Origin of the sequence: Fibrella aestuarina BUZ 2 (assembly GCF_000331105.1) — a bacterium.
GTDB classification, from domain to species: Bacteria; Bacteroidota; Bacteroidia; order Cytophagales; family Spirosomataceae; genus Fibrella; species Fibrella aestuarina.
In genome coordinates, this window is sequence record NC_020054.1 from 898,084 (window position 1) to 955,754 (window position 57,671).

The 57,671-nt window shown below is 55.0% G+C and carries 49 protein-coding genes, 1 tRNA gene and 1 pseudogene (1 of these 51 running past the window's edge); 27 read left to right on the forward strand and 24 right to left on the reverse strand.

The window, feature by feature from the left end:
• Positions 1-86 carry the 3' end of an acyltransferase gene (locus tag FAES_RS03530; protein ID WP_015329822.1) on the forward strand. The gene continues 589 nt to the left of window position 1, outside the view, so only the last 86 of its 675 coding nucleotides appear in the window; the start codon falls outside the window, past its left edge; it ends in the stop codon at positions 84-86.
• On the opposite strand, the gene FAES_RS03535 is transcribed toward FAES_RS03530, so the two are convergent.
• From FAES_RS03535 to FAES_RS03560, 6 genes are all read right to left on the reverse strand, one after another.
• Positions 76-1,269 (reverse strand): glycosyltransferase, encoded by a 1,194-nt coding sequence (locus FAES_RS03535; RefSeq protein WP_015329823.1) that lies wholly within the window; start codon positions 1,267-1,269, stop codon positions 76-78. The genes FAES_RS03530 and FAES_RS03535 overlap by 11 nt on opposite strands.
• Before the next feature lie 117 nt (positions 1,270-1,386).
• Positions 1,387-2,835: an O-antigen ligase family protein gene (locus FAES_RS03540; protein ID WP_015329824.1), complete on the reverse strand. Its 1,449-nt coding sequence runs from the start codon at positions 2,833-2,835 to the stop codon at positions 1,387-1,389.
• An 87-nt stretch (positions 2,836-2,922) separates the two neighbouring features.
• Positions 2,923-3,819, reverse strand: a complete 897-nt coding sequence (locus FAES_RS03545; protein ID WP_015329825.1) for a glycosyltransferase family 2 protein — start codon at positions 3,817-3,819, stop codon at positions 2,923-2,925.
• 136 nt (positions 3,820-3,955) lie between these two features.
• The gene (locus tag FAES_RS03550; RefSeq protein WP_015329826.1) at positions 3,956-5,152 is read right to left on the reverse strand and encodes a glycosyltransferase family 2 protein; all 1,197 of its coding nucleotides are present in this window, start codon (positions 5,150-5,152) and stop codon (positions 3,956-3,958) included.
• Positions 5,153-5,221: 69 nt separating this feature from the next.
• The gene (locus FAES_RS03555) at positions 5,222-5,770 is read right to left on the reverse strand and encodes a YdeI/OmpD-associated family protein (RefSeq protein ID WP_015329827.1); all 549 of its coding nucleotides are present in this window, start codon (positions 5,768-5,770) and stop codon (positions 5,222-5,224) included.
• Positions 5,763-6,806, reverse strand: a complete 1,044-nt coding sequence (locus FAES_RS03560; protein ID WP_015329828.1) for a helix-turn-helix transcriptional regulator — start codon at positions 6,804-6,806, stop codon at positions 5,763-5,765. Before FAES_RS03560 ends, FAES_RS03555 begins: the two co-directional genes overlap by 8 nt.
• A gap of 244 nt (positions 6,807-7,050) precedes the next feature.
• Between FAES_RS03560 and FAES_RS03565 the strand changes: the two genes are divergently transcribed.
• The 4 genes from FAES_RS03565 (at position 7,051) to FAES_RS03580 (ending at position 9,891) form a co-directional block, all read left to right on the forward strand.
• Positions 7,051-7,452, forward strand: coding sequence for a pPIWI_RE_Z domain-containing protein (locus FAES_RS03565; protein WP_051054017.1), 402 nt, complete (start codon positions 7,051-7,053; stop codon positions 7,450-7,452).
• Between the two features lie 39 nt (positions 7,453-7,491).
• Positions 7,492-8,037, forward strand: a complete 546-nt coding sequence (locus FAES_RS03570; RefSeq protein ID WP_015329830.1) for a pPIWI_RE_Z domain-containing protein — start codon at positions 7,492-7,494, stop codon at positions 8,035-8,037.
• Between the two features lie 81 nt (positions 8,038-8,118).
• Positions 8,119-9,486, forward strand: coding sequence for an ADP-ribose polymerase (locus tag FAES_RS03575; RefSeq protein WP_041257497.1), 1,368 nt, complete (start codon positions 8,119-8,121; stop codon positions 9,484-9,486).
• A gap of 123 nt (positions 9,487-9,609) precedes the next feature.
• Positions 9,610-9,891, forward strand: coding sequence for a hypothetical protein (locus FAES_RS03580; RefSeq protein ID WP_015329832.1), 282 nt, complete (start codon positions 9,610-9,612; stop codon positions 9,889-9,891).
• A 131-nt stretch (positions 9,892-10,022) separates the two neighbouring features.
• On the opposite strand, the gene FAES_RS03585 is transcribed toward FAES_RS03580, so the two are convergent.
• Positions 10,023-11,615: a S41 family peptidase gene (locus tag FAES_RS03585; protein ID WP_148289282.1), complete on the reverse strand. Its 1,593-nt coding sequence runs from the start codon at positions 11,613-11,615 to the stop codon at positions 10,023-10,025.
• A 94-nt stretch (positions 11,616-11,709) separates the two neighbouring features.
• Here FAES_RS03585 and FAES_RS03590 point away from each other — a divergent pair, with 94 nt between their 5' ends.
• Entirely contained in the window at positions 11,710-12,189 is a 480-nt protein-coding gene (locus FAES_RS03590) for a hypothetical protein (protein WP_015329834.1), read from the forward strand.
• Between the two features lie 129 nt (positions 12,190-12,318).
• Here the strand turns inward: FAES_RS03590 and FAES_RS03595 are convergent, their stop codons facing one another.
• From FAES_RS03595 to FAES_RS03605, 3 genes are all read right to left on the reverse strand, one after another.
• A complete protein-coding gene (locus FAES_RS03595; protein ID WP_015329835.1) occupies positions 12,319-13,539 on the reverse strand; it encodes a pyridoxal phosphate-dependent aminotransferase in 1,221 nt (406 codons plus the stop codon).
• Between the two features lie 233 nt (positions 13,540-13,772).
• The gene (gene folK, locus FAES_RS03600) at positions 13,773-14,288 is read right to left on the reverse strand and encodes a 2-amino-4-hydroxy-6-hydroxymethyldihydropteridine diphosphokinase (RefSeq protein WP_015329836.1); all 516 of its coding nucleotides are present in this window, start codon (positions 14,286-14,288) and stop codon (positions 13,773-13,775) included.
• A gap of 10 nt (positions 14,289-14,298) precedes the next feature.
• Positions 14,299-15,813 carry a capsule assembly Wzi family protein gene (locus FAES_RS03605; protein WP_015329837.1) on the reverse strand — a complete coding sequence of 505 codons (1,515 nt, stop codon included), beginning with the start codon at positions 15,811-15,813 and terminating at the stop codon, positions 14,299-14,301.
• A gap of 225 nt (positions 15,814-16,038) precedes the next feature.
• Here FAES_RS03605 and FAES_RS03610 point away from each other — a divergent pair, with 225 nt between their 5' ends.
• Positions 16,039-17,022, forward strand: a complete 984-nt coding sequence (locus FAES_RS03610) for an aldo/keto reductase (RefSeq protein WP_310589904.1) — start codon at positions 16,039-16,041, stop codon at positions 17,020-17,022.
• Positions 17,023-17,119: 97 nt separating this feature from the next.
• Here the strand turns inward: FAES_RS03610 and FAES_RS03615 are convergent, their stop codons facing one another.
• The 3 genes from FAES_RS03615 to FAES_RS03625 all read right to left on the reverse strand — a co-directional run bounded on the left by FAES_RS03615 (position 17,120) and on the right by FAES_RS03625 (position 21,329).
• Entirely contained in the window at positions 17,120-17,908 is a 789-nt protein-coding gene (locus FAES_RS03615) for a TspO/MBR family protein (RefSeq protein WP_015329839.1), read from the reverse strand.
• 105 nt (positions 17,909-18,013) lie between these two features.
• Complete coding sequence (locus FAES_RS03620) at positions 18,014-19,129, reverse strand: carboxypeptidase-like regulatory domain-containing protein (RefSeq protein ID WP_015329840.1); 1,116 nt, start codon at positions 19,127-19,129, stop codon at positions 18,014-18,016.
• 151 nt (positions 19,130-19,280) lie between these two features.
• Positions 19,281-21,329 (reverse strand): CHU_0125 family OmpA-like outer membrane integrity protein, encoded by a 2,049-nt coding sequence (locus FAES_RS03625; RefSeq protein WP_015329841.1) that lies wholly within the window; start codon positions 21,327-21,329, stop codon positions 19,281-19,283.
• Between the two features lie 302 nt (positions 21,330-21,631).
• Here FAES_RS03625 and FAES_RS03630 point away from each other — a divergent pair, with 302 nt between their 5' ends.
• The 3 genes from FAES_RS03630 to FAES_RS03640 all read left to right on the forward strand — a co-directional run bounded on the left by FAES_RS03630 (position 21,632) and on the right by FAES_RS03640 (position 23,594).
• Positions 21,632-22,447, forward strand: a complete 816-nt coding sequence (locus FAES_RS03630; protein WP_015329842.1) for a DUF6597 domain-containing transcriptional factor — start codon at positions 21,632-21,634, stop codon at positions 22,445-22,447.
• A 70-nt stretch (positions 22,448-22,517) separates the two neighbouring features.
• Positions 22,518-23,141 (forward strand): DinB family protein, encoded by a 624-nt coding sequence (locus FAES_RS03635; RefSeq protein WP_015329843.1) that lies wholly within the window; start codon positions 22,518-22,520, stop codon positions 23,139-23,141.
• Between the two features lie 12 nt (positions 23,142-23,153).
• Positions 23,154-23,594: an ester cyclase gene (locus FAES_RS03640; protein ID WP_015329844.1), complete on the forward strand. Its 441-nt coding sequence runs from the start codon at positions 23,154-23,156 to the stop codon at positions 23,592-23,594.
• Between the two features lie 65 nt (positions 23,595-23,659).
• Here the strand turns inward: FAES_RS03640 and FAES_RS03645 are convergent, their stop codons facing one another.
• On the reverse strand, positions 23,660-24,841 hold the full coding sequence (locus FAES_RS03645) for an NRAMP family divalent metal transporter (protein ID WP_229364415.1): 1,182 nt from the start codon (positions 24,839-24,841) through the stop codon (positions 23,660-23,662).
• Positions 24,842-25,050: 209 nt separating this feature from the next.
• Here FAES_RS03645 and FAES_RS03650 point away from each other — a divergent pair, with 209 nt between their 5' ends.
• The gene (locus FAES_RS03650) at positions 25,051-29,886 is read left to right on the forward strand and encodes a hypothetical protein (protein WP_015329846.1); all 4,836 of its coding nucleotides are present in this window, start codon (positions 25,051-25,053) and stop codon (positions 29,884-29,886) included.
• A gap of 28 nt (positions 29,887-29,914) precedes the next feature.
• On the opposite strand, the gene FAES_RS03655 is transcribed toward FAES_RS03650, so the two are convergent.
• The gene (locus tag FAES_RS03655) at positions 29,915-30,811 is read right to left on the reverse strand and encodes a 3-keto-disaccharide hydrolase (RefSeq protein WP_015329847.1); all 897 of its coding nucleotides are present in this window, start codon (positions 30,809-30,811) and stop codon (positions 29,915-29,917) included.
• Positions 30,812-31,188: 377 nt separating this feature from the next.
• Between FAES_RS03655 and FAES_RS03660 the strand changes: the two genes are divergently transcribed.
• From FAES_RS03660 to FAES_RS03715, 11 genes are all read left to right on the forward strand, one after another.
• Positions 31,189-32,946, forward strand: coding sequence for a M3 family oligoendopeptidase (locus FAES_RS03660; protein WP_015329848.1), 1,758 nt, complete (start codon positions 31,189-31,191; stop codon positions 32,944-32,946).
• Between the two features lie 225 nt (positions 32,947-33,171).
• Positions 33,172-34,629 carry a hypothetical protein gene (locus tag FAES_RS03665; RefSeq protein ID WP_015329849.1) on the forward strand — a complete coding sequence of 486 codons (1,458 nt, stop codon included), beginning with the start codon at positions 33,172-33,174 and terminating at the stop codon, positions 34,627-34,629.
• A gap of 64 nt (positions 34,630-34,693) precedes the next feature.
• Positions 34,694-35,218: a hypothetical protein gene (locus tag FAES_RS03670; RefSeq protein WP_148289283.1), complete on the forward strand. Its 525-nt coding sequence runs from the start codon at positions 34,694-34,696 to the stop codon at positions 35,216-35,218.
• Between the two features lie 193 nt (positions 35,219-35,411).
• Entirely contained in the window at positions 35,412-36,068 is a 657-nt protein-coding gene (locus FAES_RS03675) for a hypothetical protein (RefSeq protein WP_015329850.1), read from the forward strand.
• A gap of 387 nt (positions 36,069-36,455) precedes the next feature.
• Positions 36,456-38,210, forward strand: a complete 1,755-nt coding sequence (locus FAES_RS03685) for a hypothetical protein (protein WP_015329851.1) — start codon at positions 36,456-36,458, stop codon at positions 38,208-38,210.
• A gap of 17 nt (positions 38,211-38,227) precedes the next feature.
• The gene (locus tag FAES_RS03690; protein ID WP_015329852.1) at positions 38,228-38,506 is read left to right on the forward strand and encodes a hypothetical protein; all 279 of its coding nucleotides are present in this window, start codon (positions 38,228-38,230) and stop codon (positions 38,504-38,506) included.
• A gap of 129 nt (positions 38,507-38,635) precedes the next feature.
• Positions 38,636-39,250: a hypothetical protein gene (locus FAES_RS03695; protein WP_015329853.1), complete on the forward strand. Its 615-nt coding sequence runs from the start codon at positions 38,636-38,638 to the stop codon at positions 39,248-39,250.
• 138 nt (positions 39,251-39,388) lie between these two features.
• Positions 39,389-40,462, forward strand: a complete 1,074-nt coding sequence (locus FAES_RS03700; RefSeq protein ID WP_015329854.1) for an NAD-dependent epimerase/dehydratase family protein — start codon at positions 39,389-39,391, stop codon at positions 40,460-40,462.
• Positions 40,463-40,566: 104 nt separating this feature from the next.
• A complete protein-coding gene (locus tag FAES_RS03705; protein ID WP_015329855.1) occupies positions 40,567-41,532 on the forward strand; it encodes a glycoside hydrolase family protein in 966 nt (321 codons plus the stop codon).
• A 139-nt stretch (positions 41,533-41,671) separates the two neighbouring features.
• Positions 41,672-42,496 carry a phytanoyl-CoA dioxygenase family protein gene (locus FAES_RS03710; RefSeq protein ID WP_015329857.1) on the forward strand — a complete coding sequence of 275 codons (825 nt, stop codon included), beginning with the start codon at positions 41,672-41,674 and terminating at the stop codon, positions 42,494-42,496.
• A 114-nt stretch (positions 42,497-42,610) separates the two neighbouring features.
• Positions 42,611-43,576: a glycosyltransferase family 2 protein gene (locus FAES_RS03715; protein ID WP_015329858.1), complete on the forward strand. Its 966-nt coding sequence runs from the start codon at positions 42,611-42,613 to the stop codon at positions 43,574-43,576.
• 87 nt (positions 43,577-43,663) lie between these two features.
• Here the strand turns inward: FAES_RS03715 and FAES_RS03720 are convergent, their stop codons facing one another.
• Positions 43,664-44,545: an OmpA/MotB family protein gene (locus FAES_RS03720; RefSeq protein ID WP_041257510.1), complete on the reverse strand. Its 882-nt coding sequence runs from the start codon at positions 44,543-44,545 to the stop codon at positions 43,664-43,666.
• A 343-nt stretch (positions 44,546-44,888) separates the two neighbouring features.
• Between FAES_RS03720 and FAES_RS03725 the strand changes: the two genes are divergently transcribed.
• A complete protein-coding gene (locus tag FAES_RS03725; RefSeq protein WP_041257512.1) occupies positions 44,889-45,794 on the forward strand; it encodes a DUF1444 domain-containing protein in 906 nt (301 codons plus the stop codon).
• A 67-nt stretch (positions 45,795-45,861) separates the two neighbouring features.
• Here the strand turns inward: FAES_RS03725 and FAES_RS03730 are convergent, their stop codons facing one another.
• Both FAES_RS03730 and FAES_RS03735 read right to left on the reverse strand, forming a co-directional pair.
• Positions 45,862-46,563: a 3-keto-disaccharide hydrolase gene (locus tag FAES_RS03730; RefSeq protein ID WP_015329861.1), complete on the reverse strand. Its 702-nt coding sequence runs from the start codon at positions 46,561-46,563 to the stop codon at positions 45,862-45,864.
• Between the two features lie 90 nt (positions 46,564-46,653).
• Entirely contained in the window at positions 46,654-47,727 is a 1,074-nt protein-coding gene (locus tag FAES_RS03735; protein WP_015329862.1) for a hypothetical protein, read from the reverse strand.
• Between the two features lie 188 nt (positions 47,728-47,915).
• Here FAES_RS03735 and FAES_RS03740 point away from each other — a divergent pair, with 188 nt between their 5' ends.
• Positions 47,916-48,599 carry a TVP38/TMEM64 family protein gene (locus FAES_RS03740; RefSeq protein ID WP_015329863.1) on the forward strand — a complete coding sequence of 228 codons (684 nt, stop codon included), beginning with the start codon at positions 47,916-47,918 and terminating at the stop codon, positions 48,597-48,599.
• Positions 48,600-48,619: 20 nt separating this feature from the next.
• Here FAES_RS03740 and FAES_RS03745 read toward each other — a convergent pair whose 3' ends face one another.
• Positions 48,620-49,555 carry a metallophosphoesterase family protein gene (locus FAES_RS03745; RefSeq protein ID WP_015329864.1) on the reverse strand — a complete coding sequence of 312 codons (936 nt, stop codon included), beginning with the start codon at positions 49,553-49,555 and terminating at the stop codon, positions 48,620-48,622.
• A gap of 140 nt (positions 49,556-49,695) precedes the next feature.
• Here FAES_RS03745 and FAES_RS03750 point away from each other — a divergent pair, with 140 nt between their 5' ends.
• Positions 49,696-50,376 carry an alpha/beta fold hydrolase gene (locus tag FAES_RS03750; protein ID WP_015329865.1) on the forward strand — a complete coding sequence of 227 codons (681 nt, stop codon included), beginning with the start codon at positions 49,696-49,698 and terminating at the stop codon, positions 50,374-50,376.
• A 108-nt stretch (positions 50,377-50,484) separates the two neighbouring features.
• Positions 50,485-50,556, forward strand: a tRNA-Arg gene (locus FAES_RS03755).
• A gap of 146 nt (positions 50,557-50,702) precedes the next feature.
• Here FAES_RS03755 and FAES_RS03760 read toward each other — a convergent pair.
• The 4 genes and pseudogenes from FAES_RS03760 to FAES_RS29490 all read right to left on the reverse strand — a co-directional run.
• A pseudogene (locus FAES_RS03760) lies at positions 50,703-51,047 on the reverse strand (Y-family DNA polymerase); the annotation flags it as partial.
• Positions 51,048-51,130: 83 nt separating this feature from the next.
• On the reverse strand, positions 51,131-52,864 hold the full coding sequence (ltrA, locus tag FAES_RS03765; RefSeq protein ID WP_148289284.1) for a group II intron reverse transcriptase/maturase: 1,734 nt from the start codon (positions 52,862-52,864) through the stop codon (positions 51,131-51,133).
• 718 nt (positions 52,865-53,582) lie between these two features.
• Entirely contained in the window at positions 53,583-53,945 is a 363-nt protein-coding gene (locus tag FAES_RS03770) for a S24 family peptidase (RefSeq protein WP_051054018.1), read from the reverse strand.
• 172 nt (positions 53,946-54,117) lie between these two features.
• Positions 54,118-55,332, reverse strand: coding sequence for a T9SS type A sorting domain-containing protein (locus FAES_RS29490; RefSeq protein WP_015329869.1), 1,215 nt, complete (start codon positions 55,330-55,332; stop codon positions 54,118-54,120).
• Between the two features lie 431 nt (positions 55,333-55,763).
• On the opposite strand from FAES_RS29490, the gene FAES_RS03775 reads away from it, so the two are divergent.
• Entirely contained in the window at positions 55,764-56,870 is a 1,107-nt protein-coding gene (locus tag FAES_RS03775) for an RHS repeat domain-containing protein (protein ID WP_015329870.1), read from the forward strand.
• A gap of 320 nt (positions 56,871-57,190) precedes the next feature.
• Here the strand turns inward: FAES_RS03775 and FAES_RS29950 are convergent, their stop codons facing one another.
• Positions 57,191-57,352 (reverse strand): lmo0937 family membrane protein, encoded by a 162-nt coding sequence (locus tag FAES_RS29950; RefSeq protein WP_148289285.1) that lies wholly within the window; start codon positions 57,350-57,352, stop codon positions 57,191-57,193.
• Positions 57,353-57,671 lie beyond the last annotated feature (319 nt).

Genomic DNA, 57,671 nt, shown 5'->3' on the forward strand with positions numbered 1-57,671 from the left:
CGTTGGGCCGTTGGGTCTCGACAAAAGGAAGGAGTGACGTGAACGCAGCGGGTAGCGTAACGACCCACTCACAAGCTAGTTCATAATCAACTTACCCGATAATACCTGCTCAAAGACAGCTTCAAATTCTTTGGCTCGGTGCGCCCATGAGTTGGCGCGGGCCATATCGATACGCGCCTGAATGCGTTCCGGCGATTGGTCGGTCAGCGCGTGGCGAAGGGCGTTGGCGAACGCTTCGGGCGTTTCAGCCATACTGACGATTCCGGTAAAATCGTCGAGAATGGAAAAGGGCGTTGATACAACGGGCAGGCCGCCCGCCAGGTATTCATTAATTTTCAGGGGGTAGATGGTGTACGTGTGGGGATTACACACGAACGGAATCATGGTGGCCGACCACCCCGCCAGGAGCGTGGGTAATTGTTCGGGCTTGTGTGGCGGCGTGAAGGTTACGTTCGGATACGTACCCAGCCGGCTTGTGATCGTCGGCTCTCTGACCTCGCCAACAAACTGAAACGTCACGTCGGGCATGGTTTTGACGCAGTGCTCTACCAGATCGATGTCCACGCGGCTGTCGGCGGAACCCAGGTAACCCACTACGGGGCGGGTGGGCGGATGTTGGTCGATCAGCGCACGTACCTGATGAAACAGCTCAAAATTGACCCCATTTTTCACGCAAAACGCATTGGCCTGTAGCTCCGATTTTTTCTGAAGCAGCGCTTCTGACGTAGTCACAACCGCATCGACGCGGCGGAGAAATTCGCGTTCATAACGCAGGCCATGCTGCCGCATCCAGGGGGCCGCTGCCATTTCGTCAAAGCAGTAGTAGATGGTGGCCGCTTCGTTCAACTGACCCAGCATCGGTACGCCCAAAACCGGATGAAAACCATTAATGACAATCGGGTTCCGGAAGCCCAACTGATTCATGACGCCCCGCATACCTGCCAGCAACCGCGTCATGTTTAGCGAGTGCAGCCGGTCGTGGGCGGCGGTAGGTAAGGCGTTGATTGGCAACATCATAGGCGGTTGCCACACGTGCACGGTGCTGCCCTGCTCGCCGGGTTTGGTCGTTAGTGGGCTTTCCAGCCGGGCAATTTTCCGCACAGGTACGTCTTTCTGGCGGCCCAGCGCGCCCATCAACCAGTCTTTGGCGGTATGCTGGTAATCAACATACAGAACGCGGTGCCGAACGGCCAACTCGCAGCACAACTGCACAATGGCTTTCTGATAATCGCCTTCCCAAGTGGTCTGACCTACGCAAATAATATCCATAGTGTGTTTCAATGCACGACGTACAATGACTAAGCGCTAAACCGCAGGCATTAGTGTTAAACGTATGTTATTAGGCCGCTGCCTACTCATTGCCCATCGTACACTAACCATTGTACATTAGCCTTTATCCCATCGGTTGGCTGAGGCGAAGAGCATAGTATTAATATAAAGCATGGTGCTCGTCGGGAACTGCCCCAAAATGGGATTGGAATAACTCACGACGCATATACCGATGAATTCGCATAGCAGGACGAGCATCAGGGTGATCGTATTCGGGTCTTTAAGGTGCCAGAGTCGCCAGATGCCCGTCAGGATAATGCCCGCCAGCATGAACAGATACACCCCTAACCCAACAACGCCCGTTTCGATCCAAAGCTGTACGTACCAGCTGTCGGGCGGAATTTGGGCGGCCCAGTGCCAGGGCGAGAAACGTACCCCGGCCCCCGACGAACTACCGATACCCGTTCCGAAGGGTAGATCGGCCAGATAATGCTTGAGCCGTTCCTGGTTTTCGAGCCGCACCAAAAACGATTCATCCTGGGTGGGCCGCAACGCCGTCCGGATACGGTAAATCTGATACACGCTGTCGCCGATATGCGTGTAGAGCAAAATGGCCAGAATGGGTATGCCCACCATGGCACTGTATAGGATGGGCGCGAGCTTGCGCTGTAGGACCAGAAACGCACCAAAGCCACCCAGCAAGACAAATAACGCCGAGCGCGTACCCGATACGGCATAGCCCCAGAAGATAAACAAAGCCAGTGCCAGGTACACGAGTCGGTAGAACCACCGCTTTTCAGCCATGAACAGGATGATGCAGACAAGGCTAACGCCCGCCATTTCGGAGCCAAACTGGCCGGCGTCGGAATAGAACGAGAAACTCCGAAGCTGCCCCCAAAGGATGTGCGTCCGGGCGGCCCCCGCCATTAGCCAGTTCATCTCTGACTGCTCCAGGTCGCGCAGGCCGATAACGTGGCCGTACTGCTGTTTAAAGCCCCAGAAAGCGGCCAGAACCGACCAGCCAATCCAGGTCTTCACCAGTAGCCAGACATCGTCGCGGGTGATAGGGTTGACCAGCACGATGAACGACAGAAACACCCAACTGAGCGAAAACGACCGGGCGTGGTAGAACCAGGCGGGTGGGTAAGGCGAGTTGGGGTTGAAATACTCCAGAATCGTATAGAACAGCCAGATCAATACGCAGAAAAAGGCGGGGTTCTTCAGCCGGTGCCAGGCCATGCGCCGTGCGTTGAGCAACGTACCCACGAAGGTGAGCATGAGCAGCCCATCGAGTCCTAACCCAACCTGAACGTCGGTATCCAGAAACCGGACGGCGCCAATCAGAAAGCTAAGGTTGGCATACAGATAAACGCCGATCTTAGGCTCCAGCAGTACGGCCAGCAGTACGGCTATGCCAATAGGTATGGCAATAACCGCCAGCCCACCCATAATACCCATCTTGGCGATGAGCACCCCCGCCAAAAAAGCCATACCAATGCCCATCCCCCCATAGACCCAGGGATTGTAGCGCCAGCGGCTCAGGAAAAGGGAGATGGATTCGGGCATACAATGAGCTTTTGCGTTTTCAGTTTTGAGCGTTCAGATGGCGTGCTTGCCGATAAACTGACGACTCGAAACCTAAAACTACGAAACTTAAACCGGTGAAGCCGTTCCGTTCCAGACGTTCCAGACGGTGGCATCGACGAAAGCTTTGGCGTGTTTCCACTGACCTTTCAGCAAATACGAGGCCATGTGCTTGGGTAGTACGGCGGTAGCAAAAAAACCGTAAAAAATAAGCCGTTGCGCCAGCGAACCGTGCCGTCGGATAAACAGAATGCGGTTGCGGGTGAGGTAGTAGGTCCGTAGCGTGCTCTCGCGCCCCACCGACGCCGACTCTTTGTGCCAGATGGTCGCCGTGGGCTGGTACTGAATCAGGAAACCGGCGTCGCGGATGCGCTGCGACCAGTCGAGCTCTTCGTAATACAGGAAAAACCGATCGGCAAACCGACCGACCCGTTCCACGACCGCCCGGCTGACGAGCATGGCGCAGCCGTGGGCGAAGGGTGTATTGGCGGGAGCGTCGAACTGCGGGCCATCGGGCTGGTTGAACCCCACCAGATGCGCCGTACCCGTGTACATGTTCATGGGTCCGTATCCGGCGAACTGCACCAGATTGGGCGCGTCGAAGAAGCGAATTTTAGGGCAAACCACCCCGACCTGCGGATTGTGCATAAACGGCTTCAGCAGTTCGTCGAGCAGGTTGGGTTCCAGCTCGGTATCGTTGTTGACGATGAAGAAATAATCGCCCTTTGCCGCCTCGATGCCGAGGTTATTGCCCCCGGTAAAGCCCAGGTTTTTCTCGCTCCGCACTAGCCGCACGAACGGGTACGTACCTAGATCGACCTGCGTACTCAGCGCGGGTGATGACGCGTTGTCGACCACAATCACCTCGACGTTTGGGTACGTTAGGTGGCGAACCGAGTCGAGAAACAACCGCGTCATCTCGGCCTGATTGTAGTTGATCGTAATGAGCGAAATAAGTGGAAGCATGAAAAAAGAGAATGGAACGCGGATGGAGTGGATTATTGAGATTTGCGCGGATGTACATGCATGGGTTGGCGTAGTCTCTGGATTACCAAAGAATCCGTGTAAATCTTGATAGTCCGTTCATCCGTGTTCCATTCATTTATGCGTTATGTGGCGTGTGCATGAACGATTTGAACGCCTTGCGCATGTTGAGCAGCGCCTTGCCAAAGCTGAGCATGAGCGTGAAAACGACACCCAGATCGCGGAACGACAGCCGTTGCCAGAGATAGGCCGGAATCGACAGCGCCATGCTCGCCATCAGGGTCAGCAGCAAAAGGGCTGATAGCAACAGCGTAGGTACGTGCCCGGCGATGGCGCAAATGAGCGTCGTCAGCAGCAGAATCCCCAGCAGCAACACCTTGGGCAATGCCATTTCCTGCACAAGCTTGATGCCACTCAGCCAGTTGCCCGACAGCAGGTTTTCCATACCCGGCCTGAAATAGTCGACCACAAACTGATACTGCGCCGCAATCCAGCGGGTACGTTGGTTTTCAAAAACAGCCCGTTTCGCTACTTTTTCATCATACACAAACGCCTTTTCGAGGTAACCAATGCGATGCCCATCAACGGCGAGTTTCATGGCGAGTTCCTTGTCGAAACCGCCAATGGTAGTCAGCCCGCTCATGGCGGCTTTCATCAGGCCGGTTTCGATCGCCATGCCCGAGCCGATGATCGTCGCCGATAGCCCCGCCACGCGGTAACCCCGGCGGGTAATGTGGTTATTGATCTCTTCGCTGACGGCGTCGAGCACGGCCACGCGTGAGGTCTCGTAGGCCGCGGTGCTCTTGGCGACCCGGTGCCCCTGAATGGCCCGCCAGCCCGCCGCAAAGGCCGCGTTGACCCGACTCAGGAAATCCGTTGCCAGGTGATTGTCGGCGTCGGAAACCATCACGATGTCAAACTCATCGGGCGAGATGGTGGCGAGGGCGGCGTTGATGGCCTTCGTTACGGTCGAGACCTCAAACGAGACGGGCAGCACCGTTACGGGCGCCGCGGCAGCCATTTGCGCCAGCGCGTCGAGAGTATGTTGTTGAAATGAATCGGCAATGACAATGAGGCGGAAGCGATCGGCCGGGTAGTCTTGTTGCAGGTTAGCCCGCACCGAATCCAGGATGACCGCATCTTCTTTGTAGGCCGGCACCAGCACCGCAATACGCCGCTTCGGCATGTCGGGCGTGGGCGTCACGTCGTCGGCACTACCCGCCCGCCCGATGGCCGCGTAGAAGAAGTAGTGAAGCGTGTTGAGGGTCAACCCAACGAAGAAGAGGCTAACCAGGAGCCAGAAAAGCGTCTGCATACGGTTTTTTAGACGCTACTTATTCTATTTGGTAACAGGGGAGAATGATGATACCATCATAAAAACAAATCAGCCTTTTCGGCTCTTAAAATACCGGATCATCTCCGGGTAGCCCAGGCCCATGGTGAAGCCCTGCACGGCCTGAGCGATGCGTTTGGTTTTGGTCTCGATGGTTTTGGCGTCGTCGATCCAGCGGCTGTAGTAGCGCTGATGCCCCGGCGTAAGCGACTCGAAGAAGGCCAGTGCGGTGGGGTCGTCGGCCAGGCAGGTCATCAGGTCACCGGAGTTGACCAGCGGTGAATCGTCGACAGCCAGGCTGACCGTAAGGGTTGCACCGGCCTCTTTGCCGATCGCTTTCCGCATACCGGCGTTGATCGCCATGATAAAGGCTCCATTCCAGTTCTCGTCAGGATCGTCCTGCTGCCCCATCGGAATGAGCGCCACCTGACTGATCGGGTGCGCATCGAGTAATCCCTTCACCCGAAACGATGTTTTCCGGCCCGGTTTCAACGCTTCGGTTACGGCCAGTGGCAGCACGATGTATGTCCAGCCCGTTTTTTCGCCTTTTTCGGCAAAGCGCAACAGAGGTGCCGTGAAGGTGTACAGTGCATCAGGCATGGTAGGCGGCCAGTGTTTTCTCCAGGGATGTTTTGATTTCCTGCACCAGGCTGTCGGGTTTCAGCACGCACAGGTGTTCGCCATACGAGCGCAGGTGCATCAGCAGATCGCGGTTGGGGGCCAGGCGCAGGCGCACCACGCAGGCCGAATCGGTGTCGCTGATGATTTCCTGCGTTTGGTGGATGGGTTTGGCTTTGATGTAGCGGCCGAATAGCGGGCTGAATTTCAACACGATTTCCTCGACGGGGCCGCTGCTGTCGGTGATGCCGTAGATATGCTCGAATAGCTCACTTACGTTGTCGATCACGGCTTGCGGCACGGCGCAGGGCTCATCGGTGATGCTCAGGTCGCTCATCCGGTCGAGGGCGAAGGTGCGTTCGCCGCCCGTTTTTTCGTCGTAACCGATCACATACCAACTGTCCCACACCTCGCGCAGCAGAATGGGGTGAAGCGTGCGCAAGGGTGGGGGCGGGGCCGTGCGCCGGGTCAGCTTGCCAGGTACGTCCTCGTGCTTCTGGTACCGAAATTCGATCTGTCGGTTCTGGTTCACAGCCCGGATCAGTACCGGTACGTAGTGGCGGTTACCGCCCAGAATCTTTTCCTCGACATACACCACCCGCCGCCCGGCCCCGTCGGGGTGGTCGCCGGGTTTGACTTCCCGGATGATGTCGAGGCTTTGCCGCACTTTCTGCAAGGCGCTCGTGAGTTCATCGGCGACCGAGGCACCCTGCGTAGCGGCCAGCACTTCGCGGGCGTAGTCGAGCGCTTCCATGTCGTCGGGCGTAAGCATCAGCTTCAGGAGCCTGAACTGCGGGTTGGTGTAGTAGTAACCGTTGGCCCGCTTGTCGTAGGCGATGGGGGCGTCGTGGTCTTCGCGCAGGCGCTGAATGTCTTTTTCGAGCGACGACACCGACCGGATGCCGCAGGTTTCCTGACACAGCTCGAAGAGCCGTTGCTTGGAATACTGGCGTGGGTAGCGGCTAATCACCTCATCGATCAGGCGATAGCGTTGAAAAGCAGAGCGGGTTATCGGCATAGGAGTATGAATGGAACGCGAAGGCACGAAGGGCTCGCAAAGGGCACGGCGACGTTTCGTTTTACGACAAAACGCTGGGCGCTTCGTGAACCCTTCGCGCCTTTGCGTTCACTTATTTCCCCTGAAAAATAAGTGAAAAAAAATAGCACAACGGAAAAAGATTACGTTCTGGGGGGTAAATCTTTGTACAGGACATTACAGAACGAACATCATGAACCTTAGACAGCGTCCGCAAACAAACCCAATGCTAACAGCCCTGCCGGTCACCCCGGCGTCGCGCGCGCCCCGGCTGAGCCAACTCTCGGCCCGCCAATTGTTCGACGTTGAACTTGGCCTGTGCCTCCTGGCCGCCATCAGCCCCTCGGCCTCGCCTGCCACACTGCCCGATCTGCTGATCGACGGCACGGCCCAGACCGCCAAGCAACGCCGCAGCCTCGACAAAGCCCGGCTGATGCTGGCGCAACTGACGCAGCCATCCCGCCCTGGCGGGACACGCTCCCTTTGGGCCGACCTGCTCGATCGATACGCCCGGCTCCCGCACGATACGCAAGCCTTCGACATCAGCTGCGATGGCGAGCGATTCAGCCCCAAATCGGTGGGCTTCTTTCGCAACCGCGTCCGCACCCTGACACACCTGCTGGCGTGACCCTGCTCGAACAGTACCAAACAACAACGACAACAACTAATGAAAACGATAACATCTGCAACCCGCCCTTCAGCGAACCTGGCGCCAACCCGCTTTGCAGCGTCGACGGCCAGCTTCGCCGATACGCTGCCGTCATTACCCCTGCCGACATACAGCGGCAGCGGGCGTTTCGGCTGGCAGGAGCCACTGGCCACGCGCATCAAGCACCAGTATGAGCTGCACGGGCAAACGGCCAACCGGCTGCTGAATATCGAGCTGGGCCTGTTTCTGCTAACCGAACTCCTGCCCGATGCACCCCCCGAAGCGCTGCCCGATCTGCTGATGGGCAACGGCATGGTGCATCTGCGTCGGCCCGTCTGGACGCCCAAGCAACACCGGCTGCTGAGCCGCGGTCGCACGCTGCTGGCTCCTTACCAGAACCGGGCGGTGTGGTTTCAGGCCCTGGTGAAATACGCGACGTTGCCCGCGGCCGCCCGCATCTACAGCCTGAGCCAGTATGGCAGCATCACGCAGGCCCCAGCGGCTGATTCGGGCAGCTACGTTCAGCGCGAACGCCTCACGCTGTTCTGGCGGGCCATGTTGTAAATGATTGTTAGACCCCACAGAGGCACGCAGCGACGGGTTTTCGGCTCGCGCTCGCTGCCTCTGTGGCAACGCCTTTTTCCTATGCTTTCTCAGTTGATCCAACATATCATGGGCACGGCCGACCCGGCCGACGCGCTCAAAGCCGTTACCCCGACCACCAGTGCCCCGCCCACGCTGACGACCACGGCCACTCCCGCGCCCGCCCCAATGAGGGCGCAGGACTCCACGGCCCTTCGTACCGTGAAGCTGATCATGGTCTCGGCGCAGAACAACAATAAGTATTACGAAATGCGTGAAACGGCCAACGGCACGTTCAAGGTCGACTATGGCCGGGTGGGCAGTACCAAAAGCACGGCAACGTACCCAATCACGCTCTGGGACAGCAAAATTCGGGAGAAGCTGGCCAAAGGGTACGTCGATCAGACGCACCTATATGCCGATGCGCCCGAATCGACGGGGACCGAAACCATCGCCGACGCCACCGTGCGGTCGTTGGTGGATAAACTGATCGGATACGCCCGGCAGTCGATCTTCCGCAATTACGTCGTGACGGCGCAACAGGTAACGCGCCAACAGGTCGACAGAGCCCAGCAGTTGCTCGATCAACTGGCCGGCCTGCTGAGTCTGCACGTCGATCCTGCCGTTTACAACGATACCCTCCTGACGCTGTTTCAGACCATTCCCCGAAAGATGGGCCGGGTGAATCAGCACCTGGTGACTCAGGCTCCGCAAACCGACGCCGACCTACAGGCTCTGCGCGACCGGCTGGCCGTTGAGCAGGAAACGCTCGACGTGATGCGGAGTCAGGTGGAGTTGAACGCCGTGCCAACTGACTCTCCCGAAGACACACCGACCCCGTTGCTCGATACGCTTGGCCTCAGCATCGAACCCGTTACCGACGATCGGATACTGACGTTCATCAAACGCATGATGGGCTCCGACGCCGACAAGTTTGATGCGGCCTTCAGCGTGAGTCAGGCCCGGACCGAGGTAGCCTTTGCACTGCACATGGCCGAAGCGCGCCACCCCAAAACGCAATTGCTCTGGCACGGTAGCCGCAGCGAAAACTGGCTGTCGATCCTGAAAAGTGGCCTTGTGTTGCGCCCAACCAACGCCGTCATCACCGGCAAAATGTTTGGTTACGGCGTCTATTTCGCCGATCAGTTCAGCAAGTCGCTCAACTACACCTCGCTCAGCGGTTCGACCTGGGCCGCTGGCCGGGAAAAAGAAGCCTATCTGGCGATTTACGAGGTGCACGTGGGCAAGCAACTGGTTGTCGATCAGCACGAACTGTGGTGCTACGACCTCGACGCCGACAAGCTGAAGCAGCGGGGCAAACACTACGATTCAGTGTATGCCCAACGAGGCAAAAGCCTATTGAAAAACGAATTCATCGTCTATAATCAGGATCAAAGCACCATCCGGTATCTGGTTCGTGTGAAAAGCTAAAGAGGTCATTTGCCTTCGGCGTCATTTGTTGTCATTGATAGTCATTCGTAGTAAAAAATAATGAATGACAACGAATGACCATTAATGACGCCGAAGGCAAATGACCAGAAATGACTACTCTCTATGAAACTCAAAGCATTGAATCGTCAGGCGGTGCGCATGGCTGCTACCATGCTGATGCTGGCCGAGGGCAGCACCACCACGTTGAACGTAAAACTATATCTGCGCGATCAGGGCTACCGGGCCGGGCAGTCGGAAGTGTCGAGTTGGCTGTTTCGGATTGCCCAGCGCGAACGGTGGGTCATCAACGACAACGGCCTGTTTAGGGTGTATTACTTCCCCAATTTTATGAGCAAGCTGCTGATGCCCGCCTCAGCCCCAACGCAATCGCCCAGCATTAATTAATTCACTCGTAGGTAGTGTCGATAAGCCCTCCGGACGCCTGTCTGAGGGCTTATTTGTTGGTGAGTTGGGGGCGTGGGGCTGGGGGCGTAGAGCGAAGCGGTATTTTCCCCACGCCCCCAGCCCCACGCCCATCACCGCAGCAACTCGTACACTTTTTCGATGTCCAGATCTTGGCCGGATAAGATGGCGGGTACGGTATAGGCCACCGGTACGTCGGGCAGGACGCCGTGGCCCTGATCCTGACCGGGAATCGCCAGCACAATTTTGTAGAGCGGAAGTCGCAATTGCACGCCCGTTTGCGGCAGCGTCAGGTAAGGCGAAGTAAAGGCGTTGCAGCCATAGGCACCGCCACCCGTTTCGCGCCCGACAACCGTGACCCGGTCGGCGCTGTTGTGTTTTACCAGCGAGGCAAAAATGGAGGCCGCCGAGAACGTACCCCCGTTGATGAGCAGAAAAACACGGCCCCGAAAACCACCATGTCGGATGGGTTTTATGGGGCTAGTGGTGCCGGTGCGGCGATAGGTACCCTCGGGCGTGCGGCGCGTGAAGAAATTGCGCAGCCAGAACCGCCAGAATTTCCAACCCAGGTAGCGATTGAATGACACGTTCCGCACGGGCGCATCCACCTGCGTGTAAGCCTGAAACGGTTTGTCGATCAGGTATGATGCCAGTCGCAGACTCGTGCCAGAGTTACCGCCCAGATTGCCCCGCAGGTCGATTATAAGGGTTTTGATGGCCTTGTTGGCGGCAATGGCCTCGAAGCTCTGCCGAAAAAACAGCCGCTGCCCAAAGCCGGAGAATGACGACACTTTCATGACCGCTACCGACGAATCGCGCTCAGAGAGCCAAAACTGCCGTTGCTCGTCGGGGGCTTTGTCGGGTTTGGGTTTCTTGCGGGGGCTCGACGCCGGTACGTTTCGTTTATCGAGCGAGTCGAGTCGGGGAGGGAGTTTGTCGGGGCGCGTGCGGAACGTTAGTGTTCGAATCGTGCCGGTAGTGTCGCGGAAGGTGAGGCGGCGGGCCGCCGAGTCGATGCCGCAGACAAGCGCGTAATACGACCCGAAACTGCCCGTGTTCAGCACGTAGGATTTGAACGTCTGGTTGTAGCCGTCCGACGAGATGTAGCGGTAAAACTGGTTGAGCAGCGGCTGGGCCGGGTGCCCATCAATCGCCAGAATTTCGCTGCCACGTTGAATGGTGGAATCGGTGCTGCGGTTTTCCCGCACGTACAACCGATCGTTCAGCACGGCCACATCGACCGGAAAGGGGCGCAGCGGGTGTTTTTTTCGATAAGCCGTAAAAGATTTAGACGCGTAAAGGTCGGTATGGCCGCAACCGATGCGGTCGACTACCGGCTCGATGACCCGCCGAAACTGAAGCTCGGTCATGGGCTTGGTAAGCTGGGCGTAGGCCGCATCGAACCACTGCGACACGCTGTCGCGTGGATGGTAGCGGTACAAGCCGGGATGCGCTTCTTCGAGGGCACGGCGCATCAGCCGGAAGTCGGTCTGTAGCTGAGCGACTGAATAAGTCTGTGTGACTGGCGTAAACGGAAAAACCGGCTGAGGACGGCTGTTGAAGCAGCTAGCCAATAGGCCAACAAGGCCCACAAACAAACCGGTCCGAAGCAATGAAGCAATCACGGTGAGGAGGTAGAATAGGGTGCCAAAGGTAATGCCCGTCTGTTTAGCCGCAAGCCGATTTGGGATGAACAATCTGCGCAAACAAGGCGTTGACGAAACGGTAGATAGTTCGTAGTTTGCTGATCGTATGTGAGTGAAAACCAGCAAACACCAAACGTCAAACGTAAACTTCAAAATGGCACGTCCCAATCCGGAACTGATCGACGCTTTACGCCGCACGGCCCGCAAATTGGCCGAAGGAGCTCCCTACCAGTGGGGGCACATGGGTGGCTGTAACTGTGGTAACCTTGCCCAGGAATTAACAAAAATGACGCGTGACCAAATTCACCAGTATGCCATGCAACGCTATGGCGACTGGAACGAACAGGTGGCTGATTACTGCGACACGAGCCAATTACCCTTCGATGTCATCATTAACCAGATGCTCGGCGCGGGTCTGGCGTTGGAAGACCTGAAACATTTAGAGAAGCTCGACGACCGCGAGGTACTGGTGCGGTTGCCGCTCGAACGGCGCTTTCTGAAACACAACCGCCGCGACGACGTGGTAACGTACCTGAACGAGTGGGCCAATCTGCTTGAAGAGAAGCTGTTGGCAAAGATCACCCTCCCCGCCGACCTGATGCAGGTCCGGGAACCAGTGGCAGTGAATGTATAGTGTATAATGAATAATGCACAATGGGGCCGGGCGGCGAACCGCTGACGCAAGAGTAAGACGCGTCAGCGGTTCGCCGCCCGGCCCCATTGTGCCCGGCCCCATTGTGCATTATTCATTATACACTATACATTATTTCAGCGTCGCTACGGCGTCTTTAATCCGCTGTACGGCTTCGGCGAGAGCTTCGTCGGAAGCGGCTGTGGAGATACGCAGGCAGTTGGGCGCGCCAAAACCAGAACCGGCTACGGTCGCAACAAACGCCTTGTTGAGTAACCACGTCGCAAAATCGTCGGAGTTGTGGATCGTCGTGGTCCCGTCCGACTTACCGTAGTAAGCGCTGATGTCGGGGAAGGCGTAGAAGGCACCCTGGGGTACGTTCACCTTGAAGCCCGGTACCTCTTTCAGCAGTTTCACTACCAGGTCGCGGCGGCGCTGATAGGCCTGCGCCATCTCGCGGCTGGGTTCGAGCGAGCCATTTAGGGCGGCTACGGCGGCTTTCTGGGCAATCGAGTTGGTGCCCGACGTTACCTGGCCCTGTAGTTTCTCAACGCCTTCGGCAATCCATTTGGCGGCACCAATGTAGCCAATACGCCAGCCCGTCATGGCGTAGCCCTTTGCCACGCCGTTGACGGTGATGACCCGGTCGTGGATCTCGGGCATCGAACCAATGCTGAAATGGCCTTCGGGCGTGAAGTTGATGTATTCGTAGATCTCGTCGGCCAGCACGTAGACGTTCTCGTGGCGGGCAACCACCTCGCCAATGGCCCGCAGTTCGGCTTCGGTGTAGACCGAGCCGGTGGGGTTATTGGGCGACGCAAACATCACCACCTTGGTGCGGTCAGTGATGGCGGCTTCAAACTGCTCGGGCGTTACTTTAAAGTCGTTTTCGAAGGGGCCGTCGAGCACCACCGATACGCCTTCGGCCAGCTTCACCATCTCGGAGTAGCTTACCCAGTAGGGCGAGAATATGATCACTTCGTCGCCGGGGTTTACCAGCACCTGCAACACGTTGGCCAGCGAATGTTTGGCGCCTGTGGACACCACTACGTTTTCGGGTTTCCAGTTGAGGCCGTTGTCGCGGTTGAATTTATCGGCGATGGCTTTCCGTAGGTCGGGGTAACCGGCGACGGGGCTGTAGCCGTGGAAGCCGTCGTCGATGGCTTTCTTGGCGGCTTCGCAAATGTGGGCGGGCGTTTTGAAATCGGGCTCACCCACGCTGAGGCTGATGACTTTATGACCCTGAGCCGCGAGTTCACGGGCCATCTTGGTCATGCCCAGCGTCGACGATTCTTCGAGGGCGTTGATCCGATCGGCCAGCAGACTGGCGGGGCTTGCTACGGCGGCAGACATAGTTTCTGTCGTTTTATTGAAAATTTAGCAACTGAACGGCCGCAAAATTAGTGAATCACAAGCGGTTAAGGCGTGTTTTTGTGAGAATTTAATTGAGCGACACAGCTATGACACAGAGATTCGCAGAGGGGTACCGAGATACACGGAGGGCCGCGAGGTGATGGGTTAGGGCCTTATTCAGAAAAAAATAGGGGCGCTTCGGCGAGTCGATATACAGAGATAGCTGGGTATGTTCAGCATTTGCGTACGTCGCTCACGTCGGTGCAGTCGGCCAGTAGCTTGGCTACGGTTCTGCCAAGTACCGGATGGAGCCAATTGGGGGCGATGTCGGCCAGCGGGGCCAGTGTGAAGCGGCGCTCGTGCAGGAGCGGATGGGGCAGTGTAAGTGTGGGCGTCTGTACCACCTGATCGTCGTAGAACAACAAGTCGATGTCGATAAGGCGAGCGCCCCAGCGTTCCAGACGCACCCGGCCCAGTGCCTGCTCGATCGCCTGGGTACGTTCCAGCACAGCATAGGGTGGGAGCAACGTACCCAGCCGCAGCACCTGATTCAGGTACGTTGGCTGATCGGTTACGCCCCAGGCGGCGGTTTCGTAGAGCGCGGACGCCTGCTGAATGTCGCCCACCTGCTCGGTCAGTTGCTGTCGGGCGTCGGCAAACGTCTGGCGTGGATCGCCGAGGTTAGCGCCCAGGAGCACGAAAAGGGTGTGCAACGTTGGGGACGGTTGATCAGGCATGGGTAACTTCATTCAACGAACATCAATACGTAGTGGACCGGCTTAGCAGCCCCGTTTTGCGAAGAGCCACATAGACGCCCACGCTGGTGGGTAACAAACCGCCCAGATCTACGCCCAGCGACCCGCTCAGGGTGGCGCCGCCAAACGCCGATACGGGCAGCGCTGCGCTGAATAGCCCCGAAAACTGCATCGGCTGGGTGGGGTAGCGAAGCGCATACGTACCCAGGTTGCGCGACAGCGAGAGGCGGGTCGTCAGGTCGACGCGGCCGTTGACCAACGCTTTAGCCGCCACGTGCCCTACGCTGACTCGGTTGTTGACTACGCCCACGCGTTGCGGGAGCGACGGGCGGGTTTCGTTGGGCAGCGAGAAAAACGGCGTCCCAATAATCCGGTTTCGGTACTCCCAGCCGTCGAGGAATTGGGCGTGGTTAAAATAATCATCGCGCCCCCGCAGGTCCGAATCGTCAATCACGAAGGCATCGCCCCCCTGGCTGGCACTGTACAGAAACTCCAGGGTGATCTGTTGCAGAAAAAAGGCCTCACCATCGGGTTGGCGGCGGTTTTTGAGCCGTAGGCCGTTCAACCCATCGGCCAGGTTGGTGCCGTAAAAAAGCGAACCGTCGTCGTAGAAAAACTGGCGATAGGCATACAGATTCCAGTGGCTCAAGTTCACGTCGGCCCCGAAGTCGAGTGAGCCGAGGTGATTACCAATGCGGTTATCTTCAAACGAGGTCACGTTGGGGTCGGCGGGCTTCCACTGACCACGCGACCCGAACACGACGGCCCGATAATACTCGATACCTGTAGGCAGTTGACCATCCACAGACACCAGGTTATTCAGCACGCCGGGGTCAGCCCGGCCGCCCCAGATTACCTGGTGGTTGAAGCCACCGTAGAGCCGAAAAGGCCAGGTAGGTTTGCCCAGGCGGCCATAGAGGTATTTCTGATGCAGGTAAGAGCCTTTCACCAGCCGCCCGTCGTTTTCAAACCAGCCGTGAGCAAACGCACCCAAAAAAGAGACAATACCCTTCGTGAACGGTACAGGTGTGTACTGATACAGCCCTATTTGAATTTTGGGGATCGGCAGCGCATTGCCCGACCAGGCATAGGCGCCCGTGGTGAGCAAGGTATCGACCAAACCAACCACTTCCCGCTTCCGGCCTGCATAAAGTTCGAGGTTACCCAGCCGAGCTTTCACGTGCGCTTCGGGCAACAGCAACTGGTTCGTCGCGCCCACGTTGGCGACGGCGTCGAGTGCATAGCCCCAGTCGACGGTGGGCCGTGCCCCGGTGCTGTCGCCCAATTGGTAATCGGATCGGAGCCCGGCCTGTAGCCGCAAAGCCGGTCCTTTCAACGGAACGATACCGTATTGATTGGCCCGCAGCCAGAAGGGCGTCTGATCGGTGGCCAGCAACGCCCCGGCCTCCGCCTGATACTGATGCTGACGCGGTGCCTGCGCCGTTGCCGGGTACGTTAGTATGACGCCGATCAGTAGACTAAAAAAAGAGGAGGTGGTACAGCGAAGCGGATAAAGCATGAACAAAGGTATAAGCGTTGAGCAACAATGCCTTCGGCGTAATTCATGCGAAAGGCTTTAGGTAAAACGGACTGTTTAGGCGCTGTCGTACAGGTGTACCGGCCAACTTACCCAATGGCAATGGCACGGTCGCTAACTATTCGACGGGCGCCGAACCAATTGACCCACTCCCGCTTGTTCTGCCAGTGAATCAGGTAGCGTAATCAACGAATCACCACTATGACTATGAAAACCCTTGGCCAGAGTGGCCAATCTGTATCGGTATTGGGGCTTGGCTGCATGGGCATGACCGACTTTTATGGCCAACGCAACGACGACGAATCAATCGCTACGATCCACGCGGCGCTCGATGCGGGCATCAACCTGCTCGATACGGCCGACATGTATGGCCCCTACACGAACGAAGAACTGGTTGGCAAGGCCATCCGCGACCGCCGCGACGAGGTCGTCCTGGCGACTAAGTTCGGTATTGTCCGTGACCCCAACGACCCCACCAAACGGAGCATCAACGGCCGGCCCGACTACGTGCGGCAGGCGTGCGAAGGCAGTCTGAAACGGCTCGGCGTCGACCATATCGACTTGTATTACCAGCACCGCGTCGACCCGAATACGCCCATCGAGGATACCATCGGCGAAATGAGCCGACTGGTTGAGGAAGGGAAGGTGCGTTTTCTGGGGCTGTCGGAAGCCGGAGCCGATACCATTCGACGGGCTAATGCGGTGCACCCAATTGCCGCCGTGCAGTCGGAGTATTCGCTCTGGAGCCGCGACATAGAAGATACCGTATTGCCGACGGTGCGCGAACTGGGCATCACGCTGGTGGCCTACAGCCCGCTGGGCCGTGGTTTCCTGACGGGCCAGATCAAGCGGTTTGAGGATCTGGATGCTGACGATTATCGGCGCCATTCACCGCGTTTTCAGGGTGAGAATTTTCAGAAGAACCTCGACGTGGTGAAGCAGATCGAAGCACTGGCGGCCGACAAAGGCGTCACCGCGTCGCAACTGGCGCTGGCCTGGATTCTGGCCAAAGGAGAGGAGTTTCTGCCCATCGTCGGTACCAAACGCCGGACGTACCTACAGGAGAATATCGGCGCGCTCGACATAACGCTGACGCCCGATGATCTGGCCCAAATCGAAGCCATTTCCCCCAAAGACGCCGTCGCCGGTCTGCGCTATCCTGAGGCCATGATGAAGTTGGTGAACGCTTAGATGAATGAATACTGTATGATGGGCAATGTATAATGGGGCTGACACAAGAGTAAGACACGTCAGCCCCATTATACATTGTCCATCATACAGTATTCATTTACACAGTAGCCCGTTGCTGGCGGGGGGCAAATAAGCCGTAGAGGGCCAATAGGGCTGCAATCACAGCTCCGCCGATGGCAACAAATTTTACCGTGGGCAGGTCGGTCTGCTTAACGGCGATGGCCGCGTAGGCCCAGGTAAAAACCAGCATGTAGGCGGCGCTGCGGTAGCGGTTGAACAATACAGCTCCGGCGATGAGGCCGATAACCAGCACGCCAACCGCCCAGATTGGCTCCGAAATACCCGACAGATCGAAGCGGGTGGCCCGGAACCAGACCGTGATATTCAGAATGGTAGCCACAGTGAGCCAGCCGAAATAGATCGAAAAAGGCACGCGGGCCAGCCACGTCTCACCCACCTTGACGGGGCGCATCATGGCCATATCCGTGCGGGGGTTGATGCGCAGGTGTTCCATCACCATAAACAGGCTGGCAAACATGACCAGAATAACGGCCAGGGCAAGGCCGATCCAGCCCTGATTGAAAATGGGACTCCAGATAGCGTTACAGATACCGTTGACGATATACCAGGGGCCGGCCGTTCGGAATCGGGGGTTGTGCCGTTGGCTGGGCAGCGCCTGGTAGATGGAGAAGCCCAGCAGCCCCAGAAAAATGAGGCCCCAGATCGAGAAGGCATACCCGGCGGGCGTCACCAGCGTGTCGTATTTGGCCGAGATATCAGCGTTGGTAGTCGGCCCAAACGCGCGAACGTTGGAGAGCCCGTTCATGACGATCAGCGAAACGGTGACGAAGACAACCAGAAATTGGCGTAGACGGTCGTTCAACATGGCAGGTTTGTCGTTTTCGGTTTGTAATGGGTAGGAGGTCCCGATGAGAGGCAATTATCGGTATTAGACCGCTACAAAGAACAAACTACAAATAACAAACCTCTGTTAAGGTTGATACGTAAGTGGCAGCAGATCGCCCATCTTTTCCCACCCCCAATACCCCTCAAAAGCCAGCCCGAGCGGTTCGTAATAATTACCGTTGGCTTCGAGCATCACCATCGGTTTGGTGAGGCGAATCAAGGACGTTTGCACCCCCGCCGTGCGCCCGATCGTGCTCTGCCCCGCGACCGGAACATCCTGGTACTCGGCTGGTTCGGGTTCTCCTTTGAACACAACCTGAATGGGCGTGTCGAATGTCAGGGCTTTGGCCGTCTCGGTCGATTCTCGATCATCGACCAGAAAGGTGGGCGGTAGCGGGTCTTTCACCAGAAAACGGGCCTTACGTACCTGCCAATCCCCGTTGACCCGGCTCGAATCGGTTGCCCGCTCGAGCACCCGCCGAATGATGAAACCCTGCTCGTTGGTTTTTCGGGCATACAGCGCCCGCAGAAAATGCAGGGCCGAGCCCGCGTAGGTATCGAGCCGGGCGCGTTGCCAACGCAACTCTTCGCGCCGATTTTTGGGTTTGATATCGTCGAAAACCGGGTAGCCCAGGTACGTTACCGCCTGCTGGTTGGGCTCGGCCTCGAACCGGTCGAGCACATACTGAATCCGGTAGCCCAGCGCTCTGTTTTCGATCACGAGCGGTTTGCGTGCGCCGCCCGTAAGCCGCCCGGTGGCGGGGTCCTGCTCAAACCAGATGGCCTTCGGGTTCAGAATCTGGCATTCTTGTGCGTTTTTGCTGGTACCCAGAAAAAACTGCCTGAACAGGTCATATTGTTTCTCCCACTCGGGACCAAACGCGTTAACCTCCACCTCCTTCAACTGCGTGGTAGTGGGTTTGATCCGAATGAGCAGCGCTTCGTCGGATTGGCCGGTCAGGCGTTTTGTCCAGGTTTCAAAGCCCACGCTCGATACCACAAGTTCGTAGCGGCCGTCAGGTACGTTGGTCAGGGCGAAGGCGCCATTTTCGTCGGCGGTGGTGCCTTTGTTGGTATTGGCCAGAAACACGCTGCAAAACGGCACGGGCTGTTCATCGGCCGCGTTGATGACACGTCCCCGGAGGGTGCCCTGCGCCTGCGCGGCAAGCGCGATGAACCAGAAAAGTACAGCAATCCTCATTGCGCTTTAGACGGACAAATGAGAAAAGGGTCATTGTCTTTGCTTGCCTTAACTGGGTCAGGCGACTCATGAAAAAGCCCCGCCAGCGAACGGGCGGGGCTTGAGCAAACCTATAAGGTTTCCAAAACCTTATAGGTTTGGGTGGTTTGGTTTACAAGGCCAGCACTTTAAACTCGGTGCGGCGGTTGCGTTGGTGCTCTTCCTCGGTGCGGGCCCGTTTTACGATCAACTGGGTTTCGCCGTAGCCTTTGGCCGTGAGCCGGTCGGCGTCGATGCCTTTCGAGATAATATAGTCTACGGCCGCTTTAGCCCGGTTTTGCGACAGCGTCATGTTGTAGGCATCGGCCGCGCGCACGTCGGTATGTGAACTCAGCTCGATTTTGAGCGTCGGGTTGTCTTTCAGGATCGTCACGAGCTTGTCGAGTTCTTCGGCGGCGTCGGGGCGAATAGTATACTTGTCAAGGTCGTAATAGATATTCTCCAGCACGAAGGTCTTGTTCAATTCGACCTTATCGAGCAACAGCGACACATTGAACGTCGTGTCAGTCTCGGGTTTGGTCAGGAACATTTCGGGTACGCTACGGCCCTGCATCGTAAAGGGCTCGCGGCGGGTGAGGTAACCGGGGCGTTCGGCCACCACGCTATACGTTTTACCCTCCTGCACCGGAAACTTCCCGAAGGTACCCGGCTGGCCCGTTGTCGCTTCGGCTACGGTCGCCTCGTTTGAGTCGTCGATAATCCGAACGCGGGCCGAGTCGAGCGGCGCATTGGGCGTGCTGTTGGTCGCTACGGTACCCGCCAGGAAATAGCGAACGATTCTGGTTGAGCCGGGCTTTGGCGGATTCTGCGCAATGGTTGTCGAATCGCCGGGCGTTTTGGGGGAATCAGCGCCGGTTTCGACGAGGTAGATGTCATCGTCGCCCTTGCCGCCCGGTCGGTTGCTCGCCATGTAACCCCGGTTTGGTTCCGGGAACGTCAGTCCGAAATCATCGGCGGGGGAGTTGATCGGAACGCCCATGTTTTCGACCCGAATAACGCCCTGCGAACGCGTGGCCACGAAAATGTCGAGCTTACCAAGGCCGGGGTGCCCGTCCGACGAGAAGTAGAGCTTGCCGTCGGCAGCCACAAAAGGAAACAGCTCATCGCCCGGCGTGTTGATGTCGCGGCCCATATTCACGGGGCGGCCCAACCGGCCCGAGGCGTCCATGTTGGCGCGGTAGAGGTCGATGCCGCCAACGCTACCGGCGCGGTTCGAAGCGAAATAAAGCGTTTTGCCATCGGCCGAGAACGCAGGCGAGCCATCCCAGGCGGTCGAGTCGGAAATGGGCAGCCGGAAGGGCATACCCCAGTTGCCGCCCTGATCCTGCCGACTCATGTACAGGTCGACGTCGAGGCCGCCTTTGCGCTTGCCGTTGTTACCCCGGGCGAAGATCATGATCTTGCCGTCTTTTGAGAAAGCGGGCGTGCCTTCGTTTACATCGTTCTGAAAGACCGATCCGCTGAAAAGTTGCGGCCCACCGGCCCCCGTTTCGTCGGCCGTTTGGCCCACTTTGGCTTTGTAAAGGCCGGTCATGGCCAGGCCATTGTTTTTGTAAATAACGTCTTTGCGCGAGGCGGTAAACACCAACTCATCGCCGCGCAACACGGGCGCATACTCGGTGCCGGGCGAGTTCAGCCCACCAAGGTTGGTAAGGCGATAATCGGTTTGCTTCGACGAAATAAGGTTGATCGCTTTCAGCGTTTCGATCTCGCGTTGCGCTTTGGCCAGCCCGACTTTGTTTTTGGGGCGGCTGTCGAGGTATTGCTGCAACTGACCTTGCGCCGCCGCGTAATCGCCACTCGCTTTCAGCGCGTAGGCGTAGTTGAGGCGCAGGTCCGGGTCGGCCACCCCCGCTTTGGGTGCGGCGGCATCGGCAGCTACGGCCGCACCAGCTCCCGCGTCGATGGCTTTCTGGTAGAAGGGCACCGCCTGCGCGATGCGGTTGGAGAGGCGATACGACTCGGCGGTGTAATAATTGAGACGCGCCGCATCGATCGTGCCTTTGCTGGCTTTGTCAAACTGACCCAGCGCCAGGTTGTATTCGCCCGCCTCGAAATGGCGAACCCCTTTTTTATAAGCCTGCATGGCTGAGTTGCACCCGCCGAGGCCAATGGCCGCACCCAGTATCAACAGCAGTGAGGCCTGCGTAAAGAATCTCATAGTAACGAAGTGAGCGATAACCGATTAACCCGCCCAAGATAATAACGTTTTCGACCGGCTATTTCGTAGTACCTTATTTAAACGATTTTGGGCTGGATTTATGATGGAGTGTCGCGCCAGACTGATGCGCAACATGCATTTTATTCCCGGATAAAACGCAGCTGCTAGTCACGAGCCGCGCCCGCTGCCAAATCGCCGACCGCCAGACCCCGTACGGCCCGTGAAGATTGACACCATTTACTAAAGTAGTGATGTCGGCTAACCCACTAGTTTGGTAGCTTCATGGCTTGACGATCAGGTCTATGCACTACCAGAAACACAAACCGGCCCCGCAGCTGGCTCCTTTTGTGGAGTGCTATTTCGTGTGGGAAAAACAGGATCGGCTGGTAGCGCCGCTTCGGATCGAGTCGCCGCCGTCGGGCTTCGCCTCGATGGTATTCGTCTACGGCGATCCGTATCAGGTACGTACCGGGAACACGATGACCACGGTTCCGACGGCTTTCCTGACGGGGCAGGCCACCCGGCAGTATGAACTCCAACTCGTGGGGCAAATCGGCATGGTGGGCATCGTGTTTCGCCCGGCGGGCCTGAGCACGCTTTTTGGGCTGCCGATGTACGAATTCAACGACGAGCGCGTGAGCCTGACCGACGTACTGGGCGGGTCGATAACGTACCTGCACGAACAAATTGGCGACTGCCCCACGAATGCGGGTCGAATCGCCCTGCTCGACCAATTTCTGAACCGTCAGCTTCTGCGCCGGGGCAATGGCTTCGACCGGACCGATTTTGCGGCTAACCTGATCGTCGACCGGCGGGGTATGCTCACCATCAACACCCTGCTGGACGATCTGTACGTTTGTCGGCGGCAGTTCGAGCGGCAGTTTCTGCAAAAAGTGGGGGTGAGCCCTAAATATTACGCCCGCATCCGGCGCGTGGGGTATCTGTGCGCGCAACTGGCGTCGCAACGCTGGCAGGTAACCGACTGGCAGGACGTGATCTTTCAGGCAGGTTACTACGACCAGTCTCATTTCATCCGGGAGTTCACGCAGTTTACGGGCAAACGCCCCACGTTGTACGTAAAAGACAATGCCGAACTGAGCCACTACCTGTCGCGGTAATGTCGCATTTGTACAATCTGACGCGGGGGAGACTAGCGACTTTTGATCCACACACAAACCTCCCTTTGTTATGCACCTTGTTCATGGCTGCCTCGTCTTCCTGCTGACTGTCAGTACGATCGCGGCCCAACCTACCCCCAAGCTCTGGACTGAAACCGACCGGACTTACACGCTCGACAACCTCAAACGCACCCGCGACGCGTTAACCCGCGAAACCGAAAACCTGACCCCGGCGCAGTGGGCCTTTCGTGAAGCGCCCGACCGGTGGAGTATCGGTGAGGTGGTCGAGCACCTGGCCCTCTGGGAGATTATCTGGGCGCGGGAGGTGGGCGAAGGCATCGGCAACAAACCCCAGCCCGAACTCAATCAGACCAGTCGCCCGGATAGCTACTACAAGGAATGGATTATGGAACCCGCGCCACACAACGCCCCCGATTTTGCCAAACCCAGTGGTTTCATCGACGGCAAAAACAACCTGACGTTCTTTCTGCGGTTGCGCAATCAGACCATCGATTTCGTGGGCAAAACAACGGCCGATATGCGCGCCCACTTTGAACGAACAGCCACTCCAAATCCGCGCAACATGCACCAGGTCTACATTTTCCAGTGGGGCCACGTCGACCGGCATCTGCGCCAGATCGCCAAGATTAAACAGCACCCTAACTACCCCCAAGCATCACTTTCTGCCAAATAAACCCCCATCACTATGCAGACCACCCAACAGGAAGCTGTTTCCGCCCTGAGCCGCAAAGGCGCTTGTCTGGCCTTCTTCACGGCCTACGACGACCTCGATACTGCCCGGATGATTGGCCTTGCCGCCCCCGACGCTACCGTGCATTTCTTACCCCTCGGCGAAGCGGGGCTGGGTACGTTCTGGACGTTTGGCAAAGCCGTCTGGGACTCCCTCATCGATTGCTTCCCGGACATCAGCAACACCGTCGATCAGTTGGTGGCTGATGAGGATACCGTAACGGCCAACGTGACCATCGGTGGCACCCAGGCGAAGGAGTTCATGGGTATTCCCAGCAAAGGCCTGCGGTTTGGCAGCGACCACGTGTTTGTGTTCACCTTCAATGACGCCGACCAGATTCAGAGCCTGACGATCAATTGGGACGCGGCCAGCTTTGCCCGACAGTTGGGTGCATAAGCGAACCATCAGCTGAGCGAGTTCACTGTTGGTTGTCTGACCAACAATGAACTCGCTGTCGTTCGTTACGAGGCAATCGCCAGCCAGATATTCCAGCCACCGAGCACAGCCGTGACCAGCACTACCAGCCCCATCGCCAGATTCTGACTGAGTGAATTGACGTGCTCGCCCAGCAACGCCCGGTCGTTGACGGCCCGAAACAGAAAAACCGTCACGAAGGGTAATAGAATGCCGTTGATCGCCTGCACGGCCACAATCACCGGAATGGGCGTGGCGTTGGCCAGCCCAAAACCGATGCCTGTAGCCAGTACCAGCGCCCAGATAAGTCGGAACGTAGGGGAGTTCCTGGGTACGTTCAGCAGGCTAGTCGCCGTGATGGCGGCGGCGAGCGGGGCGGTGAGCGACGACGCAAAACCCGCCGCAAACAGGCCAAAGGCAAACAACGTACCTGCCCACGTACCCAGCCGTTCAGCCAGCACCGTCGCCATGTGCGCGTAAGTGAAGTCGTTGGGAATCAGCAGGCCCGCCAGCAACAGCACGACCGAGATAATTCCGCCCAGCACCACCGCCACCCAGATGCCCAGTCGCATGTCGGCCAGTGATTGATTAGGCGATATGCTGGAGCCGAAAAAGAGATTGTAGGGCACGATGGTCGTGCCGATCAGCCCGTTGATGAGCAGCAATGAACCGCTGGGCATGGTCGGCACCACCAGCGCTTTGGTCAGGGCAAGGGGTGTGACGGGCGTACCAAACGCGACGTACACGAAAGCCCCGCCCATCGCGAACACGACCAGCCCCAGCATGTTGGCCAGCCCCTGCGTGGAGCCAATCCACAACAAGGCCGCGCAGCCAATGCCAACCACGACGGTCAGCGTGGGGGCCGGTAGCCCCGTCAGCAGCGATAGCCCGGCCACCGCGCCCAAGATGTTACCCGCCTGATAGGCCGCACAACCGAGGAAGATAGCCCCGAACAGGGCCCAGGCCACCCGCCGCCCCGTCGGTTCCGAATAACTTTGCCGGATCACCTGCCCCAGGTCGCGGCCCGTGGTGAGCGTGATGCGTGAGGCCGCCTCCTGCAACCAGACGGTTCCCAGCGTAGCGAAGGTCAGCACCCAGAGCAAATCCAGCCCATACCGCGACCCGGCTATGGCGCAGGCCGTTACCGAACCCGGCCCAATAAATGCCGCCGAAATAACCGACCAGAATAAAATGCTGCCGAGTCCGGCTCGTAGGGAAATTGCTTTCACAAAAGTGTAGTGTCGCTGTCTGACTGGGCAATATAACCTTCTTTCGGCAGTCACGCTGATGCCCCCTGATTGCCGGTAACTCAGTTGATTCGCCTATCAGTAAGACTGCGCGGCCGATCTGTCGGCTCCCGGACTACCTTATCTGTCTGGGCGTGGGGGTATGGGTTTCTATAAACATCAACCAGTGACTAACCAATGAAAGGCGTATCATGGATGCTACATTCGTACTTCAAAATAAGGGCAACAAGGCCGCCGTTACCGTTACGCTGCTGATTTCCTATTTCACTAAAGGGAAGGAAACCATTCAGGTCGACACACAGACGTTCGACCTGACTTTGCACCCAAACAGCGACGGGAACATCAGGGTTGATTTCGGGGAGGCGGGCCTTTCCGAACGTGAAGTGATGGTGCGGGTGCAGCATCCTGAAGGGGGGATCATCACACAGCAACAGTTTCGGCTTGGCGACATAGCGGGTAAACAGGAGCGAGTGGCGTTTGAACTCAACGAGGAGATAGACCCGGCTACACAACCCGAATTGCCTGCTGAGCCTGCCAGACCCGCCTTTGTTTATGGTCGGCTGCTCGATAAAGCAGGCATACAACGGCTGGAAGACGTGCAGCTCATTATCATGGTGCAGACCGAGGTCGACGGTCCGTTCGAACCGCTCACGTCGGTTCGAACGGAAGCGCAGGGCTACTTCGTGCTCGATTACCCGGCCGGAGTGTTCACCCAGGCGGCAGCGCAGGTAGGCCTTAACCTGAAGCACAACCCCATCCCCATCAAGCTCGACGAACAAACCCGGATCATAACCGACCCTGATGGCGACTCGACCGTAACGGAGCTGGTATTTCCACGCCGGGTCATACTAGTGGCCGAACTGGCTGAAACCCCGGCCCCTGACCCCGAAACCAACTGCGATTGCGGCTGCGAGGCGGGCCACTTTGAGCAGAAGCGGGTACTGGAAGAGTTTTCGTTTTACACGCTTGTACGTACTTCCGAACCTGCCATTAAAGGGTATGTCATCGAAGAGGAAACCGAGCTCACGCTGGCCGACATTCTGCGGCACTTGCCCTTCACGGTTTTTGACCTTATTGAGCCGCTCCGGGCCTTTCCGTTTATCGCCCGCGACTCACCCTTCAAAACCACCTCGCTGCGTGCGCGCAGCCGGGCCGCCGCTACTACCGACGATTTCCTGAAAACCATCGAGACCATCCGCATTCAGAAAGGCGTGCTGACCGATTTTCTGAAAGATGAAAAAACCATTACCAAAGACAACATTGGCAAATTGTTTACCCGCAACGAAATCAGCTCGTTTCAGACCATACTGACTGGCCCCCCGGCGGCGCCCCGACCCTTGGGCCGCGTTGAACTCGGTCCGGATACCAGCATCGATTGGGACGATGAACCCACTATCTATCAGGCTGTTGAAGTGGCACATGGGCATCTGTTGCATTTCAAGTCGGAGTGGATCGCCGACGGCTACTCGCTGGGTGACCTACTCTACAGCCTGCCCCTGGCTCCGGGCCAGAAAAAGCAACTCGTGGTATTCGACTGGGAACGGCGTGAGTCGGCAGCCAATAGCCAGAGCGTCGATGTGGAAGAAAGCCTGTCGAATTCGCTGACCCGCGACCGCGACATCCTCGAAATCGCCAGAGGGAGCGTCTCTGAGAACCTGCGGGGTAGCTCGCGGGCCTCAACGGGCGGTGCGTCGGGTGCGGTTGGCGGGGTGCTGGGCGGGCTGGTCTTCGGCGTGTCGGGTGGCTACAGCACGGCGAGTTCGCGGGCCTCGCAGGACAGTTTCCGGCAAGTCTCGTCTTCCGATCAGCAACGACTTAGTGACCGGCTCGTGCAGTCGGCCAATGCGGTGCGGAGTATGCGCTCGACGGTGATTCAGACGGTGGCGCAGGGAGAGCGGTTTGAAGTGTCGGCTGAGAGCGTGGCCAACTACAACCACTGTCATGCGCTCACTATTCAGTATTACGAAGTGCTACGGCATTTTAAAATCAGGCAGCGGTTTGCCGAGGCCCGCGAATGTTTGTTCGTACCATTGCTGATGAGTGCCTTCGACCTGAAAAAGACCCTCCGCTGGCGCGAAGCCCTCCGCACTGGTCTACTCGATCAGCGGCTCCGTACGGGTTTCGACGCGGGCGACCGGGTGGCGCACGAGTGGCAAGACAGCAATTTCCCGTCGGGTACGTATGCCTCTGAACCAATCCTGACGGCTGCGGGTGAGCTGAAAATGCGGTTAGCGCTGCAACGCCCGCTCGACGAAATCGTAGAGGTCGATGATACCGATCGGCCGCCCGTTTTTGCGGGTAGTGTCGGTTTCCCGCCCGTCTGGCACAAGAAAAAAGTGGGCCGGATTATCGTTGCTAATTGGAGTAAGCTGGAAAAAGTGATTGGTAACCCCGCCGAATTTTACGAGAACTACCTCCAGAACGTACCCGACAAAGATGCCGTATTCCATCAGATGCTGGGCGAACGCCTGGCCCGGCAATTTGTTGACTCCCTGCTGTTTACGGTGCAGGATGAGGCCGGGGTAAGCATTGGCTCGGTGCCGGTCGACGCCTCGGTATCGTCGCGCTATACGCGCAATGGGCTATTGTCGGTCACGTTGCGGATTACTGGACCAACGAACCTGCCCCGCGACCGATTTCACTACCTGCGTATCGGCATCGACTCCGCGAAAGACATACTGTCGGAAGGATCGTTTGCCACTGTGCAATCGGGGGCCATGCGCTACCGGACCCGGCATTTTACGTACGCCCTGTTTAACTACCCCCGCCTCAACGAAGACCTGACCGCCACGGATGGGGTTGCGCTGTACGCCGGTCCCACCGCCGACGAACTGAAAGACCCGCGCCGCGAAGACCTGGTGGTGGTAAACAAACTCATCGCGCACCTTAACGACAACCTGGAGTACTACCACAAACAAATTTGGATGAATATGTCGGAGCAGCGACGGTTTATGCTGCTCGATGGCATCTTTCTGAACGGGAAAGGCGAAGGCCGCAGCGTGGCTTCGCTGGTGCAGAACGAACTCCTTACCATCGTGGGCAACAGTCTGGTGTTTCCGGTGGCCCCTGGCCTGAACCTGAACCCCGATTTTGGGATGAAAGAGTCGCTGACGGACTTCTACATGACCGCCGCCGCCGACCCCATCAGTGTGAGTGTACCCACGAAGGGCGTGTTTGCCGAAGCCGTGATGGGCAAATGTAATTCGTGCGAGAAGATCGACGAGAGCCGGTTCTGGCGGTGGGAAGAGTCGCCCATCCCCGATAGCCCAACAGCCATCAACCCCATCAGCACCGATACCCGTCGCGCCGACCCCGGCTCGTTGCAGGCACAGGCGCTACCAAACTCGCTGGTAAGCATCCAGAACGTCCCCAACGCCCCCGACCCTACCGGGCTGGCTGCCACGATGGGCCTGTTGGGGCAGGCGGGTCTATTTAAAGACATTACGGGCCTGACGGGCAACCAGCAGAATGCGATGCAGACCCTTCAGACCACCATGGAAGCGGCCAAGGCAATAGCGCAGGAAGCGGCCAAACTCGACGTGCAAAAGACAATGGAACGTCGCCTCGACCGCACCATGAATGCCATCGATACCGACAAATCGCTGTCGCCCGAGCAGAAAGCTACCTTGAAAGAAAAAGCCCTGAACGCCTATATGGGTGGCGGGGCTACCGCCACGCCCAAACCCGAAGCAGCCAAGCCCACCCTGACCGACGTGGCCGTGCAGGCTGCTGGGCAGGGCAAAGCCGTGGAGGCTAAAAATTCGGATGCCAGCACAGGCAAAACCGAAGAAGTAAAAATTGGTAGCCAAGCAGATGGCCCCGCTGTTCAGAACGCCGAAGTGTGGGTAGACATCGATAAACTGAACCCTTCGCTCAAGCGGGCATTTTCGCCCGACGTACCCGATACAACCGGCATCACTGACGTAGAAGGCGTTGTTTACGATGCACCCGAAGGCGCCGTCTACGAGTGGAGCCTGGGCACGGCAGCACGGGGTAAGATCGAACACCCAGACCAACTGAAAACGCGCATTATGGCGGGCGAGCCGGGCATTACCACCCTCAGCCTCGACGTATTCGACAAGCAAAAGAAACTGCTCCGCCATACCACCACTCACCTCGGCGTACCGCAGTTCTTTGTGGTCGCTGATTCGTTTCATCAGTATGCCAACAGCGAAACCGGCGGACGCACCATCGCCAGCGCCGACACGTTCGATGCTACGCTGCGGCAACTCGGCTTGACTGCCGAGAAGAACCGTATTGTTGACAAATTGAAGCAGTATACCGAGTCGAGACTAATCCGAAAAACGGCCTCCGGTGCGCTCGAAGGGCATAACATTCGGCTGCTGTGGCGCATTGGGGCCCTCAACGATCCCCTGCCGTCACACCTGATCAACCCGAACAACGTACCTGCCCCCACCGACAGCGACGGGTATGCGAACTACATCAGTATCAATGGCTATCCGCAGACGGGTAGTATGCTGTTCGGCCTGACTGCCGTCAACCCCACCTCGCCCACGACGCCGGTTGGTCCGAAAAATTACAACGAACTGATGCTGATTTTCACGGGTATGTTTGAGTTGCTGACAATACCCACCGCTACCCCCACCGACCCCGTCAGTCAAGACATTCACGATAAGCTGACCAAACTGCTGCAAGCCTTCGCGGCCGCCCCGGCCAACCAGACCCTGAAAGACCTGGTGATCGATGTGTTTGCGCGTTTCTACGCCGACGTGATGTGCCATGAGATCTACCACTCGCTCATTTATCACAAGGCCAACGCCCAGCTAGAGGTGATTGACGCCGGCTACGACACACAGGGACATACGCTGCCACCCACGAAAGACATTATGAATAAAGACCGAGATTTCCTGCAACGTACCGGCATTGACGTGACCGACATGGCGGCGTTCCCCGCCCCCGGTTCAATGACAATCCATCCCTTTGCCAACCATTCGGTGCTCAGCCCCGACAACGCCGCCCGCATCGATGTGTTCTTCCCGATTCCGCCAACGTACCCGTTCGCCTAAACGCAAAAGCTAACGAAGCGCGGCATTATCAAAACTGGCACGCCTTTTCGTCCGATTCGACGTAATACGATTTGTAGTTTTTGGCTTTGCGGTTCATGCAGCCCTTCAGGTTCAACAGCTTGATGTTGCGGAAGTCGATCGGGTGGCTTTCGGCTTGTAAAGCAATGTAGCCTTCTTTCAGCGGCTTGCCGGCCCGTTGCCGCCAATAGTCGGCGTTGGCAACGCCCGATTGTTCGAAGTCATTGTCCTTGCTGATGAAGACCGCATCGGTAACGGGATGTTCGTAGGCCAGCACCGTTTTGCCGTCGATGCGGTGTTCGATGAGCGAATCGCCCAGCACCAGTACTTCAACCGTTACCCATTGATCGCCATCGTAGGTTTTGGAGGTCGATTCAATGCAGTGGAGCGGGTTCACCTGCCCTTTCTGCTTCACCAACGTACCTGGCGAACACAAGTTGGCCGTGGGGCGGGGTTTGCCGTTGCTCAGGCCACCCAGCGTCTGTACCTCCAGCGATACAGGAAAATCCTGCTTCAGCCCCACGCTCTGCGCCGACTGCGAGTGGAACATCACGCCGCTGTTGCGCACGTTCCAGCTGGCGCCGCCCGGTGTCTGATTGCCCGTGAAGCGATAGTCGAACCGCAGTTTATAGTGCGAAAAGGGCTGTTTATAATACATATGCCCAAACCGCCCGTCGAACCGTTCGTACTGATCGTAGGCAATCCGGATCATGTCGTTTTCGACGCGGAAGGTGTTACCGAAATTCTCGCCCAGCGGATAGCCGGTGATTTTGATGTCCCAGTTGCTGAGGTCTTTGCCGTTGAAAAGCGATTGCCAGTCTTCGCGCTGGGCGTTTTGCTTGGCGAGGCGCTGGGCGGGCGTTTGGTAGGCGAGTAACGTCAGAAGAAGGTAAAGGAAAGGTTTCATACCTGAGATGGTTTCGTCTAGCGTATCCCCAGCAACCAGTGCCGGTTGAGGATACGGCAAGATAAGACAAAAACGTGGCCTCTATACCGGCCTGGCTTACTCGTGTATTGGCCCTAGGTGTGTTGCTCCCCGTTTGGGGCGGGCCAGGAGCATCGGGAAACCGGCTGCCGTAAGTCGGGGCTGGTTTAGCCTCACCGTAAGGTTGACTGGGGCCTGCGGCCGTGGCTATTTCTTAGGGGTATTGTCGAATTAGAGCCTACTTTGACCAGCCAGGTAGTCGCGGGCCCAATGGCCCCAACTGAAACCGAAATGAGCCTATCGAGTTAGTCAGTTGCCGGGTGTGATGCCAGCCCGACAAATGATTACTTTTGTTTACTATGCAGCCCGAACTGACCTTAGCCCGGCCCCCCCGGCACTTTCTGCCCGACTCTTACGAACTAACCGACTGGGCCCACGTACAACCCTTCTACGACGACCTCCTTCAGCGCCCCATTAACTCCGCCGACGACCTGCGCCGCTGGTTTGCCGACCGCAGCGAACTGGAATCGTATCTGTCGGAAAATTTCGCCTGGCGCTATATCCGCATGACCTGCGATACGGCCAGTGAGGCACTCGTTTCTCAGTTGAATTTCTTCATCGAGACCATTCAGCCGCCGATGAGCACGCTGGGCAATGAACTGGACCAGAAAGCGCTGGCCAGTCCCTACCTCGATCAGCTCGACGACGAAGCGCACGCCGTGATGGTACGGGGCATGAAGCAGGCCAACGCCATCTTTCGGGAAGAAAACATTCCGCTCCAAACCGAGATGCAGACCGAAGAGCGCAAGTACAGCGCGCTCAACGGCGCCATGACGGTTGTCATGGAGATCGATGGCATTCGGGAAGAAGTCACATTGCAGAAAGCGACTGATTTTCTGCAAAGCACGGATCGGAGCGTGCGCGAAAACGCCTGGTTTCTGATTCAGGAGCGGCGCTTCCGGGACCACGAAACCCTCGACGCACTCTATGATACCCTCGTTTCGCTGCGGCATCAGATTGCCCTGAACGCCGGGTTTGACAACTACCGCGACTACGCCTTTGCTGCCCTGGGCCGGTTTGACTATACCCCCGCCGATTGCTTCACCTTTCATCAGTCGGTAGCCGAGGCTGTGGTGCCGCTGTTGACCGAGCAGGCGGTCGAGCGCAAAGCCAAACTCCAACGCCTCGACCCCACGCTGGATGGGCTGCGGCCGTGGGATAGCAAGGTCGACCCCGACGGACACGCCCCGCTGGTGCCGTTTGCGACCGGCGCCGATCTGGTCGACAAAACCATCCGCTGTTTCGATCACCTCGACCCCAGCGGCGAGCTGGGCGGCTACCTGCGCGTGATGCGGCAAATGGGCCACCTCGATCTTGAATCGCGGAAGGGCAAAGCGCCGGGCGGCTATAATTACCCCCTCGAAGAAATCGGGGTACCGTTCATCTTCATGAATGCTACGTCCAGCCTGCGCGACCTCGTTACGATGGTGCACGAAGGGGGCCACGCTGTGCACTCGTTCCTGACCCGCGAACTGCCCCTGAAAGCCTTCCGTAACCCGCCGATGGAGGTGGCTGAGCTGGCCTCGATGGCGATGGAACTGATCTCGATGGATCACTGGGACGTGTTCTTTACTAATCCCGATGACCTGCGTCGCGCCCGCCTGCAACACCTGGAATCCATTGTGGAAACGCTGCCCTGGGTCGCCACCATCGACAAATTCCAGCATTGGGTTTATGAACATCCCGCCCACACCCACGCCGAACGCCGCGCGGCCTGGGTACGTATCTTCGACGAGTTTGCCGATGCCCAAACCGACTGGAGCGGGCTGGAGCACTACAAAGAATACATCTGGCAGAAGCAGTTGCATCTCTACGAAGTGCCGTTCTACTACATCGAGTACGGCATTGCGCAGCTGGGGGCCATTGGGGTCTGGCGCAACTACCGGCGCGATGCGCAGACGGGTTTACGGGGCTACAAAGATGCCCTCAAGCTGGGGTATCAGGCGCCGATCGGCGCTATCTACGCGGCCGCCAACGTCCCGTTCGACTTTTCGAAAGAGCACATCGGTGAGCTGATGGCCTTTTTGCAGGAAGAGATTGCGCGGTTGAAGGGTTAGTGAAGATGAACTTGGTACATAGTATGGGGGTAAGTAATGTATTATGTAATCGAATGACGTGGTGTAATTGAGAAATTTATTAATTAAATTATGTTTATTGATTCAGAAACTTTGCATAAGTAATTGCCGTACGCTCAATAGTTACACCAAAAAGGCCCTAAGAAGTATTGACTTCTTAGGGCCTTTTGGTGTATTTACCTACCATTTATTAACACATCTACACATATGAGTAAGGCAATTGGTTCAATGAAGCTACTTATCCTCGCTATCCTATTAATTGCATTTGGTTGTCAACCAAACGAAATTGATTCGGTAAGCGAGTCTGACGTGGGTACGCTAACTATAACCTCAGCCAAAAAATGGTTCGATGCTAATTACGTCGAATCAGGCCTGACAATCAATGGTCGGCAGGCCGGCGTTGGCAACACCCGTAAAGAACTCAAAAAACAAACGCGGTGGAACGACGCCTACACCGTACCAACGGCGATGGGCGATGCCGTAGTGGTGCCATTGACATGGGAGCAAAACTTGCTACCTCGTTTTCGGAAGGGAGGAGGTAGTACCGGAACGTTGTCAAAAGAAGACAGTCGACTGGGCCTCGATCACCTCAGCTATGCGATGATCTACAAAGACAAAAAGAAGAAGGAGACACTTGAACTGGTCACGGCAGTGCCGGATGCTGAATGGGCCAACAAGCCGACTACCGCTTTTTCAGGCATTACCTTCGTCGAAGACTGGAAAGGGAATTTCCTACGAGGCTACGAATACAAAGCGGGCAAAGTGGTGGGTGAGATCAGCCCGACAAGCAACGGCAAAAAGAACGGACGGCTTTGTTTCTCGCAAGTTGAACTTATTGTTGTTCAACGGGTCTGCACCAAGCAAAATGGCGTACTGACTGACTGTTACATCACTACCCATTCGGATGGTTATGAAACCGTCGCTACTGACTGCGGCGGCTCTACGGAATATACAGGACCAACGACAGTCAATGAAACGCCCACCACTATTGAATACCTCACGCCGATATTAAAAGTAGTTTCGATAAATGTTAAAACTCTTGCAAGCAATGTGGTCAAGATTATTATTGACCGATTGAATGATCCTTGTAAAAAAGAAGTATTAAATGAAATCATTGGTAATGCCGGGTGTTCAGATGATAAACTTGGAGCCGTCATCAATAAAATAATAAGTGACTTAAACGGAGGGTCAATTAATAATAGCATGCTCGAAATAACGGTTGGCGAAAAAGATTTAGGAGGAACAAGAGTGGGACAATACGAACCGACTTCCGGCATTAGTGGAACACTCTGGTTAAGTACCCCAAACCTTGCTGAGGCCGGTCGTGAGTATATTGCTGCTGTACTGATACACGAGTTCGTGCACGCTTACATGTCAACTTTTCTGATTAATGGGCAGATTGATGACATTAGCAGTCCGAAAGTTCAGCATGAAACGATGGTCAAATACGTTAGTGCTATGACAGATTACCTGGAAGCACGATACAATGTTCCGCTCAGTGCCGCAAGGGCAATCGTTTGGAGCGGTTTACAAGGTTCAAAATATTGGACAGGAGAAAATGGACAAAATCCCCTATTTACGGAAGATCAAAAAAGAGAAATCCTTACCATCAGTGAGGCTTGGAGAACCGGCAAGGCAGGTCGATACAAATGTCCTAGAGAATAAATTTTTTTATCTGTTCATACTTATATTTTTTCTCCAGACGACAGCTTATTGCCAGCAAGTCAATGTGGAAAAAAAACATAAGATAGACAGCATCACACAGCTATCCTTCTCGGCTATTCACCCTCGTGGAATTACAAAAATGACAATGCCACCAAGTGAGTTTATGATTGAAGGCTTTATAGACGCCCGTGAGCACGTATCCCAAGACTTTCCGGATTGTTTTTTTGGCGTTGATTGGGTGAGTTTTCGACTAACGGCACCTAACAAAGTTGACAGTATCCGAATAACGGGCGATTATTTACCAGAGTACCTGACTGATTTTTTCGAGTCTCGTGTATTAGCAAGCCAACCCTATTGGCGGTATGTTGATCATACCAACAGAGGCCCAATCACTATACGAATGCCTGTTTTTATACTGAACGAAACCGAGAAGTGCGTCGATGGTGCCCCGAAAGAATTACTGGCTTTACGGGCGGCAGTTATCCGTTTATATAAAAAGGCATCGCTGCGTATACCTAATTTGGAGGCTGTTCAGGAAAGCAAAAACGTTGTCATGCTTGGGCAGCTTTGTCTTTGCCCTATCTATTAATCAAGACTCACTGTCCGCAATAGTCAGCTACTGCTTTAGCGCAGTAGCTGACTTCGTTATTAGCGTCCCCTTCTTTCGATTTATCCAAACGGCACATTGGTGAGTCGATGGCGTTCTCGCAGCAGGAGATTGCAGCCTTGACATAAATCGTGTAATCAATTGATATTGGCTTGAAAATTCCTACATCACCGGCATGCAGCTTTACTACGTTTACAGACGTGTAGGTAAGCGGACGCGGAATAGCGTAGTCTATGTAAGTGCCCGCAGCAGTAAGGCAATTTGTCTCTTCCTGCTACTTATCTGGGCTACTCAATTGAGTTTTTGCCAGACGGTTGTCGAGAAAAGTACGATTCAGCTTTCCTTTTCTGCGCCTCAACCGAAAGCAACAGGGGTGGCCCCACCAATGCCACCGAGCGATTTCATCGTTCGCGATTTATTGGATGCTATGAAAGCAGCAAACCAAGATTTACCCTACTGCTTTAACGCTATCGACTGGGTAAGCTTTCGACTCACGGCTCCCAATACAATTGACAGCATCCGTGTATCGGGGGAATTTCTACCCAACTACCTGACTGACTTTTTCGAGTCGCGGGTGCTAGCAAGTCAGCCTTATTGGCAGTATATTACTCAGAATACGCGTAAGTCGATCAGAATCAGGCTTCCGGTTTCTTTTTCTAACTACTGCCTGGATAGTCGTGAACCGAAACCTTCGCAACAATATCTAGACGATATGAAAAAGGTCGATTCAGTCAGCAGCCAACCGAGGCGGTTTGTGCGCGGCTTGAAAGCCATGCAGGAAAGCGAGAGTGAAGTCATGCTTTGGCCTATTTATTTTCACAGAGTAAAATAGTTTACTAACTCGTGAATGATTGGCGAGCAACCAGAAGAGCCTCGTTATGTTTTTAGCATAACGAGGCTCTTCTGGTTGCTCGCGTTTGCGTTGGTAATTCCTACTACTAGTGTGTATCTGAGCAGTAACCAGCTTAGGCCGCCAACGTCCCGTTCGACTTTTCGAAAGCGCATATCGGTGAGCTGATGGCCTTTTTGCAGGAAGAGATTGCGCGGTTGAAAGCATAAGCGAGTCGATCAGGTGGGGGTAGCCAATGGCACAAATCGAGGGAGAGCTTCGCCGCTAGGCCGAGGTGACAAAAACGCCCGTTAGCTGAATTTCGAAGCCAATAGCACCCGAAGGTTCGCTAACTTCTATGTTACTTTGCCTTGATTTAAAGGCGAATGTATGAGCGAACTGTTTACGGAAGTGCAGCGTCCTGCGGCTCGGCGGGTGCAGGAGTGGAAATGGCTGGTGTGGTTGCTCATTGGGGTGCCGGTGGTTGCCTTCTTCGGGTTTTTCTGGTTTCAGGCCGTCAATGTACCCTATCAGGACGATTTCGACGGCCTGCTCGAACCCGCCATCGCCTTCAGCAAACCCAACCTGACGATCGGCGATATCTGGACAGCCTACGCCACGCAGGACGACGAGCGCCGGATCATCACCAACCGGATGGCGGTTCATGCCCAGTACCTGCTTACGGGGGAGTTTAACTTTCGCACGCACATACTGGCTGGCTCGCTGGTACTGCTGCTGGCGCTGGGCATCTTCTGGGTGTGGTTCAGGCGGAGTGGCTGGTCGCGCTGGCTGTTTGTGCCGGTCCCGTTTATTTTGTTCCATCCGCAATATTTCGACGCTATTCTGTGGCCGATCATCCCGTTTCAGCACGTGGCGGTCTACATCTGGGCGTTATTGGCGATCTGGCTCCTTAGCCGCGATACCCGCCGAACGTTTGGATGGGCGATCGTAGCGGCGGTTGTTGCGCTGCTCTCCGACGTGACGGGCCTGTTACCATTTGTCGTGGGGGCGATGCTGCTGGTTATTCAGCAGCGCTGGCGGCGGCTGGCGGTGTGGATTGCCGTAACGGCCCTTTCGCTGGGTACGTATTTTCATAATTTCGAAGTGCCCGGCTACCGGCCGTCGTTTGCCGACAACATCAAACTGCCGGGCACAATGGTGCAGCTCTGGCTGTCGATGCAGGGCCTGTGGGTCGATGCCGTTCCCCGCCTGTCATTCTCGATTCGTCTGGCGCTAACGATCGTCGTGGGGCTGGCTGTGGTTGGCTTATGGGTAAGCACCTTCTGGAAAAGTGCGGCGCTGTACCTCAAAAATCGGCAGGTGCCCAACAAACAGGCCCTGTTTCTGTATGGCGGTGTGCTGCTGTTCCTGGGTGTGTTCACGCTTTTTGCAACGGGGCGTACCGTCGAGGGGGTGCAGGCGGCGTTTATCACACGCTACCGGTTTATGCACATGGCCTGGCTGGTGCTGCTCTACCTGCTGCTGCTGTTCCGGTTGCCCGACCGGCTCCGCAATCAGTCGTGGTTGGCGGGCCTGGCGGTTGGGGGCAGCATCCTCTACAGCCTGACCATGTGGTTTCAGTACGCTTCTGAAGCCCGGCTGTTCCGGCAGGCCCTGCTCGCCGATTTGCACAGCTGGCAGCATCACCGCATCCTGCCATCGACCCCCATCTATTTTTTGCACAAAAAGGTAGTCGACGACTGGATGGAGCAAGCCGAAGCCAAACGCATCTTCCGCTACGAGAACCCACAGCTCGAAGCATTGGCGCAGGCACCGGTGGCGGGGAAAGCCGATATACAACTAATCGAAAACGACGAGCGCCTTGGGGTTAATCTGATCAACATGCCGCAACCCGGCTTTTCGCCCCTCGCCGACGTATATGTGCTGATCAACGAGAAGAATGCTGCCTACGATGGAAGTCAAACACCGCTCATTTTTCCAACGGTTTCTACGCGTTCGTCGGTGTTTGGCTGGCTGCGGTCTGGCCGACTGCTCAGCACACCGTATATGGCGCAAACCATCCTGAAACAATACCTCACCGACCCAAACCCGACCATCGAAATCGGTGTTGTTGATGGTGAGCGGGTTGTTCGGTATGAGACAGGGCAAAACCCAACTTTATCACTACCTTTGCCGAAAAATTAGGCCATAATCATTTCGCTATGAAACGCGTCGCGTATATGGGTGTGTTTGCGCTGGCTAGCCTCTCGCTGGCTTCGTGCGACTACCAGAAAAACAATACCATCCGGCAGGAAGACTTCCGTAAGAACGATGTCAGCGCTGATTACAAAGCCGGTGATCCTGAAGTGTATGGTCGGGGTAAGGATTCGGCCGCCGTTCAATCGACGTATAAATACACGCCCAATCCAGAACTGGATCAACGCACGCAGAAAATCCGGGAGAAGCTGTTCGGCAACGGCAGCATCAATCAGGGAGCATAACGGTTGACGGTCAAGGTCTAAAAGTTCAAGGTGTAAGGTTTATTGGCTAAAGTTGCGTTGCTAACGTACCCGACGAGCATCCGCAATGTAACTTTAGCCAATAAACCTTACACCTTGAACTTTTTTCGTATGAGCTTTCTACGATCGCTTTTTGGTCCCAGCAAACAGGAAATCTGGCAGCAACTTGCCCACGAACTGAATGCCCGATATACCGACGGAGGTCTTTGGCATAAAAGCTTCGTCGATGCGTCGGTGGGCGAGTGGACCGTCAGGCTGGATACCTACACCGTGTCGACGGGGAAATCGAGTATTACCTATACCCGGATGCGGGCGCCATACATCAACAAAGACGGCTTCCAATTTAAGATTTACCGGAAAGGGCTCTTTAGCGATATGGGCAAATTCGTCGGGATGCAGGACATCGAGATTGGTCATCCGCAGTTCGACGAGGATTTTATCCTTCAGGGAAATAACGAGACCAAAGTCCGTCAGTTGCTGACCAATAGCACCATCCGTCAGTTGTTCGACGTGCAACCCACCATCAGTCTGGAGGTGAAGGATGACGACGGCTGGTTAAAGCCGCGCTTTCCGGAGGGTGTCGACCAACTGTATTTTCAGGTCACCGGTATTATCAAAGATGTCGACCGGTTGAAAGCGCTGTATGATCTCTTCGCGGAAGTCCTTCATGAGCTGACGCGCATCGGCTCAGCCTACGAAAGTGACCCGCAGGCTGAGTTACGATAAAACGCTCACAGGCTGGTAGGGTCAGTTAGCACACGGTGCCAAGCAGTATAACTTTTTTGTGTTACTTTGCCTCAGCGAATTGTAGGTCCATTTAGGACTTTTTAGATAACATATATTGACAGACAAGCCATTGACGCTATGAATATTGCACTTGTTACAGGCTCAGCAGGCCTCATCGGGAGTGAATCTGTTGCCTTTTTTTCAGATAAGTTTGATCTGGTTGTTGGCATCGACAACAACATGCGGCAGTATTTCTTTGGTGCCGACGGCTCGACCGAGTGGAACCGTAACCGACTGGAAGAGGCTTACTCCAACTACGCCCACCGCCCCGCCGACATCCGCGAGGTGTCGCAACTGGAGCCGATTTTCCAGGAGTTTGGTGCCGATATTAAACTGATTGTGCACACCGCCGCGCAGCCCAGCCACGATTGGGCCGCCCGCGAGCCCTTCACCGATTTCTCGGTAAACGCCAACGGAACGCTCAACCTGCTGGAGATGACGCGGCAGCATTGCCCTGAAGCGGTGTTTATCTTCACCTCGACCAACAAAGTATACGGCGACAACCCGAACTTCCTGCCGCTGGTTGAGACCGAAACGCGCTGGGAGATCGATCAGAACCACCCTTACTTCGAGAACGGGATCGATGAGTTCATGAGCATCGACCACACCAAGCACTCGCTGTTTGGCGCTTCGAAAGTAGCGGCCGACGTACTGGTGCAGGAATATGGCCGGTATTTTGGCATTAAAACGGCCATTTTCCGGGGCGGTTGCCTCACCGGCCCCAACCACTCAGGCGCGCAGCTGCACGGCTTCCTGTCGTATCTGATGAAGTGTGCTATCACTGGCAATCAATACACGATTTTCGGCTACAAAGGCAAGCAGGTACGTGATAATATCCACAGCTACGACCTGGTGAACATGTTCTGGCATTTCTACCAGGACCCGCGCCCCGGCGAGGTCTATAACGCGGGTGGGGGTCGTTATGCCAACTGCTCGATGCTGGAAGGCATTGCCCTCTGCGAAGAGATTTCGGGCAACAAGATGAACTACACCTACTCGGAAACAAACCGCATTGGTGATCACATCTGGTACATTTCGGATCTGTCGAAGTTCAAGGCGCACTACCCCGGCTGGAACTGGACCTTCGATCTGAAGCAGACACTTGTTCAAATCCACGACAGCATGGCGGCCCGCCTTGGGCAACACGCATAAACCAGTTTGGCGTTTGTCGTTTAGGGGTTGTTGCAGCGTCAGTGCCGAGCCAGGTACGTTGGCTGCGTGACACGCCTTGAACGACAAGCGCCAAATTTCATTCTATGACTTGGAGTAAGAAAGGGCTGGTGTTCAAGCCCGAGGGAACGCTACCGTTTAGCCAAACGCACGCTCAGGTTCCATTTGGTTTTCCGCTGCCCGATACCAACCGGCTGCGTGTCTATTTTGCCACGCGCGATGCGCAACGCCAATCGGCCACCACATTCGTAGAACTGGATGCCAATGATTTGTCGAACGTGCTCTACGTGCACGATAAACCTTGTATTCGGCACGGCGAAGTCGGTACGTTCGACGAGACGGGGGTTATGCCTTCGTGGTTCCTGAACGTTCCTGGAGCTGATGGAACGAACGAAATCTGGCTCTATTATACGGGCTGGAATAAAAGCGAAACCGCCCATTACCGCCTTGGTATTGGGCTGGCCATCAGCCGCGATGGTGGCCTCACGTTTGAGCGGGCCTACACGGGCCCATTGCTCGACCGGTACATCTTCGATCAGGTGTGGGTCGCGCAGCCGTGCGTCATGCGCGAGCCGCAACCCGACGGCACTGTACGCTGGCGGATGTGGTACCTGTCGTGCACCAAAATTGAGCTCATCGACGGCCATCCCGAGCCATTCTACGACGTGAAATACGCCGAATCGGCCGACGGGATCCACTGGAACCGTACCGGGCAGGTATGCGTGGGCTACGACGAATTTACCGACGCCATTGGCCGCCCGACCGTGTTCAAGGAAGGCGATCTGTACAAGATGTATTTCTCGTATCGGTCGGCCACGCACTACCGCACCGACGTGGAGCGTAGCTACCGGATCGGCTACGCTGAATCGACGGACGGTATCAACTGGACGCGCCGCGACGAGCTGGCTGGCATCGAACGGTCGACGGACGGCTGGGATGCCCAGATGATGGATTATTGCCACATTATTGAACACCAAAACCGCTGGACGATGTTCTACAACGGTAACGGCTTTGGTGCATCGGGTTTTGGCTACGCCATTCGGGAAGACTAACTTGCTTTTGGAATCATAATTGCCGAATTATGAGGTAGATCATAGACGGTATTGATCCAGAACAGCGCGGCCCCGGCCCCGGCGGTATGTACTTCGTGTCGTGGCAACAGGCCACCAGTCAACTCATCTACAGATTACTATGCTTACTTCTGCGCAGATAGAACAGTATAAAGAGCAGGGCTTCCTGCTGTTGAAAGGCGTTTTGCCGAAAGAAGTCATTGAACCGATTTATCGGGAGGCGCGCGCCATCTTCGCCAAGCAAATTGAGCGGGTATTGGGCCAGAAAGTCGACATCGACGATCGCGATGCCTTCGAGGCCGCCATGTTCGCCTTTTTCGAAGCTGATTTCAATGCCTTTTCGAGCACCGGCAAAACCGTACAGCACACCATCGCCCTGCACAAGCTGGGCGTGAGCGACGAGATCATCGACGCCATCAAAGCGCTGGGCCTTACCGAGCCGGTGATTGCCGTTCGGCCATCGATGCAGTTTAACAGCCGCTTTCTGTCGAAAGATGGAAATACCTACTGGCGGCTGGGCGCGCATCAGGACTGGCGCAACGGGCAGGGTTCACTCGATAGCGTAGTGGTGTGGTTCCCAATGGTGCCGGCTGGTGAGGAAATCGGTGCGTTGCAGGTCATTCCCGGCAGCCACCGCGACGGGCTGATGCAGGCCGACGCTGCTGGCTACGCCGGAGTAATTGGCGAAGAGATCGACGATAGCCGCTACGTGCAGACCGAATACGAGGTGGGCGATATGCTCTTCTTCTCGGCGCTGCTGGTCCACCGTTCGGGCAACAACGTAACGCGCAACATCCGTTGGTCGGTACAGCTTCGGTACAACAACCTGGCCGAGCCGACCTTCATCGAACGCGGCTACCCCATGCCGTACATCTACCGCCCGCAGGACGAACTCATTACCCCCGATTTCCCGACATCCGAGCAGATTCGGGAGGTGTACGCTTAAAATAAGTCCGGAGTACTTAGTCCGAAGTCTGGAAAGTCGTTGTGGTGTTGCTTACACATTGAGCTCACTAAACTGACTTTCCAGACTTTGGACTAATCACTTTGGACTCCAAGTATGAAAGTCAGCGTTTGTATCGCCACGTATAATCAGGAGAAGTTTATTGGTCAGGCTATTGAGAGTGCCCTGGCGCAGCAGGTAAACTTCCCTATGGAAATTCTGGTTGGCGACGATTTTTCGACCGACAATACCCGGGCCATCGTTCAGACCTACATCGATCGGTATCCCGATCTGGTCAAGCCCGTGTTTCATCCGCGGAATCTGGGGCAGAATGGCCTGTTCAACGCGATGGAGACCTTCAAACTGGCCAAGGGAACGTACCTGGCTTCATTTGATGGCGACGATTACTGGACCGACCCGCTGAAGCTACAGAAACAGGTCGATTTCCTAGACGCTCATCCCGACTTTGTTGCCTGCTACCACAACGCCCTCATCACCTACGAAGACGGGTCGCCCAGCCACATTCTCAACCCGCCCGATCAGCCAGCCGTATCGACGCTCGATGACCTGATCGGTGAGGATGAAATCTGGTTCATGGCGACGTCGAGCGTGCTGTTTCGCAATGTACTGCATACGTACCCAGCCTGGTTCATGCGCTCGGTGAGCGGCGACATTCCGCGCTATATTCTGCTGGCCAAACACGGCAAAATCGGTTACCTGCCCGATGTGATGTCGGTGTATCGGAAAAATCAGGGAGGCACCAGCTTTACTGATAAGTACCACGATGCCGGGTTTCTGCGCAACCGCATCGACATGTATGAGGGCATCAATCAGGAACTGGACTACCGCTACGACCGCAAGCTGAAACGGAACATCGCCCGGTATTACAAGATGATGCTTGAAAGCGAGCAATACCGCAATCGCTATTACCCGCGTAACCTGCTGGCAGCGAAATACCTGTGGTTGGGTCGCCCCGATGCGGCCGAACGCAAACTGATTCTGCAGCAATACATCATTCCGCCGCCGCTGATGCGTCTTTACAGCCGCGTTGCCATCGGGCTGGGAAACAAACTGCGCTCGTAGCAGACGCTGCCAACGACCCTGTCTAAACGGTAACAAAAAGCCCCCGGCCAATACTTGGCGGGCTTTTTGTTACGCTATGCAGCAGGCTTATTTGCCTTGCGAGCCGCTCGACAGCAGGTTGAAGAACTGATCGAGTTTGGGCGTCAGGATGATCTCGGTGCGGCGGTTTACGCGACGGCCTTCCGCTGAAGCATTGTCGTCTTTCGGGATAAACTCGCCCCGGCCACCAGCCGTCAGGCGCGTGGGGCTAACCCCAAATTTGGTTTGCAGCAACCGCGACACGGCCGTAGCCCGCAGTACGCTCAGGTCCCAGTTGTCTTTCAGCACACCCGATGTAAACGGAACGTTGTCGGTATGGCCTTCCACCAGGATATCGAGTTCGTTATGGTCGTTTACCACTTTGGCTACCTTCGCCAGTACGGCTTCGGCCTGCGGGTTGACGTCAAACTTACCCGTGTTGAACAGCAGTTTGTCGGAAATCGAAACGTATACGACGCCTTTCTTCACTTCTACCTGCACGTCCTGATCGTTGATGTCGGCCAGTGAGCGTTTCAGGTTCATCACCAGCGCCAGGTTGAGCGAGTCTTTGCTCCGAATCTGGCTGTTGATGTTGTTGACGTACCGGGTTTGCTCGTTGAGGGTTTCGAGCGATTTCTTGATACTTTCGGCACCTTGCTTGCTCACCACCGAGAGGTCGCTCATGCGGTCGAGCAGGTTGGTGTTGGTTTTCTTGAGGTAATCGATCTGGCTTTGCAGATCGCCCATCTGACTGGTCTTGGTAGCCAGTTCAGCATCTCTGTTCTTGATAGTTGCCTGGAGGTCAGCGGTGCGTTTCTCGCAGTTGTTTAAGTCGGCCACAGTTTTCTCGTGGGCGGCTTGGAGGTTAATCAGTTCAGCTTTGCGCTTCTTGCTGGCCGCGCAGGATGAGAGCATTGCCAACCCTGCACAAACGATCAATACATTCTTCATGAATAAATAAAAAAGTGTTGAGATTCCCTCTCACTGTTAGTTGAGGTAGGCACCGCATCGGAGAAATGGCCCTTACTACTGCCAAAAACAAAAAACAGAGCTAATTCTCCCATTACGGAATCACAAAATTAGCATTATTTCGGGAAATGCCGGTAGGTGCTTAAAAATCAATGGTCTACAGGCTGTTAGGCGGTTGGCATAGCCTGTGCCGATAGTTGTCATTACTAACTAATTTGTTAGTATACTACTGTCAACCCTGGAAATTTATTCGTATCTTTCTAATACGATGTTTGGATTATTTCGACGTAAGCAACCCGCCGCAGCGCCCATCGGTTTTAGTCTTATGCGTGAACAAGTGCATCCTTTACCGGCTCACCTAACGAGCTTACTGAACGCGGACGAGTACAACGAAATTTTGCAGTTGACCATCGAACAGATCAGTTTGAAGGGCAATGTGGAGTCGATAGCGGCGGATGGCGTCATTACGATTCAATTCGATAAGCAGAAAGGGCCAACCCGGTTCTACATGGATAACCTGCTTCGAAAATGCAAGGCAACCGACCGCGATGACTGGCCCGCTCTGATTGCCGGGCACGTGAAAGTCCTGCCGATCAACAGCGCGGCAATCACGTACATCTACAAAGACTTTGAGTTTGCCGCACCCCTGCTAAAGGTGCAGGTGAAGCCGTCGGGTTTTGCCAAAGACATCATGCAGGACTGTGTGTATCGGGAAGACTTTCCAGGTACGTTCACGTTTCTGGTCATTGACTTTGAAGAAGCGCTCCATTACGTGCGCCGCAGTGAAATCGGCGATTGGGCCGTCTCGGACACGTACCTGTTTGATACGGCGCTGGACAACGTAGCGCGCGAGGAGCTAAACCTGACCGCCTACGAACTGGCCAATACGCTCACGGTCTTCAGCCTGTTTCATAACGACTTTGCTGCCGCGGCGGCAGTCGAGCTGACCCGCAACGCCGAAGATGTGGTGGGGGCTTACGGGGCTGTGGTGAGCATTCCGGCCAAAGGCACGGTGTTTATTCACCCCATCGAGGCCGACACGGTGATGGAATACATCGTGGCGTCGCACGAGATGATCCACGATTTTTACACGCAGGAGGTGTATTCTGTCACGGAAACGTATTACTGGTTCTACGAAGGCCGTTACGAACGGTTTCCGTTGCGGGTTGAAGGGAGCAGCGCCTACCTGTCCTATCCGCCCGGACTGATTCGGTTGCTGGAAACCGACTGATATGAAAAGGCCGCCATACCAAGATGTACGGCGGCCTTTTTTGGGTTTGCCAAGCGGAGGCTGACGCTTACAGCTCGCGAATGCGCATGTTGCGGTACCACACCTTTTCTTTCGGGCTGTGGCACTGAAGGGCAATATGCCCTTTGGCGTGCGGCGTTGCGTAGGGCCACTTCGCAAATTTGCTCTTCGCAAGGTGGGCCTTCCAGTCGTCGCTGCCGTAGTGGTACTCTACTACTTTTTTGCCGTTCAGGTAATGCTCAACGTGATCGTTGTTCACCACGATCCGGCCTTTGTTCCACTCACCGATGGGTTTGATGAGGTTTAGGTTGTTGGGCTCGTACATATCGTAGGCTGCGCCGGTGAGCTGGCTTTTGGCCAGTTCGATCTTCTTACCATCCTGATCGCGCCAGTCGAAACCTTTGTCGTCGATCACCTGATACTCGGGGCCCGACATATAGGTGGTGGCGATATCGGGGCGGTCGTCTACTTTATAAATGACGCCGCTGTTGCTGCCTTTCGGGAGCTTGAATTCAAATTCCAGATCGAAATTTTCGTAGGCTTTATCGGTAACGAGGTCACCGCCTGTGCCGTCAGGCGTCACGGCGCCGTCTTCAACGGACCAGCCTACAACACCCGTTTTGTGGTAGCTATGCCAGCCCGTAATGGATTTACCCTCAAACAGGTTAACCCATTTGTCTTTCTGGCCGAAACTCATCAGGCCCACGGTCGCTGAGGTAAGCAGACCCACGGTAAGCAACGTCTTTTTCATGTGAATGTGCGTGTGTTTACACAGTAAAGGGGGCTACTGCCAATTTCTAAGCAGTAGCCCCCTTCTATAAAGACAAACGAACGTACCTGACTACGAAGCCATATCGCGTGCTGCCTGCGGATCGTTGTATTTCCGGTCGAGGCCGTCGGTCGATTTTGTGTCCGAGCGGTCGCCGTCCGTATCGAGCATATCTTGTGCTTTCACGCCGCTTTCATCCATTGCCTCGCGGGGTTGATTCTGCATCTGAGCGGCTTCGTTGGGCCGTTCGTCGGGGCGGTATTCGTTGGCCGCATCGCCGTTAACCCGGTAGGGGTGCGACGAATCACCCGTGTTGGGCGTCTCGTCCATTCCTTCGTCGTCTGGGCCGGCCGACATACCCACGTACTGCGTGCCGGGTACCGCCTCGCCTGGTTCGACCTGATCAGGCGTTGGTTCTACGCCGTTATCGGCTACCGACATGGTTGATGTCGGTGTGCTGGCGCTGTTCGTACCGTAGTAGCCTGTCGTTGGAAACTGCGAAAACCCAACGGCATTGCTGCGCGCGTTGATCTCGTGCGACCGACCCGGTTCGCTCGGCTCCGTGATCTCCGGCCGGTCGGGTTGGGGTGAACCGGGCAGGTCAGGAATCTCGGGGCCGGGTGAGGGCGGGGTGGGGGGCTGTGGCGTTTCGGGAGCGGCTGGCACCGGGTTGTTCGGGTCGGGTGTCGACGGTGTTGTTGGCACCATATCAGCACTGATCCCCGCAAACGTATTGGTCTGGTCGGCACCGTTGGCCTGCGTGCGGTCGGTCGGGGTTGACTCATTGGCCGCGGCTGTGTTGGCTGGCTGGTTGTCGGTCAGATCGGCCTCGGCGATGGGGCTATCTGCTGGCATCGTTTCGGCTTCTCCATCGATACCGTCCCCTACCCGTAGTGCAGCGTCTGAGTTTTCGTAGGTCTTTTCGTCGTATCCCTGAAGACTCCGCTCTTCATCACTGCTGTAGCGATTGCGGAGTTGTTCATCCATAACGTCGTCATCGGTGTCGCCAATGGGCGTGAGCTTACCGTCGACGAGTTTAACCATGTTCGTTTCGGCCTGATCGGTGCCAAACATGGTTTCTGCATTCTCATTAGAGACCATGTTGGCCTGTTGTGCGCCGTCGGAAAGAGCTGATGATGCAGCCATATTCGTGGTGGTTTAGTTGTCGGAAAATATGTGCCTGTTTAACCCCCGCCGTCTTGAATAGTTTAGAAATGTGATGATTCGGCGATTGGCTTATACCGAATACTGGACGGGAAAACCATTGGCCCGGATATGGTGTCTATTAAGTATCGTTTGTGTTTCGTTATTCACACTCCCACCCCTACGAACCAATGGCGAATCGCCTGCAAAAGGCTCTGACGGGCCCGGCGTTGCTCGGCCTTTTATTGTCTGTTCTGCCTGTCCTGACAAGTTCCTGGATTACGTATTACGCGGTCAATCACGAAGCGCAGATTGCCTTATTTACGACCTCAGACTGGGCCCTGATCACGCTGGTGTGTAGTTTGGGCTGTGCGTTTGCCCTGATGCTGCCGACGCCGCTGGCGCTTGTTTTTGGCTACTTTATCGGCTGGCAGGCAACGCTCCCTCTGTTCATCATCAATATGTCGGCCATCCTGCTGGTCAATCTGGTAGTACGCTGGTTTGACCACGACCGCATCCGTACGCTAATTGAACAGAACCCGAAAGCGGCTCTGATCATGAGCCGTATCCGGAAGGAGGAGCTGAAGTTTATTTTCTTCGCCAAACTGTCGCCTGCGCTCCCATTTTCGCTTACCAACATGGTGTTTTCGCTCTCGGGCGCGCAACTGCGCAACATTCTGCTGGGCGGCTTTTTGGGGATGGTGCCCCGTACGCTACTGGCTATCTGGACGGGTGCTCAGGCGCACCACATCCGCACGCTTATGGACAATCCGAACCAGGGAACGAGCACGCAGATTGCGGTGGGCGTCTTGCTGCTGGTGTCTGTTGCCGGGCTGATCTCGGTGCTGAGCCATGCGCTGAAGCCCAAAGACTGACTGAACCTGCCGCATCTGGCTTAATACGTTACGTACTGGTTCTGAACGGAGCCGTCCTCGTAAAGGTCGACAAGGGCGTAGCCAGCCTGCGTATGCTGGTAGTTGCCAAACCACCACGCCCCGCTCACGGCCCCGTTGCAGTAGTAGCTGACGCCGTTGTAGTCGACCCGATCGGTGAGGTGAATATGGCCGCTAAGGCACGCTTTCACATTTGGGTGTTGATGAAACAGGTCGACCAACTGGCGGGCGTCGGTGTGCATCCATCGGCCGGGTACGTTCCAGGTCTGTCCTTCGTAGCGTTTCCCGTCGAAGAAAACGCAGGCGGCCAGGATAGGTACGTGCGAGAAAACCAGTACGGGCGTTGTGGCAGGTACGTTGGTCAGGTCTTTTTTCAGCCAGTCAAATTGGGCTTCGTCGAGGTGAGCGGTGTACCAGCTACCGTTCGTATTGGCCTGCACGCTATCGAGCACAATGAGGTGCCAGCCGTTCCGATCGAGGCTATAATAGGGCGTAGGAAGCTGCAGGTTATCCATCGCCCACTGTTTCCCATCGGCGAGTGCCTGCGTCGATTCTTCACGGCACCAGATGTCGTGATTGCCCACGCAACTCAACGTGCTGAGGCTGTTATTTGCGGCGAGTACCTCGTTATAAAGGCGCCACTGACGCTCAACACTGCTCCGGCCGCGCCCGTGGGCTTCCATAATCGCATCGCCGCCGTTCATCAGCAAATCGGGTGGCTCGGGCAGGTTCTGAACATGGTGGAGGCAACGAGCAAACCCTTTGGCTGCTCCCACAACCGACTGCATGTGCACGTCGGTCAGATGGGCAATGCGCAACTGACGGTTGGGGGCCCGATTAGAAACGAGTGAGGCAACGCCTCCTGTCGGCGTTACTTGGGGAAGCGCGAGCGAGGCAAGGCCCACACCGCTAGTTTTCAGCAGGTTCCGGCGATTCATTGTCCGTGATCTTGCCAACAAAAATGCCAGTGGGGTATGATGTGTACGTGAGCCAAGCGTTACCAATCGATTAAGGCTCGGTGCGTGCTGCGCTTTTTCGTAATGTTGCCGCAACAAACGCACGGCCTCCGTGTGCTTTTATGCGACTCATTTACATTCACGGCTACGTGGAAGATCCGGGTATTTTCGATCAACTGGCGCCGTTACTGCCCGGCGAAGACGTGCTAAAACTGAATTTGCGGGACGAATTTGCCCGCTGGAACCCAGCGGATCGGGGAGTCAACGTGTCGTCATTGGCGGCTTATCTGGCCGGAACGTATCAGATTGACCCCGCCGATGTAGTGATTGGGCACTCGATGGGCGGCTGGATTGCCGTTAATCTAAAAGCACAAACGGGCTGCGGGGCAGTGCAGATTTCATCGTATACCGACCCACGCAAAATCGTGACCGTCACCCGCAACATAGCCCTATTGCGATGGCTGGTACGCATCGGGCTGGTACAAAGCCTGCGCTTTGCCCGCTATGCGCTGAGCAAATACCCATTCGAGCAGTCGCGGGCCCTGCATCGGCAACTCATTGACGCCATGCGCGCGCAACCCCGCCGCTACATTTATCAGCAGTTGCGCGTGTTGCTGGCCCCCCCCGATGTGCCACCGGCCATGCCTGATGTACGCATTCATACCCGCCCCGACAATGTCTTACGCGCCCCCGACGAGCCTTATTACGAGACATCCGGCGATCATTTTAACCTGGTGTTTCACCCTGATGAAGTAGCGGCTCCCATCCTGACGTACCTGGCAAAACGACGGGCAACAACCTGATTGGTGTACCCTACCGAAACAAAATCATCAGGCGCCACTACCGCAATTAATCGGCAACGTGTATATTTGCACTCCCAAACAGGCCGCAAGGCTGCTGTAAGGGATGCCGCTCCCGTAGTTCAATGGATAGAATTATGGTTTCCGGTACCATCGATAGGGGTTCGAATCCCTTCGGGAGCACAAAAACCGTTTTGCACGGTATACCGTAAAACGCGAAAACGCTAACTTTCAACGAGTTAGCGTTTTTTGTTTATCGTACTTTATCACAAATAATACGGAATCGTGAAGTAAATCCGTCCCCTAATCCGTCCCCTGCATCAGTTTACTCGTAACTGACTGGCAAAGGCGGGCAAGTCTGGATAGATTGACTCGTAGCCGCTGAGGTCTAAAAATGCCTCATCAATACTGTTTACCTCTACGTTCTCGACAAACCGGCCGATCAGGCTCATTAACCGAGCGCTCATATCGCCGTAGAGCGTGTAGTTTGAACTGAAGACTTTTACATCGTGCGTCCTGACCAATTCCTCTAACTGAAAGTAGGGAACGCCCATCGGGATTTTTAGCTCTTTCGCCTCGTTTGACCTGGCTACAACGCACCCGTCATTGTTGGACAGGACAACCACCGGCTTACCCTCTAATGAAGGGTTAAAACTACGCTCACACGAAACGTAGTCGAGTAGGCGGGGGGCGTTTCCGCCCCCAACCCCTCTAAGAACCGTACATGAAAGTTTCCCCTCATACGGCTCAAGCCTCACTAACGCCCGGCCTTCGTCGGACGCGGTTTCTCAACGGTAAGCCCAAGGCTATGCACCTTGCGATGGCAGTCAGGGTGCAGCAGGACTCGATTCTCTGACGTATCCGCTCCGCCCAGCACACGAGGTTGGATATGGTGATTATGCCAACCCGTCTGGTCAGTGATATACTCCGAACAAACAGGGCACCGCCCCGCCTGTTCGCGCCAGAGATAGCTTAATTGTTCCCTACCCCGAAACGTAGCTTTCATCCGTTCGGTAAGCCGATGCTCAAAGTACTCTTCCCAACGTACATCAAAAGGATTGACATCCTCTTTAATGCGGATATGACGACGGATTTTAACATCCGAGGCATAGAACAGATGCGACTCGATAGGCTGACCGTTCGCTTTAATGACTTCGCCACTAAACGTCCAGTTGCGCGTGCCGTGTCGCTTAAAATATTTCTGTCTAATCCACCGCTTTCCCTTTTTAGGGTGCCGCCGAATTGACCACCGCCACAAACAACGGAAGAGTTGCGTGTCCAGCCACTGAAAGGTCTTCGAGCTGCACACATGCCGGTAGAAGTATGCCCACCCCTTGATTTTAGGATTGAGGTAAGCAATCAACTCACTGGCAGATGCGGCTTTATTGGCCTTGATTAGCTGGCGCATCGACCGGACAAAAGCGAGTAAACTCTTCTTGGCCGGTTTGATGAGCAACTTTCCGTTAAACTTGCGAAAGGTGAACCCCAGAAAGTCAAACCCTTCCGTGATCGCCGTTTGCCTGGTTTTCGATTCAGAAAGTCGCAAGCCCCGTTTGCTCAGGAAATTACAAACGACGGGCTTAACCTGTTCTTCCAGTTGCTGGCGACTGATACCCGTAATGATAAAATCATCGGCATACCGTACCAGCCGAACCTTGGGGTTGAAGCCCCGGTCAGGCCGTTTGTAACTCTTGGCAAAGTGAGCTGCTAATTCCTTGGCTAAACCATCTAAGGCCATGTTAGCTAGTACCGGCGAAATGATGCCACCCTGCGGAGTGCCTTCCGTAGTGGGCCACCAATTGCCTTTTTCGATATAACCCGCTTTAAGCCACTGACCCAGAATGGTCTTCTCCATCGGTATGTGCTGGAGCAACCAATCGTGGTCGATACGGTCAAAGCAAGCTTCAATGTCGGCTTCCAGTACCCATTGGGGGCTGTCCTGACGACTCAGCAGACCAAAGCAGCGTTCCACCGCGTCGGCTACTTGCCGGGCAGGGCGAAAGCCGAATGAGCAAGGGTCAGCCGTCGTTTCGGACACGGGTTGTAAGGCCATTAGATGTAAGGCCTGCATCGCCCGGTCTTTCATGGTTGGGATACTCAGCGGTCGTTGTTTGCCATTGCGTTTGGGAATGTAAATACGTTTGAGCGGCTGAGGACGATACCCTCGACTTCTCAGCTCATCGATGGCTTGTCGTTTACGAGGTGGATTGGTCCAAAGTTGGCCGTCCACACCACTGGTGCGTTTGCCTTGGTTTTCCGTCACTCGTCGTACCGCCAAGGCTTTGGCACTGAACGAGCGGGTGAGCAGTCGTTGTAAGGCCTTAACCTTACCCCAACGGCCCGCCTGAATAGCCTTCACAATACGTGCCTGAAGCCGCTTAACGAGTTGGTTAGCCTGTTGCCATTCAATGGCAAACCAGCTTTCTGCCTCGTCGGAAACCGCACCAGTTGTGCCTTTCGGCCCTTCCGTCATCTGCTTTGCTTCCTGCATTGGTTGGTCAGTTTATCTTGTGAAGTGAGACCAGATGGAAGTAGGCCCGCTTTCACGTGGGGCGATATTTCAGTCCCTATCCAATCCATTACAGACTGGCCTTCGCTTTCTCCATCCTCCTTTACCCGCAGTTTCATTGAGTTTCCTCGCAGAAGCCCTACCCTTGTGGGAAAACTACGGGCTTACCGTGTTTCGAGTTCTGAACATCGAATGGGTTAGGCTCTTTCTTTCCGCCGGTGGCCTCTTCGTCCACGGTTGGGGAAACATTCAGCCCCAACACCGCGCCACAGTACCTTTTGGTTCAAGCCTATCAGCATCATTTGGCTTGTTCTGCAATAACGGCGTTTATCGAAAGTTCACTTGAATTAGCCTTATCATTCACGCTTGCCCTATTCCGTTTGATGCTAACGGAACCACCTTCCTCTCACGATTGAGGTGGATTTCGGTACGTTGTCCGAATGCTTAGTACGGGCAGTTACCCACCCGCACGTCTTCGTAGCGTACAGCCAGTGGCATGGCTGGTTTTGTCGCGGGGCGACCCCGGCAAAACAATTCAGAACTCAACTTTTCACGTCGCACGAAATTATTAGCATCTAGTAGTGCGATCATAGGGCCGTATTGCGGGAGGGTTTGAAAAAGACGCGTATCACCTCACCTATAATGGAGGCGCGCTCGTCGGGTTGCACGTAGATTGGCAAGTGGTTGGCGTTGGCGGGTATCAAGACAACCAGCGCCTCTTTATGCACAACCGCCTGACCACGTACTCACCATCAATCCACGCAACAACGACCTTTCCATGTAGGTAGCCGGGTGAATTGTCGATGGCACAATCGACAATCAGAATGTCACCCTCATAGATACGCTCATCAACCATGCAGTCATCCGCTACCCGGTAGAAGTAGGTAGCTTCAGGGTGAACAATACAGAGTTCGTCTAGGCTCAGTACCTTTTCGATGTAGTTGTCTGCCGGGGAAGGGAACCCGGCATGAACATGGGATAGGAGCAAAGGAATTAAGTGGCGATGCTCAACGGTAGCCCGCACTAGTTCGCCCGGTTTAAACCATTCTTTTTCATTGGTCATGTATTGTATAGTGGCTAAATAGTAATGTGACCGCTATATTATAGTTTTAGGATACATATCACAACTAAAACACATACACCAAAGTTTGTGTAAATAAAAAAAGGCCGGGAGAACCACCCACCCAGGCTACTGAGTCATTTGTATCTGAAAGAGGCACACGATCAAATATTCATTAATACTTGATGTAAGGCAGTGTTCTAGATTTCATACCTGATGTTTGGACTTGAATAAAGTATGTACCTGCTGGTTCATCTGCTAACCTCAATACCCATTTAGTTACAGGTTGCGCAAAATCATAGTGATTTACCAATGTTCCCCTTACAGAGCGGACGGTGATACTGTTGATTAATGTTTCGGCTTCTACATCTACAAAACCAGCACCTGGATTGGGATATATGACTAATCGAATCGAAGAAGACGGTAGAACGCCCAACGGTACAAACGATGCAGACAAGCTAGTTAATATCGAGTAGGCTCCACCCACGGCCACCCAACGGCCATTGGCGTAATGCACGGCGTTTATACTGTTGGTAGAAGGTATATCAACCCCTTGCCAATGAGTACCATCGGTTGACGCCCACAATAAATGGCGTCTCGTGTAATCATTACCAACAGCCAACCAGTACCCATCACCGTAACTGACGTTGCTAACCGACATGTCTGCGTTTATCCTCAGCTCCGGCCAATTAATTCCATCCGTTGAAGTGAGGTAATAACCATCAATATCGCCAGCTACATACAATCCAGCCCCGTAAGCAATTGAAGTAACAAAACTGGGTTTTCCTTTTAGTGAACGAGGGGTCCACTCTAATCCATCCTTTGAGGTAGCTATTAGATTGCCACCGACTAAATACCAAGTGTTATTGATGTATTCCACTCTATTCAGGCCATAAGATAGTTGTTGGGCAATTGGCTGATTTGTCCAATTTATTCCATCAGTAGAGGTGTACATTATGCCGTATCCTACACGGACATTATTTGTCTTACCAACGGCGACCCATCTATCTGCTCCAAAATCAACTCCGCTAAACCCGTTTGCAGGGTCAGTTACATGAACAGTCCAGTCAATACCATTAGGTGAGGTTATTGTAGTCCCATTGCTGCCAACGGCAACCCACTGCCCCGGCCGATGAGCAATGGCGGTCAAATCCTCCTTGGTGTTTGAGTTGCGGTTTGTCCAAGTGGAACCGTCTATTGATGTCATAATTTTTCCGCTGCTGCCTACGGTGATCCACTGTCCATCGCCGTAATTGACCGAACTGAAACCACTCGCATTTGATGCCGCCGTAGACGATGAGACTACCGTCCATTGTAGTTGGGCTTTGGCCACAGGGCAAAAAAGTGAACATAGAAAAATCGTGTATAACCAGAGTAAATAGTTTCTCATCGCGCAAACGTTGTTACCGTGAAAAAGGGCTAGTCAAAAATAGCGCTTATTACGTGATCTAAATCAGGCCGTTATGGGCCGTTTAGAAACATTACTAGAGGGTACGTCTGTCAATTATAAAAGTCGCAAGGGCAACAAAAACGGAGAGGCATCCACTGATTGTTGACTATAGAAAAAGGCCGGGGGACCCACCCACCCGGCCTACTGAACCGGGGACCCACCCGCCCGGCTCTGACTAAACTAAAAGCCAATGAAGACCCTTGATAGATTGTAAAGGTACGCATACAGGTATCGTATCTTTGACTCTTCATCTAATATGGCACGAGTTTCCTTTGTGGGAATCAACCTATATATGACAAGGGGAACAAGTTTTGGACGCTCTAGAACTTATGCGTCTATAGCTTGCCCAATCGAGTAAAGACTACTTATCAATGACAAAACATCTAGCCTTCGCTTTATTCTTTTTAACGTGTACCCTTGGCTGTAAGCATAATCCGACTGACGTTGATCCAAAAGGCGATGAAACCGCTAAGAGATGCCGGTTGCGTGTATTCACCTCTACTAACGTAGATTATCAAGGCAAAACGCTGACGACATATTCGATGAATTATGACGCACAGGGAAGGTTGACAGGTGCCAAACGGGTTGTAACCGACCCTAATTCGGCAACACTTTCCACTTACTCTGACAATTATGAGTATGATGCCAATGGATACGTCGTTAAACGAACGTATGCTGGCTCGTATGATTACAAGTTGTATGGGCAGCCTGGGATAACCACCATCAAGTTGGCTGGCAACTGGATATTAACCTATGATTCAGCAGGACGTGTCAGCGAAATCAGTCAAGTAGAAGACAGTGATTACATTGCGTCTAGTACAACCAGTGCTTCTAGAACAGGTAAGCTAACTTACACGTATGATGCCGCCGGTAAATTGAAGACCTTCACCCAGGTATTTACGTCTATTCCAAATGACAAATCTAAGCCTGCTCAGACGGAACGGAAGGAAACCACTTTTACCAATGGCATCGCCACTAAATTCACTCAAGTACCATTAGGAGGTACTGTAGCAGAAGAGCCGTACGAGCTAAATGCGCAAGGGTTAGCCGTAGCTCGAAAAGCTGATGGAAAGGTACTTACCCGCTATACGTACGATTCGCGTGGTAATCTGCTCAGGAGTGAGAACGTAGCTGACCTCACGTTAAACTCTGTAACCATTTATGAGTACGATGATAAACCCAAATCTACCTTGCCCTCTGAAGGAGCGCTTAATCCATTCTTAGGCGGGCTGATTTTTGGAGGCGCTAAAGGGCATCCAACTTTCGTACCGGTTGGTGCAACCGATGCTTCGCAGAACAATATAGCCAAAGTGACATTCGGGTATCTCAATCCTGGCGGTCAACTTACGCAGAATACTACTTGGACATATACACATGCTTACAACGCGAAAGGTTTTCTAACAAGTACAACCATGAAGCATTCGGCATCACCAGATTATATTAAACAGGACAACTATGAATATGCAGATTGTCAGTGATTACATGTCAAACACTACTATTTTCTCAATCCGTCTCCTAATCAGTCACTTAGGCTATTTTTTATAGTTAAGTGGTTGACTATCAGGGATAATTCGCTATTGTGTTTAACACGATGCCAGCGAATTAGCCTTTTTAGTTTGGTAGTAATTGCCTTACAACCCCATAGAAAAGGCCGGAACGTGATGATCCGGCCTTTTTACTAAGGATGCTTATTTGCAAATCACAAATAAAGGAGTCGTAAATGAACAAGGTGGGTTGTTGACTAGCTACAAACTAGTTCAGCGTGGGAAACAAACGTAAACCGCTAGCGGCTACTTACTCAGACTCCCCTTCCTTGGATCAATCGGAAGATCACGGCGATGATGGCAATCACCAGCAATACGTGAATGAGGCCTCCAAGTCCAAAACTATTGAAGCCTAAAAAGCCTAATAGCCAGATTATTACGAGGATGACGGCTACCGTATAAAGCAAATTTCCCATGATAGTAAGATTAGTTGTTGTTCTGACGAAACAGGACCAGGACCCGATGGTTTAGAGAAACTGATTAAGTGGTTCTACACAACTTGTATAACGCATTAATAAATTTTTACGGTTCTATTACTTTGTTTATGTCTAGTTTATGATGCGTGAATAACACTTTACTAGAGATACTATTTGTGGGAAAGGTGTCTATTTTTAGTGTTCACTCATGAGTTTAAGAAGTTGATCACAAGGCAAAACTTTTTTGTAAACTCGTAGTTTACAAGTTAATTGCGAGGCTACTATGTAGCTTGTTTAAAGCTTGTTAAGACACAAAATT

Coding starts and splice junctions, on each gene's coding strand:
- FAES_RS03710 (WP_015329857.1), top strand. CDS start 41,672: ATGCTTACTTCTGCGCAGATAGAACAGTATAAAGAGCAGGGCTTCCTG.
- FAES_RS03750 (WP_015329865.1), top strand. CDS start 49,696: ATGCGACTCATTTACATTCACGGCTACGTGGAAGATCCGGGTATTTTC.
- FAES_RS03550 (WP_015329826.1), bottom strand. CDS start 5,152: ATGCAGACGCTTTTCTGGCTCCTGGTTAGCCTCTTCTTCGTTGGGTTG.
- FAES_RS03655 (WP_015329847.1), bottom strand. CDS start 30,811: ATGAAACCTTTCCTTTACCTTCTTCTGACGTTACTCGCCTACCAAACG.
- FAES_RS03690 (WP_015329852.1), top strand. CDS start 38,228: ATGAAACGCGTCGCGTATATGGGTGTGTTTGCGCTGGCTAGCCTCTCG.
- FAES_RS03625 (WP_015329841.1), bottom strand. CDS start 21,329: ATGAGATTCTTTACGCAGGCCTCACTGCTGTTGATACTGGGTGCGGCC.
- FAES_RS03630 (WP_015329842.1), top strand. CDS start 21,632: ATGCACTACCAGAAACACAAACCGGCCCCGCAGCTGGCTCCTTTTGTG.
- FAES_RS03735 (WP_015329862.1), bottom strand. CDS start 47,727: ATGGCTGCATCATCAGCTCTTTCCGACGGCGCACAACAGGCCAACATG.
- FAES_RS29950 (WP_148289285.1), bottom strand. CDS start 57,352: ATGGGAAATTTGCTTTATACGGTAGCCGTCATCCTCGTAATAATCTGG.
- FAES_RS03740 (WP_015329863.1), top strand. CDS start 47,916: ATGGCGAATCGCCTGCAAAAGGCTCTGACGGGCCCGGCGTTGCTCGGC.
- FAES_RS03650 (WP_015329846.1), top strand. CDS start 25,051: ATGGATGCTACATTCGTACTTCAAAATAAGGGCAACAAGGCCGCCGTT.
- FAES_RS03595 (WP_015329835.1), bottom strand. CDS start 13,539: ATGTCTGCCGCCGTAGCAAGCCCCGCCAGTCTGCTGGCCGATCGGATC.
- folK (WP_015329836.1), bottom strand. CDS start 14,288: ATGAAGTTACCCATGCCTGATCAACCGTCCCCAACGTTGCACACCCTT.
- FAES_RS03615 (WP_015329839.1), bottom strand. CDS start 17,908: ATGTTGAACGACCGTCTACGCCAATTTCTGGTTGTCTTCGTCACCGTT.
- FAES_RS03565 (WP_051054017.1), top strand. CDS start 7,051: ATGCTAACAGCCCTGCCGGTCACCCCGGCGTCGCGCGCGCCCCGGCTG.
- FAES_RS03715 (WP_015329858.1), top strand. CDS start 42,611: ATGAAAGTCAGCGTTTGTATCGCCACGTATAATCAGGAGAAGTTTATT.
- FAES_RS03770 (WP_051054018.1), bottom strand. CDS start 53,945: ATGACCAATGAAAAAGAATGGTTTAAACCGGGCGAACTAGTGCGGGCT.
- FAES_RS03775 (WP_015329870.1), top strand. CDS start 55,764: ATGACAAAACATCTAGCCTTCGCTTTATTCTTTTTAACGTGTACCCTT.
- ltrA (WP_148289284.1), bottom strand. CDS start 52,864: ATGCAGGAAGCAAAGCAGATGACGGAAGGGCCGAAAGGCACAACTGGT.
- FAES_RS03535 (WP_015329823.1), bottom strand. CDS start 1,269: ATGGATATTATTTGCGTAGGTCAGACCACTTGGGAAGGCGATTATCAG.
- FAES_RS03580 (WP_015329832.1), top strand. CDS start 9,610: ATGAAACTCAAAGCATTGAATCGTCAGGCGGTGCGCATGGCTGCTACC.
- FAES_RS03555 (WP_015329827.1), bottom strand. CDS start 5,770: ATGCCTGATGCACTGTACACCTTCACGGCACCTCTGTTGCGCTTTGCC.
- FAES_RS03560 (WP_015329828.1), bottom strand. CDS start 6,806: ATGCCGATAACCCGCTCTGCTTTTCAACGCTATCGCCTGATCGATGAG.
- FAES_RS03635 (WP_015329843.1), top strand. CDS start 22,518: ATGCACCTTGTTCATGGCTGCCTCGTCTTCCTGCTGACTGTCAGTACG.
- FAES_RS03675 (WP_015329850.1), top strand. CDS start 35,412: ATGCAGCTTTACTACGTTTACAGACGTGTAGGTAAGCGGACGCGGAAT.
- FAES_RS03745 (WP_015329864.1), bottom strand. CDS start 49,555: ATGAATCGCCGGAACCTGCTGAAAACTAGCGGTGTGGGCCTTGCCTCG.
- FAES_RS03545 (WP_015329825.1), bottom strand. CDS start 3,819: ATGCTTCCACTTATTTCGCTCATTACGATCAACTACAATCAGGCCGAG.
- FAES_RS03685 (WP_015329851.1), top strand. CDS start 36,456: ATGAGCGAACTGTTTACGGAAGTGCAGCGTCCTGCGGCTCGGCGGGTG.
- FAES_RS03665 (WP_015329849.1), top strand. CDS start 33,172: ATGAGTAAGGCAATTGGTTCAATGAAGCTACTTATCCTCGCTATCCTA.
- FAES_RS03705 (WP_015329855.1), top strand. CDS start 40,567: ATGACTTGGAGTAAGAAAGGGCTGGTGTTCAAGCCCGAGGGAACGCTA.
- FAES_RS03730 (WP_015329861.1), bottom strand. CDS start 46,563: ATGAAAAAGACGTTGCTTACCGTGGGTCTGCTTACCTCAGCGACCGTG.
- FAES_RS29490 (WP_015329869.1), bottom strand. CDS start 55,332: ATGAGAAACTATTTACTCTGGTTATACACGATTTTTCTATGTTCACTT.
- FAES_RS03540 (WP_015329824.1), bottom strand. CDS start 2,835: ATGCCCGAATCCATCTCCCTTTTCCTGAGCCGCTGGCGCTACAATCCC.
- FAES_RS03725 (WP_041257512.1), top strand. CDS start 44,889: ATGCGTGAACAAGTGCATCCTTTACCGGCTCACCTAACGAGCTTACTG.
- FAES_RS03620 (WP_015329840.1), bottom strand. CDS start 19,129: ATGAGGATTGCTGTACTTTTCTGGTTCATCGCGCTTGCCGCGCAGGCG.
- FAES_RS03700 (WP_015329854.1), top strand. CDS start 39,389: ATGAATATTGCACTTGTTACAGGCTCAGCAGGCCTCATCGGGAGTGAA.
- FAES_RS03720 (WP_041257510.1), bottom strand. CDS start 44,545: ATGAAGAATGTATTGATCGTTTGTGCAGGGTTGGCAATGCTCTCATCC.
- FAES_RS03590 (WP_015329834.1), top strand. CDS start 11,710: ATGGCACGTCCCAATCCGGAACTGATCGACGCTTTACGCCGCACGGCC.
- FAES_RS03695 (WP_015329853.1), top strand. CDS start 38,636: ATGAGCTTTCTACGATCGCTTTTTGGTCCCAGCAAACAGGAAATCTGG.
- FAES_RS03610 (WP_310589904.1), top strand. CDS start 16,039: ATGAAAACCCTTGGCCAGAGTGGCCAATCTGTATCGGTATTGGGGCTT.
- FAES_RS03575 (WP_041257497.1), top strand. CDS start 8,119: ATGCTTTCTCAGTTGATCCAACATATCATGGGCACGGCCGACCCGGCC.
- FAES_RS03660 (WP_015329848.1), top strand. CDS start 31,189: ATGCAGCCCGAACTGACCTTAGCCCGGCCCCCCCGGCACTTTCTGCCC.
- FAES_RS03605 (WP_015329837.1), bottom strand. CDS start 15,813: ATGCTTTATCCGCTTCGCTGTACCACCTCCTCTTTTTTTAGTCTACTG.
- FAES_RS03570 (WP_015329830.1), top strand. CDS start 7,492: ATGAAAACGATAACATCTGCAACCCGCCCTTCAGCGAACCTGGCGCCA.
- FAES_RS03640 (WP_015329844.1), top strand. CDS start 23,154: ATGCAGACCACCCAACAGGAAGCTGTTTCCGCCCTGAGCCGCAAAGGC.